At 64.0% G+C, this 51,967-nt stretch carries 49 protein-coding genes; 20 read left to right on the top strand and 29 right to left on the bottom strand.

The window, feature by feature from the left end; genetic code table 11:
- Window positions 1-202 precede the first annotated feature (202 nt).
- From bioB to KFO72_RS24795, 12 genes are all read right to left on the bottom strand, one after another.
- Window positions 203-1,240 (bottom strand): biotin synthase BioB, encoded by a 1,038-nt coding sequence (gene bioB, locus KFO72_RS24850; protein ID WP_225033258.1) that lies wholly within the window; start codon window positions 1,238-1,240, stop codon window positions 203-205.
- 66 nt (window positions 1,241-1,306) lie between these two features.
- Window positions 1,307-2,026, bottom strand: a complete 720-nt coding sequence (bioD, locus tag KFO72_RS24845; RefSeq protein WP_054929557.1) for a dethiobiotin synthase — start codon at window positions 2,024-2,026, stop codon at window positions 1,307-1,309.
- Complete coding sequence (gene bioF / locus KFO72_RS24840) at window positions 2,023-3,207, bottom strand: 8-amino-7-oxononanoate synthase (protein WP_224102302.1); 1,185 nt, start codon at window positions 3,205-3,207, stop codon at window positions 2,023-2,025. Before bioF ends, bioD begins: the two co-directional genes overlap by 4 nt.
- Window positions 3,207-4,568, bottom strand: coding sequence for an adenosylmethionine--8-amino-7-oxononanoate transaminase (gene bioA / locus KFO72_RS24835; protein WP_060602372.1), 1,362 nt, complete (start codon window positions 4,566-4,568; stop codon window positions 3,207-3,209). Before bioA ends, bioF begins: the two co-directional genes overlap by 1 nt.
- 774 nt (window positions 4,569-5,342) lie before the next feature.
- Complete coding sequence (locus KFO72_RS24830; RefSeq protein WP_054929560.1) at window positions 5,343-6,626, bottom strand: dienelactone hydrolase family protein; 1,284 nt, start codon at window positions 6,624-6,626, stop codon at window positions 5,343-5,345.
- A gap of 547 nt (window positions 6,627-7,173) precedes the next feature.
- Complete coding sequence (locus KFO72_RS24825) at window positions 7,174-7,620, bottom strand: YchJ family protein (RefSeq protein WP_225033257.1); 447 nt, start codon at window positions 7,618-7,620, stop codon at window positions 7,174-7,176.
- Window positions 7,621-7,637: 17 nt separating this feature from the next.
- Window positions 7,638-8,768 (bottom strand): acyl-CoA dehydrogenase family protein, encoded by a 1,131-nt coding sequence (locus tag KFO72_RS24820; RefSeq protein WP_225033256.1) that lies wholly within the window; start codon window positions 8,766-8,768, stop codon window positions 7,638-7,640.
- Window positions 8,769-8,804: 36 nt separating this feature from the next.
- Window positions 8,805-9,482, bottom strand: a complete 678-nt coding sequence (locus KFO72_RS24815) for an SDR family oxidoreductase (RefSeq protein WP_054929563.1) — start codon at window positions 9,480-9,482, stop codon at window positions 8,805-8,807.
- Window positions 9,483-9,543: 61 nt separating this feature from the next.
- Window positions 9,544-10,737, bottom strand: coding sequence for an acetyl-CoA C-acetyltransferase (locus tag KFO72_RS24810; protein ID WP_225033255.1), 1,194 nt, complete (start codon window positions 10,735-10,737; stop codon window positions 9,544-9,546).
- Window positions 10,730-11,506 carry a carbonate dehydratase gene (can, locus tag KFO72_RS24805; RefSeq protein ID WP_060599339.1) on the bottom strand — a complete coding sequence of 259 codons (777 nt, stop codon included), beginning with the start codon at window positions 11,504-11,506 and terminating at the stop codon, window positions 10,730-10,732. Before can ends, KFO72_RS24810 begins: the two co-directional genes overlap by 8 nt.
- A 60-nt stretch (window positions 11,507-11,566) precedes the next feature.
- Window positions 11,567-13,393 (bottom strand): bifunctional isocitrate dehydrogenase kinase/phosphatase, encoded by a 1,827-nt coding sequence (gene aceK / locus KFO72_RS24800; protein WP_225033254.1) that lies wholly within the window; start codon window positions 13,391-13,393, stop codon window positions 11,567-11,569.
- Window positions 13,394-13,605: 212 nt separating this feature from the next.
- Window positions 13,606-14,049 carry a MerR family transcriptional regulator gene (locus KFO72_RS24795; protein WP_225033253.1) on the bottom strand — a complete coding sequence of 148 codons (444 nt, stop codon included), beginning with the start codon at window positions 14,047-14,049 and terminating at the stop codon, window positions 13,606-13,608.
- Between the two features lie 183 nt (window positions 14,050-14,232).
- Here KFO72_RS24795 and KFO72_RS24790 point away from each other — a divergent pair, with 183 nt between their 5' ends.
- A complete protein-coding gene (locus KFO72_RS24790; protein ID WP_107200773.1) occupies window positions 14,233-15,312 on the top strand; it encodes an MBL fold metallo-hydrolase in 1,080 nt (359 codons plus the stop codon).
- Window positions 15,313-15,555: 243 nt separating this feature from the next.
- On the opposite strand, the gene KFO72_RS24785 is transcribed toward KFO72_RS24790, so the two are convergent.
- The 6 genes from KFO72_RS24785 to argS all read right to left on the bottom strand — a co-directional run bounded on the left by KFO72_RS24785 (window position 15,556) and on the right by argS (window position 22,456).
- On the bottom strand, window positions 15,556-17,154 hold the full coding sequence (locus tag KFO72_RS24785) for an ABC transporter substrate-binding protein (protein WP_054929568.1): 1,599 nt from the start codon (window positions 17,152-17,154) through the stop codon (window positions 15,556-15,558).
- A gap of 230 nt (window positions 17,155-17,384) precedes the next feature.
- Window positions 17,385-18,197: a helical backbone metal receptor gene (locus KFO72_RS24780; protein ID WP_225033252.1), complete on the bottom strand. Its 813-nt coding sequence runs from the start codon at window positions 18,195-18,197 to the stop codon at window positions 17,385-17,387.
- 3 nt (window positions 18,198-18,200) lie between these two features.
- Window positions 18,201-18,971 (bottom strand): SDR family oxidoreductase, encoded by a 771-nt coding sequence (locus tag KFO72_RS24775; RefSeq protein ID WP_225033251.1) that lies wholly within the window; start codon window positions 18,969-18,971, stop codon window positions 18,201-18,203.
- Between the two features lie 19 nt (window positions 18,972-18,990).
- A complete protein-coding gene (locus KFO72_RS24770; RefSeq protein WP_042306407.1) occupies window positions 18,991-19,629 on the bottom strand; it encodes a thiol:disulfide interchange protein DsbA/DsbL in 639 nt (212 codons plus the stop codon).
- A 150-nt stretch (window positions 19,630-19,779) separates the two neighbouring features.
- Entirely contained in the window at window positions 19,780-20,571 is a 792-nt protein-coding gene (locus KFO72_RS24765) for an SPOR domain-containing protein (RefSeq protein ID WP_054929571.1), read from the bottom strand.
- A gap of 100 nt (window positions 20,572-20,671) precedes the next feature.
- Window positions 20,672-22,456 carry an arginine--tRNA ligase gene (argS, locus tag KFO72_RS24760; protein WP_054929572.1) on the bottom strand — a complete coding sequence of 595 codons (1,785 nt, stop codon included), beginning with the start codon at window positions 22,454-22,456 and terminating at the stop codon, window positions 20,672-20,674.
- A 427-nt stretch (window positions 22,457-22,883) separates the two neighbouring features.
- On the opposite strand from argS, the gene KFO72_RS24755 reads away from it, so the two are divergent.
- The gene (locus tag KFO72_RS24755) at window positions 22,884-23,210 is read left to right on the top strand and encodes a DUF1840 domain-containing protein (RefSeq protein WP_035986930.1); all 327 of its coding nucleotides are present in this window, start codon (window positions 22,884-22,886) and stop codon (window positions 23,208-23,210) included.
- A 177-nt stretch (window positions 23,211-23,387) separates the two neighbouring features.
- On the opposite strand, the gene KFO72_RS24750 is transcribed toward KFO72_RS24755, so the two are convergent.
- The 7 genes from KFO72_RS24750 to KFO72_RS24720 form a co-directional block, all read right to left on the bottom strand.
- Complete coding sequence (locus KFO72_RS24750; protein ID WP_054929573.1) at window positions 23,388-23,588, bottom strand: hypothetical protein; 201 nt, start codon at window positions 23,586-23,588, stop codon at window positions 23,388-23,390.
- A 180-nt stretch (window positions 23,589-23,768) separates the two neighbouring features.
- Window positions 23,769-26,486: a methionine synthase gene (metH, locus tag KFO72_RS24745; RefSeq protein WP_225033250.1), complete on the bottom strand. Its 2,718-nt coding sequence runs from the start codon at window positions 26,484-26,486 to the stop codon at window positions 23,769-23,771.
- A 71-nt stretch (window positions 26,487-26,557) separates the two neighbouring features.
- Window positions 26,558-27,631, bottom strand: coding sequence for a homocysteine S-methyltransferase family protein (locus KFO72_RS24740; RefSeq protein ID WP_054929574.1), 1,074 nt, complete (start codon window positions 27,629-27,631; stop codon window positions 26,558-26,560).
- A gap of 310 nt (window positions 27,632-27,941) precedes the next feature.
- Window positions 27,942-28,199, bottom strand: a complete 258-nt coding sequence (locus KFO72_RS24735; RefSeq protein ID WP_054929575.1) for a DUF3567 domain-containing protein — start codon at window positions 28,197-28,199, stop codon at window positions 27,942-27,944.
- 117 nt (window positions 28,200-28,316) lie between these two features.
- Window positions 28,317-29,105 (bottom strand): 3-oxoadipate enol-lactonase, encoded by a 789-nt coding sequence (gene pcaD, locus KFO72_RS24730; RefSeq protein ID WP_060599335.1) that lies wholly within the window; start codon window positions 29,103-29,105, stop codon window positions 28,317-28,319.
- A 186-nt stretch (window positions 29,106-29,291) separates the two neighbouring features.
- On the bottom strand, window positions 29,292-30,521 hold the full coding sequence (locus KFO72_RS24725) for a DUF3108 domain-containing protein (protein ID WP_225033249.1): 1,230 nt from the start codon (window positions 30,519-30,521) through the stop codon (window positions 29,292-29,294).
- A gap of 90 nt (window positions 30,522-30,611) precedes the next feature.
- Window positions 30,612-31,502: an IclR family transcriptional regulator gene (locus KFO72_RS24720; RefSeq protein ID WP_224102294.1), complete on the bottom strand. Its 891-nt coding sequence runs from the start codon at window positions 31,500-31,502 to the stop codon at window positions 30,612-30,614.
- 150 nt (window positions 31,503-31,652) lie between these two features.
- On the opposite strand from KFO72_RS24720, the gene KFO72_RS24715 reads away from it, so the two are divergent.
- The 6 genes from KFO72_RS24715 to rfaE2 all read left to right on the top strand — a co-directional run bounded on the left by KFO72_RS24715 (window position 31,653) and on the right by rfaE2 (window position 38,073).
- Window positions 31,653-32,645, top strand: coding sequence for a fumarylacetoacetate hydrolase family protein (locus KFO72_RS24715; RefSeq protein WP_054929579.1), 993 nt, complete (start codon window positions 31,653-31,655; stop codon window positions 32,643-32,645).
- 212 nt (window positions 32,646-32,857) lie between these two features.
- Window positions 32,858-34,063 carry an ABC transporter substrate-binding protein gene (locus KFO72_RS24710; RefSeq protein ID WP_225033248.1) on the top strand — a complete coding sequence of 402 codons (1,206 nt, stop codon included), beginning with the start codon at window positions 32,858-32,860 and terminating at the stop codon, window positions 34,061-34,063.
- Between the two features lie 89 nt (window positions 34,064-34,152).
- Window positions 34,153-35,004 (top strand): enoyl-CoA hydratase/isomerase family protein, encoded by an 852-nt coding sequence (locus tag KFO72_RS24705; RefSeq protein ID WP_411716112.1) that lies wholly within the window; start codon window positions 34,153-34,155, stop codon window positions 35,002-35,004.
- A 245-nt stretch (window positions 35,005-35,249) separates the two neighbouring features.
- Entirely contained in the window at window positions 35,250-35,987 is a 738-nt protein-coding gene (locus KFO72_RS24700; RefSeq protein ID WP_054929583.1) for a PhaM family polyhydroxyalkanoate granule multifunctional regulatory protein, read from the top strand.
- Between the two features lie 562 nt (window positions 35,988-36,549).
- Window positions 36,550-37,425: a hypothetical protein gene (locus KFO72_RS24695; RefSeq protein ID WP_054929584.1), complete on the top strand. Its 876-nt coding sequence runs from the start codon at window positions 36,550-36,552 to the stop codon at window positions 37,423-37,425.
- 165 nt (window positions 37,426-37,590) lie between these two features.
- Window positions 37,591-38,073: a D-glycero-beta-D-manno-heptose 1-phosphate adenylyltransferase gene (gene rfaE2, locus KFO72_RS24690; protein ID WP_035986907.1), complete on the top strand. Its 483-nt coding sequence runs from the start codon at window positions 37,591-37,593 to the stop codon at window positions 38,071-38,073.
- Between the two features lie 48 nt (window positions 38,074-38,121).
- On the opposite strand, the gene KFO72_RS24685 is transcribed toward rfaE2, so the two are convergent.
- From KFO72_RS24685 to KFO72_RS24675, 3 genes are read right to left on the bottom strand one after another with little or no spacing between them, the layout of a single operon-like run.
- Window positions 38,122-38,361: a hypothetical protein gene (locus tag KFO72_RS24685; RefSeq protein WP_007577754.1), complete on the bottom strand. Its 240-nt coding sequence runs from the start codon at window positions 38,359-38,361 to the stop codon at window positions 38,122-38,124.
- A 40-nt stretch (window positions 38,362-38,401) separates the two neighbouring features.
- Window positions 38,402-39,274, bottom strand: coding sequence for a type III pantothenate kinase (locus tag KFO72_RS24680; RefSeq protein ID WP_225033247.1), 873 nt, complete (start codon window positions 39,272-39,274; stop codon window positions 38,402-38,404).
- Window positions 39,271-40,176, bottom strand: a complete 906-nt coding sequence (locus KFO72_RS24675) for a biotin--[acetyl-CoA-carboxylase] ligase (protein WP_176052241.1) — start codon at window positions 40,174-40,176, stop codon at window positions 39,271-39,273. The genes KFO72_RS24680 and KFO72_RS24675 overlap by 4 nt, the downstream gene beginning before the upstream one ends.
- 168 nt (window positions 40,177-40,344) lie before the next feature.
- On the opposite strand from KFO72_RS24675, the gene KFO72_RS24670 reads away from it, so the two are divergent.
- The 9 genes from KFO72_RS24670 (at window position 40,345) to KFO72_RS24630 (ending at window position 48,377) form a co-directional block, all read left to right on the top strand.
- A complete protein-coding gene (locus KFO72_RS24670) occupies window positions 40,345-41,484 on the top strand; it encodes an MlaE family ABC transporter permease (RefSeq protein ID WP_054929587.1) in 1,140 nt (379 codons plus the stop codon).
- Complete coding sequence (locus tag KFO72_RS24665) at window positions 41,481-42,371, top strand: ABC transporter ATP-binding protein (RefSeq protein ID WP_054929588.1); 891 nt, start codon at window positions 41,481-41,483, stop codon at window positions 42,369-42,371. The genes KFO72_RS24670 and KFO72_RS24665 overlap by 4 nt, the downstream gene beginning before the upstream one ends.
- A 19-nt stretch (window positions 42,372-42,390) precedes the next feature.
- Window positions 42,391-43,353, top strand: a complete 963-nt coding sequence (locus KFO72_RS24660; RefSeq protein WP_035986896.1) for an MlaD family protein — start codon at window positions 42,391-42,393, stop codon at window positions 43,351-43,353.
- Window positions 43,354-43,372: 19 nt separating this feature from the next.
- Window positions 43,373-43,999, top strand: a complete 627-nt coding sequence (locus tag KFO72_RS24655) for an ABC-type transport auxiliary lipoprotein family protein (RefSeq protein WP_054929589.1) — start codon at window positions 43,373-43,375, stop codon at window positions 43,997-43,999.
- A gap of 30 nt (window positions 44,000-44,029) precedes the next feature.
- Complete coding sequence (locus tag KFO72_RS24650) at window positions 44,030-45,190, top strand: VanZ family protein (RefSeq protein ID WP_225033246.1); 1,161 nt, start codon at window positions 44,030-44,032, stop codon at window positions 45,188-45,190.
- Window positions 45,191-45,369: 179 nt separating this feature from the next.
- Window positions 45,370-45,693, top strand: coding sequence for a (2Fe-2S) ferredoxin domain-containing protein (locus tag KFO72_RS24645; protein WP_054929591.1), 324 nt, complete (start codon window positions 45,370-45,372; stop codon window positions 45,691-45,693).
- A gap of 37 nt (window positions 45,694-45,730) precedes the next feature.
- Window positions 45,731-46,375: an alpha/beta hydrolase gene (locus KFO72_RS24640; protein WP_054929592.1), complete on the top strand. Its 645-nt coding sequence runs from the start codon at window positions 45,731-45,733 to the stop codon at window positions 46,373-46,375.
- Between the two features lie 413 nt (window positions 46,376-46,788).
- The gene (locus KFO72_RS24635) at window positions 46,789-48,018 is read left to right on the top strand and encodes a D-alanyl-D-alanine carboxypeptidase family protein (RefSeq protein WP_054929633.1); all 1,230 of its coding nucleotides are present in this window, start codon (window positions 46,789-46,791) and stop codon (window positions 48,016-48,018) included.
- An 89-nt stretch (window positions 48,019-48,107) separates the two neighbouring features.
- Window positions 48,108-48,377 (top strand): DUF493 family protein, encoded by a 270-nt coding sequence (locus tag KFO72_RS24630; protein WP_054929593.1) that lies wholly within the window; start codon window positions 48,108-48,110, stop codon window positions 48,375-48,377.
- 30 nt (window positions 48,378-48,407) lie between these two features.
- Here the strand turns inward: KFO72_RS24630 and KFO72_RS24625 are convergent, their stop codons facing one another.
- Window positions 48,408-49,427 (bottom strand): transcriptional regulator GcvA, encoded by a 1,020-nt coding sequence (locus tag KFO72_RS24625; protein WP_054929594.1) that lies wholly within the window; start codon window positions 49,425-49,427, stop codon window positions 48,408-48,410.
- 99 nt (window positions 49,428-49,526) lie between these two features.
- On the opposite strand from KFO72_RS24625, the gene KFO72_RS24620 reads away from it, so the two are divergent.
- From KFO72_RS24620 to lipA, 3 genes are all read left to right on the top strand, one after another.
- Entirely contained in the window at window positions 49,527-49,853 is a 327-nt protein-coding gene (locus tag KFO72_RS24620; RefSeq protein WP_054929595.1) for a DUF2917 domain-containing protein, read from the top strand.
- Between the two features lie 73 nt (window positions 49,854-49,926).
- A complete protein-coding gene (gene lipB / locus KFO72_RS24615) occupies window positions 49,927-50,709 on the top strand; it encodes a lipoyl(octanoyl) transferase LipB (protein WP_225033245.1) in 783 nt (260 codons plus the stop codon).
- A 13-nt stretch (window positions 50,710-50,722) separates the two neighbouring features.
- Window positions 50,723-51,724 (top strand): lipoyl synthase, encoded by a 1,002-nt coding sequence (gene lipA / locus KFO72_RS24610; protein ID WP_035986875.1) that lies wholly within the window; start codon window positions 50,723-50,725, stop codon window positions 51,722-51,724.
- The last annotated feature ends 243 nt before the right edge of the window (window positions 51,725-51,967 follow it).

Here is a 51,967-nt window from a genome sequence, read left to right as displayed (position 1 = left end):
CAAAGAAAAGTAGGTGCCGCCCCGCACAGGGGCGACGCCTGAAGCACGCTAACAAATCGCGGATGCCAGCGAAAGCAAAAGCAAAAGCAAAAGCAAAACACCAACAAGCGTCCGCGCAGGACAAACCTCTAACGCCCCAAAACATCATTCAGCCAGCATCGACCACCGCACCCGCCACGCGGCAAAAAAACCTCAATACCCCTCACAGCCCCCCGCCCTCGAGCGGCATCTGCTGCGCGGCCTCCGCGCGAATACCCAGGCGCTCCAACAGCTTGCGGTCGGCTTCCGCCTGCGGATTGCTCGTAGTCAGCAACTGATCGCCATAAAAGATCGAGTTCGCGCCCGCGAGAAAGCACAACGCCTGCAGCGCTTCATCCATCTGCTCGCGGCCAGCCGACAGCCGCACCATCGCGCGCGGCATCGTAATACGCGCGACAGCGATCGAACGCACGAACTCGAACGGGTCGAGCGCTTCCGTACCCGTGAGCGGCGTGCCTTCCACCTGCACCAGATTGTTGATGGGCACCGATTCCGGATACGGCTCCATATTCGCGAGCTGCGCGATCAGCCCCGCGCGTTCCCGGCGCGACTCGCCCATGCCGACGATGCCGCCGCAGCACACATTGATGCCCGCGTCGCGCACGCGTTCGAGCGTTTCGAGCCGGTCCTGATACGTGCGCGTCGAAATGATCTGGCCGTAGAACTCGGGCGACGTGTCGAGGTTATGGTTGTAGTAGTCGAGACCCGCGTCGCGCAGACTCTGCGCCTGGTGCGTTTCGAGCATGCCGAGCGTCACGCAGGTTTCGAGACCCATCGCCTTCACGCCGCGAATCATGTCCTTGATCGGTTCGAGATGCCGGTCCTTCGGATTGCGCCATGCCGCGCCCATGCAGAAACGCGTCGCGCCGTTTTGCTTGGCGACTTGCGCAGCGGCCAGCACGTCTTCGACATCCATCAGCTTTTCGGCCTTCAGCCCCGTGTCGTGATGCACCGATTGCGGACAGTACGCGCAGTCTTCCTCGCACCCGCCCGTCTTGATCGACAGCAGCGTGGACAGTTGCACGGTGTTCGCGTCGAAATGCTCGCGATGCACCTGTTGCGCGCGGAACAGCAGGTCGTTGAACGGCAGTTCGTACAACGCGACGACGTCGGCGACGCGCCAGCGCGCGGCGGCGGCATCGGCAGCGGCGGCGGCCTGCGAAGGCGTGACGGGCAGTGCAGCGGTAGTGATATGGCTCATGGGATCGATCCTCGATGATCTGATTTTTTGAAGGCGTTTGGCTGGCGAGAGGCAAACCGCGTGCGGCTAGCGCTGCGCGGCACGCAGCGTCTGCAACAGCCGGTTGGTGTCCAGATGCGTCGCGGCGATATCCGCCGACGCAGGGCTCAGATGCGGCACGATGCCAAGCAACGGCGCGCCGTACTGCCGGTCGAGCCGGTCGCGTAGCGCCGCGATGTTTTCGTCGGGGAACAGCATCGACGGGTCGACGCGGTTCGCGACCCAACCGGCAATCGTCAGGCCGCGCGCGGCGATCGCTTCCGCCGTCAGCAGCGCATGACTGATGCAGCCCAGCCGCATGCCGACGACCAGCACCACGGGCAGATTCAATGCGAACGCGAGATCGGCGGTGTCGTGCGCGTCGGTGAGCGGCACGCGAAAGCCACCGACGCCTTCCACGACGACGACATCGGCCATTTGCAGCGCCGCGCCATGCGCGTCGACGATACGCGTCATGTCCAGCACCACGTTGTCGAGCGCGGCGGCAATATGCGGCGCTGCCGGTTCCCTTAGCATGAACGGCGTGCGAATCTCGGGCGGCAGCAGCACATTGGCGGCTGCGTCGAGCTGATCGGCGTCTTCGTTGTGCAGCACGCCGTCCACCAGCGACGCGCCCGCCGCGATCGGCTTCATCGCGGTCGCGCGCAGTCCTTCGCGCGCGAAACCGCGCAACAGCGCTGCCGAAACCAGGGTCTTGCCGATTTCCGTATCGGTGCCCGTGACGAAGAGGGACAGTGCGTTGCTCATACGGCCGCCTCCGCAGTCTTCATCAGCGCGCTTTCGAGCAGGTCGAGATCGTTGTGCGAATGCGCAGCGGACAGCGAAATGCGCAGGCGCGACGTGCCTTCGGGCACGGTCGGCGGACGGATCGCGGGCACCCACAGATTCGCGCGATCGAGCGCAGCGGCAATGTCGAGCGTCGCCTCGTTCGAACCGATGATGAGCGGCTGCACGGCGGTATGCGAATCGACGGGCAGCCACGGCGTGCGCTTCATCATCTCGCGCGTGCGGCCAATCAGCGCGCGCAGATGCGCGCGCCGATGCTCGCCCTCGTCGCCGCCGATGATGCGCAGGCTCGCCGACACGGCATGTGCCGCCGACGGCACCGATGCCGTCGTGAAGATATACGGACGCGCGCGCTGCACCAGCCATTCGATCACCGTTTCGTGCGCGACGACGAACGCGCCGGACACGCCCGCCGCCTTGCCGAGCGTGCCGATGGAGATCAGATGCGGCGAGCGCAACGCCGCCTCTGCGATCGCGCCGCGACCTTGCGGGCCGAGCACGCCGAAGCCGTGCGCATCGTCGACGACGAGCCATGCGCCGTGCCGTTCCGCAAGTTCGAGAAGACGCGCGAGCGGTGCGATATCGCCGTCCATGCTGAAGACGGTGTCGGTGACGATCAGCTTTACCGCGGCCTCCGACGCTTCGAGCATCGCGCTCAACGCTTCGGCATTCCCGTGCGGATAGATCTGGATGTCGGCGCGCGACAGCCGCGCGCCGTCGATCAGCGATGCGTGATTGAGCGCATCGGAGAACAGCGTGGTGCCACGGCCCGCGAGCGCCGTGAGCGTCGCGAGATTCGCCATATAGCCGGTGCTGAAATACAGCGCGCGCGGATTGTCGATGAAGCCGCCCGCAAATTTGGCGAGATCGTCTTCGAGTTGCGCGTGCGCGCGCGAATGGCCGCCGAGCAGATGCGAGCCGCCGCTGCCCGCGCCGTAGCGGCGCGCGCCTTCCGCAATCGCCGCGACCAGCAGCGGGTGCGCGGCGAGACCCAGATAGTCGTTGCTCGCAAAGCCGATGATGTTGCGGCCGTCGACGGTCATATGCGCGGAGCACGGCGAGTCGACCGTGCGGCGGCGGCGGCGCAGGCCGCGTGCGTCGATGTCCTGCAAGTCTTGTTCTAGTGTTTCGAGCAAGTGCATCAGCGCGCCTCCGTCAATGTCGCATCGAAGGTGGCGCGCGTGCGTTCGGCCAGCAGCGCGATTTCTTCGTCGTCGAGAATGTACGGCGGCATCAGGTACACCGTCGTGCCGATCGGGCGCAGCAGCAATTCCCGCTGCAATGCGTTCTCGAAGAAGCGGCGCGAGAAGGTCTTCGCGGCATGGGTATCGTCGATGACAGCATCGAACGCGATGATCGTGCCGCGCTGGCGCAGATTGCGTACCTGCGCGTGTTGCGCGAGCGGTTCGAGCGCGGCGCGCAGTGCCGCCGATTTCTTCTCGTTCGCGGCGAGCACGTTGTCGCTTCCAAACAGGTCGAGCGTGGCGAGCGCCGCGCGGCACGCGAGCGGGTTGCCCGTGTACGAATGCGAATGCAGAAAGCCGCGCGTGGTGTCGTCGTCGTAGAAGGCGGCGAAGATCTCGTCGCGCGACAGTACGATCGACAGCGGCAGATAGCCGCCGCTGATGCCCTTCGACAGACACAGGAAATCCGGCCACACGCCGGCCTGTTCGCAGGCGAAGAACGTGCCCGTGCGTCCGCAGCCGACGGCGATCTCGTCGGCGATCAGATGAACGCCGTAGCGGTCGCAGAGCGCGCGCAAGCCTGCTATATACGACGCGTCGTGCATCGACATGCCCGCCGCGCATTGCACGAGCGGCTCGACGATCAACGCGGCGATGTTGTCGGCACGCGATTCGAACAGCGAGCGCACGTCGGCGAGCGCGCGCTGCGCGACGTCGGCGGCCGTTTCGCCTTCGCGCGCGAAACGGGCGTCGGGTGACGCGACGACATGCGCATTGCGGATCAGCGGATCGTAGGCGTCCTTGAACAGCGCGACGTCGGTGACGCCGAGCGCGCCAATCGTTTCGCCGTGGTAGCTGTTCGCGACGCAGACGAACTCGCGCTTGAAGTCGTAGCCGCGGTTGCGCCACGAATGGAAGCTCATCTTCAGCGCGATTTCGACGGCCGACGCGCCGTCCGACGCGAAGAATGCGTGACCGAGCGTGTTCTGCGTGAGCGCGCTCAAACGTTCGGCGAGTTCGATTGCGGGCTCATGCGTGCAACCGGCAAGCATCGCGTGTTCCAGCGTGTCGAGCTGATCTTTCAGCGCCGCGTTGATGCGCGGGTTTGCGTGGCCGAACAGATTTACCCACCACGAACTGATCGCGTCGAGATAGCGGTGTCCGGCGCGGTCGTAAAGCCACGCGCCGGCGCCGCGCGATACGGCCACGAGCGGATAGCGCTCGTGATGCTTCATCTGCGTACAGGGATGCCACACAGCGCGCAGGCTGCGGGCGATCCAGTCTTCGTTTGCCTGTGTATTCAAAACTGCTCCGGACATGAACCGGGCAGGGCGCGGGCGTTGGCGGTGCGGCGCGTCTTGCGTGTCGGTCATGCAAATGCTGCTGGCGAATCGGGACGGTTGAGGTCCACCTGAAATCCATCGACGGGAAGCGTGACTGGCAGCGCGCCGGAGACGGCGACTGCGGGCGTTTTCCGTGCGTCGGATTGGCTGCCGCGACGATGTGCTGCAAAGGCTTGCAGTGCCTCCGCAGCACGCCTTTTTTGCGACAGAGGAGGTGAGATTAGCGCGAACTCCGCTGCGATGCACTATCTGAAAACGCCCTGTTTTCAAGGACCTGCGTGCGATTTTTGGTGGTTCGCGACAGCTCGCAACCGTTCGATTTCAAAGACCGCAAATGGCCGTAGATGACGACGGCAAAGTCATGGGCCCCCTGTGAAAAAATTCTGACCGCATGTCGGCGTTTTCAGTGCTGTATCGGGGAACGCATGCGGCGTAGGGCGTGCTGGGAAGGTGCAGCGGGCGAGCGTCTAAGGCGCGACGGATGCGTGGCTCGATAAGCGCGCGTGTGATCTGGCGGCATGTGCAGGGCGGGCTGACAACGATTGCGCAGGCCAGCGTGGCGATCGGTCGAAAGGCTTGATGATTCGCTCGTTCCGACGGCGGGGCACGAAGCGGCGATGACGCGCTTCGCGCAGTTCATGCGCGAGCGGTTGTGCAAGCACGCCGTACGCAACTGGGACGCGTGCTCGAAAAGTGGCGGAAGTCAGGAAGTTTTGCCCGTCGCGCTACACGCAACGGGCGGAGACGGAATCAGCGGCTAGCCAGTGCGGGCTTGCTGCCGTCCTTCGAAGGCGAGTCGGCGTCGGCCGTTCGGGTTGCGCCGTCTTTCCAGACGACGGCGTCGTTGACCGCGTACAGGTGGCACGGGTCCGCGCTCTGCTTCTGGCAGTTGGCGACGGCCACGGACATCGGATCGTCACCGCCTTCCGCCCACGACCACGCGCCCGAATCGGACACGGCGAACGCGCGGCTCGGATACTGATGCAGGAAGTTGCGATAGCCTGCGCGGCCCGCTTCGTCCACGAAAGGCACGGAGTCGACGGCGTCGATCGACGCGAAATGCGTCGCCTTCGGTTGCGTCGGCTCGGCGACGCGATACTGGACACCTGTCGGCATGCCGACGCGCGCAAGGAACGCTTCGACGGACGGCCACCAGACCTGCACGCCGTCGCGATCGCCGACCAGACGGTGAGCGTCATTCTTGTACGAACCGAAATCGACCATTTTCGCCGTCGCGCCCTTGCCCTGCGCGTTATCGGTATATGCCGCGTACATCTTCGAAACGAGTGTGGACGGCCAGATCGAGTCGTTGTCGCCGTACAGCCACAGCGACGGCACACGTGTCTTTTCGCCGTACGTGCCGAAGGCGTGCGTCAGATTGCCTTGCCAGTCGGTGCAGGCGTCCTGGCGCAGGCCGCCGGAGAAATTGATCAGCCCGCGCACGCCGGACGCGGCGTTCGTGCCGTAGGCAATCGTCGCGAGGCCGCCATGCGAGGTGCCCGCCACGACGATGTGCTTCGCGTCCACATAGCTTTGCTTCGACATATAGTCGACGGTCGTCGCGACGTCGGCGGCCTGGCTCATGCCGTTGCGCGTTACGTCGCAGCCGTCCTGTACATAGGTGCCGCCCGAATCGGCAAAGCCCTGGCGGTTCGGTGCGACCACGACGTAGCCGCGGCGCACGAATTCGCGCGCCAGCGAGACGGGATCGCTACGCGTCTGCATGCGCGGATCGCCGTGAATCTTGCCGTGGTTGAACACGACCATCGGGAACGGGCCCGGACCTTCGGGCTTGTAGATGGTCGTTTCGAGGGTGACATCGCCGTCGGCGGCGACGGGAATGCGGACGATCTGTTCGCTCAGCTTGACGACGGGCAGATAGCCATCTTCATCGAGCGCGAGGCGTTGCACCTGGGCGCGGCCGAGCGGGCCGCCTTCGACGTCCGCGAGCGGGTCCGCGTGCGCGGTCGTCACGGCGCTCGCCACGAAGGCCGCCGAGATCGCACATACCGTCAGAACTTTGCTGAACACCATCCGCAACACCTGCTCTCAAAAACGCCTGAACCTTCTCTACGGTTCCCCGTAGAACGGATTTCGGTACGGTGACACACCAAAACATGGGTCAAAAATATCGTACGGTGCGTGGACACGCACTTAGATAGATCAAGACCGCATTGGAATGAACCGAACCCGGTCGACGCGACCCCACGCGTCGAATTGAGCGCCTCGCGATGCCCCTGATCGCGTGCCCGCTGAAGAGTCAGCAGGCGGTGCGTCTGGACATCCTGCGGGAGCGGTGGACCGCCACCTCGCTACGGAGCGCTGCAACATCTGTGAGGCTCATCCTGGCACGACAATTTATATTTGTGCAATTCAGTACAAACCCCTTGCGGCACGAATTTCCTTTTGTCGGATGTGCACGGCGCCGTTCGGAGCGGGTTTCAGCGGCGATTCGGAAAGAATGGGTAATTGAGGGACGTGGCGCGCGCCCAACACGTTGATTTTCTTACAGAAATGTCCCTTATTTGAGAAGTGTAAGGGAGGCTTGATACGTTGTTGCAGCGCAACCGGAATACGGGCGTCAGCGATCGCTTACATCGCCATCGACGTAACGCCAATGCCCGTCTTCCCCTCTGCTGAAGCGGCTGGATTCGTGCAGCCGATGCGCCCGCCCACCCACTTTGTAGCGCGCGACGAATTCCACTTCGGCGTGCGTGGCGTCGAGCGGCGTGAAGCGTTTGATCTGCAGACCTAGCCAGCGGGGTGCGTCGGCGGCGCTGGGGTCGACGTCGAGATCGGCGGGGCAGGTTTGCGGCGCCCACGTTTCGCGCAAATATTGGGATTCGCCGAGCACGTAGGCGCTATAGCGGGAGCGCATCAATTCGAGCGCAGTCGGCGCGGCCGCGCCGCCGTCGATGAACCGGCCGCAGCAATCCGCGAACCGCGGCGGCTTGTCCGAATCACGCCGGTTCGGCGCGGCGCCGCCGCAAGGGCAATCGGTGGGACGTTGTTGTATTGATGCCGTCATGAAAGATTGAGAAGGGTTCAGCTCAGTCCGCGTGCGATGAGAATCTTTTGGATATCGCTCGTGCCTTCGTAGATCTGGCAGACGCGAACATCGCGATAAATGCGTTCGACGGGAAAGTCGCTCAGATAGCCGTAGCCGCCGTGAATCTGCAGCGCGGCCGAACAGATGCGCTCCGCAGCCTCGGAGGCGAACAGTTTGGCCATGGCCGCTTCCGTCAGACATGGCCGGCCCGCGTCCTTCAGCGACGCCGCGTGCCAGATCAACTGGCGCGCCGCTTCGAGTTGCGTCGCCATGTCGGCGAGACGGAATTGCACGGCCTGGTGCGCGAAGAGCGTCTGCCCGAAGCTTTCGCGCTCCTTTGCGTAAGCGAGGGCCGCTTCGAGCGCCGCGCGCGCCATGCCGACGCTCTGCGCAGCAATGCCGATACGCCCGCCTTCGAGCCCCGACAGCGCGATCCGGTAGCCTTCGCCTTCCGCGCCGATCAGGTTCGCGGCCGGCACGCGGCAATTGTCGAAGACGATCTGCGCGGTATCGGACGAATGCTGCCCGAGTTTTTCCTCTAACCGCGCGACGACATAACCGGGCGTGTCCGTCGGCACGATGAACGCGCTGATGCCGCGCTTGCCGGCGCTTTTGTCCGTGACGGCCATCACGATTGCGACATTGCCGTTCTTGCCGCTCGTGATGAACTGCTTGACGCCGTTGAGCACGTAGCAGTCGCCGTCGCGGGTAGCCGTGGTGCGCAATGCCGAGGCATCGGAGCCCGCCTGCGGTTCGGTGAGGCAGAACGCGCCGAGCATCTCGCCGCGCGCGAGCGGCGTGAGCCAGTCGCGTTTTTGCTGCTCGTTGCCGTACGCCAGAAGAATGCTGCAGACGGGGCAGTTGTTGACGGAAATCGCCGTCGACGTGCCACCGTCGCCCGCCGCGATCTCTTCGAGTATCAGCGCGAGCGCGAGCGCATCGAGCCCGGCGCCGCCGTATTCCTCCGGCACGAGCACGCCGTACGCGCCGAGTTCGGCGAGCTGGCGATGCACGTCGGCGGGAAACGTGCGCTCGCGGTCCCATCGCGCCGCATTCGGCGTCACGGCATCGCGCACGAAAGTGCGTACCGCGTCGCGGATCATCAGGTGGTCCTGATCGAGCAACATGCGGGTGTCTCCTGATTATTCGTGTGTTGTTTGCCGTTACCAGTCGATCGCCGTGCCGTCGTACTGGAAGAACCGGCCGTGAAAGAGATGCGGCGTGCTGGCCGCCTGCGCCAGCACTTCGCGCATGCCGCGCACGCTATGGGCGGGATCGAGGGCAGCCGATGCGCCGCCCATGTCGGTGCGCACCCAGCCCGGATGCAGCGACACGCAGGTCGCGTGGCGCGTCTGCAGCGACGTCACCTTCAGCACGTCGTTGAGCGCCGCCTTGCTCGCACGATACAGCCAGCCCGTCGTGCCCGTCGTCTCGCCGATGCTGCCCATCCGGCTCGACAGCACGGCCAGCACGCCGCGTGCGTCCTCGACGAGCGGCAGCAGAACGGGGATCAGCTGCATCGGCCCGCGCACGTTGGTCGTCATCACGAAGTCGAAGTCGTCGGCGGTGACGGTTTCCACGCCTTCCGTCTGCGGCCCGTACACGCCCGACACGATCACGGCCGCATCGAGCCGCTCGCCGTCCAGCTTCCAGCCGAGCGCGGCAATGTCCTCGGGCGCGGCGACATCGAGCGAAAACGCTTCGGCGCCGAGCGCGACGAGCTCGCCCAGCGACGCCTCGTCACGCGCGGTGGCGAGCACACGCCAGCCGTCGTGCCGATACTGCTTCACGAACTCGCGTCCGATGCCGCGCGACGCGCCTACGATCAACACTGTCTTCATGAGATGTCCTGTCGTGTCTCGTGGCGCGCGGGCCGCCGCGCGCCACCATCCGAACGATGCGTCAGACCAGTTCGACACCCATCGCCGTCGCTTCGCCGCCGCCGATGCACAGGCTCGCGACGCCGCGTTTCAGGCCGCGCTTTTTCAGCGCGCCGATCAGCGTGACGAGGATGCGCGCGCCCGATGCGCCGATCGGGTGGCCGAGCGCGCACGCGCCGCCGTTCACGTTGACCTTGTCGTGCGGCAGGCCGTGCTCTTTCATCGCGGCCATCGTGACCACGGCGAATGCTTCGTTGATTTCGTACAGATCGACGTCCTGCGCTTTCCAGCCGTTCTTGTCGAACAGCTTGCGGATCGCGCCGACGGGCGCCGTGGTGAACTTCGCGGGTTCCTGCGCAAACGTGGCATGGCCGACGACGCGCGCGAGCGGCTTCACGCCGAGCCGGTTCGCCGTCGATTCACGCATCATCACGAGCGCGGCCGCACCGTCGCTGATCGACGACGAGTTCGCGGCCGTCACCGTGCCCGTCTTGCTGAACGCGGGCTTGAGCGTCGGAATCTTGTCGGGATTCGCCTTGAAAGGTTGTTCGTCGCGCTCGACCGTCACGCTGCCTTTCTTGCCTTCGAGCGTCACGGGCGCGATTTCCCATGCGAACGAGCCGTCTTCATTGGCGCGCTTCGCGCGCGTCAGCGATTCGATGGCGAATTTGTCCTGCGCCTCGCGCGTGAAATCGTACGAGCCCGCGCACTCTTCGGCGAATGTGCCCATCAGACGGCCCTTTTCGTAGGCGTCTTCGAGGCCGTCGAGGAACATGTGGTCCATCACCTGGCCGTGGCCCATGCGCATGCCGCCACGCGCCTTCGGCAGCAGATACGGCGCGTTCGTCATGCTCTCCATGCCACCCGCGACGATCACGTCGGCGGAGCCGGCCGTGAGCATGTCGTGCGCGAACATGGCGGCGCGCATGCCGGAGCCGCACATCTTGTTGACCGTCGTCGAGCCCGTCGATAGCGGCAGCCCTGCGCCGAGCGCCGCCTGGCGCGCGGGCGCCTGGCCCTGGCCCGCGGGCAGCACGCAGCCCATCACGGCTTCCTCGACCTGTTCCGGCTTGAGTCCCGCGCGCTCGACGGCCGCCTTGATCGCGATCGCGCCCAGTTGCGGCGCCGTCAGCGACGCGAACTCCCCTTGGAACGCGGCCATCGGCGTACGCGCGACGGAAACGATGACGATCGGGTCCTTGCTTGTCTCACTCATGTTTTAGCTCCTTGATAACACCGTGAACGACCGCGGCCACATCGCCGAGCTTTTCGGCGTCGGCGGCGACCACGTCGTTGTCAGCCGTGTGCGCGCGGCTCGCGGAAACGGCCTTGACGCAGCTGGTGTAAGTCTCCTCCAGCTTCGACGGATCTTTGACCGTCATGCCGAGATCGCGCACGCGGCCGTCATGCACGCCATACACCCAACCGTGGATGGTGAGGTCCTGGCCACGCGCCCATGCGTCGTTGATGATCGTCGTGCGGCACACGTTGACGACCTGTTCGATCGTGTTCAGTTCGACCAGGCGGCGATGCCGCGCTTCGCCCATCGGCCATTGCTCGAGCAGCGCGGCGTGCTTCGAGCGCACGTCCTGCACGTGATGCAGCCAGTTGTCGGCGAGACCGACGCGCCGGCCGTGCAGCGCCGCGCCGACGCCCGAGCAGCCGTAGTGGCCGACTACCATGATGTGCTTGATCTTCAACAGATCGACGGCGAACTGGACCACGGACAGGCAGTTGAGGTCCGAGTGCACGACGACGTTGGCGATATTGCGGTGAACGAACACTTCACCCGGCGGCAGGCCGATGATCTCGTTGGCGGGCACGCGCGAATCCGCGCAACCGATCCACAGATACTCGGGCGCCTGCTGATGCGCGAGCCGCGAGAAAAACTCAGGGTCCTCTTCGAGCTTGTGCGAGACCCATGCATCGTTGTTCGCGAACAGATGGGCGAGGGGATGTTCAGTAGCAGAGGCGTTCATAGTCATGATTCGTTCCGACGTAAATCTGGTTGTTTGATGTTGTTCAATCGTGGACGGCGCGCGCTTTCATGCTACGCGCACCGTCGGCGGGGTAGATGCATTGGCGGCGTGATTCTGATCCGCCGCGAACCGTTCCGGATAGCGCACGGAAAACCGGAGGCTGCCGTCGTACGGATAGAAGTCGGGCAACTCGCCGCGAAGGATGTGATCCTTGTGCTTTTGCCAGAGCGCCGGGTCGAAGAAATCCGCGTGATGCTTGAGGAAATATTCGCGCACGCGCGTGTCGCCGAGCAAAAACGTGTTGTACGTCTCCGGAAAAATGTCGTGCGGACCGACCGTGTACCACGGCTCGCCCGACATTTCGTCTTCCTCGTTGCGCGGCGGCGGCACGGCGCGCACGTTGCAATCGGTGAGATATTCGATCTCGTCGTAGTCGTAGAAGACGACGCGCCCGTGCCGCGTGACGCCGAAGTTCTTGTACAGCATGTCGCCGGGAAAGATGTTGGCCTGCATCAGTTCTTTCACCGCGTTGCCGTACTCGCGGATGCCGTGCTCGACGTCGGCATCGGTGCCGTTCTGCAGGAAAATGTTCAGCGGCACCATGCGCCGCTCGATATACAGATGCCTGATGACGAGATTGTCGCCTTCGTATTCGAGCATCGACGGCGCGTCCTTTTCGAGCTCGCGAATGAGCGCGTGATCGAGCCTCGACAGCGGCAGTGCGACGCTCGAATATTCGAGCGTGTCGGCCATGCGACCCAGACGGTCATGGCGTTTGACGAGCTGATACTTGCCCAATACCTGTTCGCGCGTCGTTTCCTTCGGCGGCGGGAATGAATCTTTGATCAGCTTGAACACGTAGGGAAACGACGGCAGCGTGAACACGAGCATCACCATGCCCTTGATCCCGGGCGCGATGATGAACTGGTCGCTCGAATGCTTCAGATGCTGTAGCAGATCGCGATAGAAGAGATTCTTGCCCTGCTTCTGCAAGCCCACCGACGTATAAATCTCCGCCTTCGGTTTGCCCAAAAGAATGCTGCCGAGGAACGCCACATACGCGGACGGCACTTCCATATCGACGAGGAAGTACGAATGCGCGAAGCTGAAGATGATCAGCAACTGGTCGCGCTTGCACAGCAGCGCATCGAGCGCGAGCAGGCCCGGCTTCACGTGATGGATCGGCAATGCGAACGGCACCATCGTGTCGCCGTTGATGATGCGCCCGATGACATACGCCGCCTTGTTGCGGAAGAACAGCGACGACAGCACGTGAATCTGGAAATTCGGCGCTTCGTTGAAGGGGCCGAAATTGTCGTGCAGTGCCTGGATCACGCATTCGACGTCGCGCGTCAGGTTTTCGAACGGCGGGTTCAGCTGGAAATTCGTGACGATGCGTTCCAGCGTGGCGGCGAGACCGTCCCTGCCCGGGTAATACGCACGATACGTCGGCTTCGCGGCCGGCTCGTCGTTCTCGATGTACTCGGTCGAAATCGCAGGCCGCACGAAGATGAAATCATTGTTGAAGTACGAGCGATGCAGTATCTGACAGCACACCGAATTGAAGAACGTCTCGGCGCATTCGGGCTGGCGGTGCGACGTCAGAAGGCCGATGTAGTGCAGCTTGATCTGCTGCCACACATCGTCGTCGATGCTCTCGGCGTCGTATTCGTCCTCGAGCTGTTCGATGCATTCGCGCACGCGCTCGTCATACGATGTGATCCGGTCGCGCGCGAGCTTCTGCAGCCCGTGCCAGTCGGCGGCTTCGAACAGGTCTTTCGCGTGGACGGCCGCTTCACGGAAGATCCGGTAATGTCGATCGAACCCCGCGAGTAGCGCCTCCGCGACATCGAAGCCGATCTGTGACGACAGCAGTTTGGGAAAGTGATTCATGTCGACCGTGCATTCGCTCAGTGTTCGCTCAATGTCGTGAAGACCCCTGCGATTGTATCGCCCGCGTGAGCTTGCGAGACGCCTTCAGGCCTTTTGAGCACGGCGCCGACGCATGGCTGTTTGAAGCATGTTGCATGGCGTTCGGCGCATCTTCACGCAACGCCGCGCCAACTGTCGTGTCTGGCGTCCGATCTTCCGATCAGAATTTTTCTTCAGCTTGCCTTCCTGTCTTCGTGCGCGAGTTTCTCTGCGTCGCTGTAGCCGTCGCCACGCGTGCCGCTTTCGAGCAGCACACGCGCCTGCGCTTCGTATTGGGCGAGATCTTCGAGCGTCGCGTTGAGGTCTTCGCGCTGACGTTCCAGCACTTCGCGATGTCGGACCACCGTCGCGAGGAACGCCTGCAACTGCGGTTGGGTGTCCGTCGGAGAATCGTACAGGTCGAGCAGATCGCGAATTTCCGACAACGTGAACCCCAGCCGCTTGCCGCGCAAGGTCAGCCGCAGCCGTGTGCGGTCGCGGCCCGAGTACACGCGGCGCAATCCGCTCGAGCCCTCGCGGCTCGGTGAGAGTAAACCCTGGTCCTCGTAAAAGCGGATCGCGCGCGGCGTCACGTCGAATTCGCGGGCCAGTTCGGTAATCGTGTATTGGGTGTTCATCGTTGGGTCTGGGTCGGCCTGTCCGGTCGGTCCGATCTGTCCGATCGGTTCAGACGGGCCGGGCACAAAAACGGATTGAACGCTAGAATCGACGTTTACGTTATCGTCAACCTGAACAAAGCGCAACCACGCGCATGGCCGCTTCATGTAACCGACCGTGCCGCCGACGAAGGAAACCCCACGATGAATGTTCTCGAACACCAACTCGACTATCCATTCGCGGACCAGATGCCCGCCGCCGGCACGACGCAGGAAGTCGCGCCGGGCGTTTACTGGCTGCGCATGCCGTTGCCGTTCGCGCTGAACCACATCAACCTCTGGCTGCTGCGCGACGAAATCGACGGGCAGAAGGGCTGGACGATCGTCGATTGCGGGATCGCTTCGGACGAGATCAAGGCGAACTGGGAAACGCTATTCGACACGGCGCTCGAAGGCCTGCCCGTGCTGCGCGTGATCGTCACGCATTGTCATCCGGATCACCTCGGGCTCGCGGACTGGCTGTGCGAGGGCGGCGAGAAGAAGCGCTGGAACGTGCGGCTGTGGATCACCCTCGGCGAGTACATGCTGGGCCGCGTGATGGCGGCGGGCGACGGCTCGAACGCGGGCGGCGAGGGCGCGGCGCGGCACTTCGCGCGGCATGGACTGCGCGACGAGGCGTCGCTCGACAAACTGCGCAACCGCAAGAGTTATTACGCGAACCTCGTGCCGGCCGTGCCGGGGCAATACCGGCGCATGCGCGACGGCGATGCGCTGTCGATCGGCGGGCGGACGTGGCGGGTCGTGACGGGCTTCGGTCATTCGCCGGAGCATTGTGCCTTGCACGCGGAAGCGGACGACGTGCTGATTTCCGGCGATATGGTGTTGCCGCGCATTTCGACGAACGTATCGGTATTCGACATCGAGCCGGAAGGCAATCCGCTGGCGCTGTATCTCGGTTCGCTTGGGCGTTATGAAACGATGGCGCCGGATACGCTCGTGCTGCCTTCCCACGGCAAGCCGTTTCGGGGGCTGCATACGCGCATCGGACAGTTGCGCGATCACCATGCGGCGCGGCTCGCGGAAGTGCGTGAAGCGTGCGCCCAGAAACCGTGTAGCGCGGCGGATATCGTTCCCATCATGTTCAGGCGGGAACTCGATATTCATCAGATGACGTTTGCGATGGGCGAAGCGCTCGCGCATTTGCATCTGCTGTGGCTTCAGGGGGAATTGAAGCGGGTGTTGGGGGAGGACGGGGTGATCCGGTTCGAGGGCGAGGTCAGCTAGGCCGTTTGCATCACGCGGTGAGAGTCCGGGCTGGGCATGAATGCGTGCCTTGCAGACACACCTCAGAAGAACTTGGAAATTGCCCGAATCGTCATAAACGCGAAGTAACGCGGGTTGAATTTGATTTTATGGTGAAAAAATTCGGCGCACGCGATGCGCCCGAGCCACTTCACTACCCCAAACAAAAAGCCCGGCCGCATCTCGCAGGCCGGGCTTTTTTCATGGTGTGAAGCGCAATGCCGCTTACTGCACCACCACCGCCCCAAAATTCTGGCGGCCAAACGGGCTCACGTGATACCCGCTCACGTTCGTCCGCGTGATCGCCGCCGCGGTCGGATAACCGAGCGGAATCCACAGCGCGGCATCGTGAATGATCTGCTGCGCAGCTTCATACGCTTTCGTGCGCTTGCCCTGATCCGCCGTCTCCTTGCCTTGCGCGATCAGCTTGTCGAGTTCGGGGTCGCAATACCGCGCGAAGTTGATCCCTGACTTCACCGCATTGCAGCTGAACAGCGGCGACAGATAGTTGTCGGGGTCGCCGTTGTCGCCGGCCCAGCCCATGAACAGCGTGTCGTGCTGTCCCTGCTTGGCCTGCTTGATCAATTCGCCCCATTCGATCACTTTCACCTCGGCCTTCACGCCGATTTTCGCGAAGTCCGCCTGCAGCATTTCCGCCCCGGCCTTCGGATTCGGATTCAGCACGCTGCCGTTCGGCCGTACCCAGATCGTCGTTTCGAAGCCGTTCGGGTAGCCCGCTTCGGCGAGCAGTTTCTTCGCCTTCTCCGCGTCGTACGGCCACGGCTTGACGGCCTTGTCGTAGCTCCAGGTATTCGGCGGATACGGATTGGTGGCAGGCGTTGCCGTGTTGTCGAACACGGCTTTCAGGTACGACGTGCGATCGAACGCCATGTTCAGCGCCGCGCGCACCTTTTGATTATCGAGCGGCTTCTTCTGCGTGTTCAGCGCGACGAACGCCGTCATGAACGCGGGCGTCTGCACGACGGCGAGCGATTTGTCCTGCTTTGCGTCGGCGACATCCTGCGGTTTCGGCGACAGCGCGATCTGGCATTCGCCCGCCTTCACCTTTTGCGCGCGCACGGCGGCATCGGGCGTGATCGCGTAGATCAGACGGTCGATCTTCGGCTTCGCGCCCCAGTACGACGGGTTCACGTCATAGCGGATGATCGAATCCTTCGTGTAGCCCTTCAGCACGAACGGGCCCGTGCCGATAGGCTTCGCGTTCAGGTCGGCCTGTTTGCCCGCCTTCAGCAACTGGTCCGCGTATTCGGCCGAATAGATCGACGCGAAGCCCATCGTCAGGATCGACACGAAGGTCGCGTTCGGCTCGTTCAGTTCGAACTTCACCGTGTTGTCGTCGACCTTCGACACCGCCTTGATCAGCTTCACGAGACCCATCGACTGCGCGTGCGGAAAGCCGCTCGCGCCCGCAACCTTGTGCCACGGGTTGTTGTCGTCGAGCATGCGGCTGAACGTGAAGACGACGTCGTCGGCGTTCAGCGCGCGCGTGGGCTTGAAATAGTCGGTGGTCTGGAACTGCACGTTCGGACGCAGATGGAACGTGTACGTGAGGCCGTCGGTGCTCACATCCCACTTGTCGGCGAGCGACGGCACGACTTTCTTCGCCGCTTCGTCGTACGACACGAGCGAATTGAAAATCACATCCGCCGATGCGTTGGTCGTGACGAGTGAGTTGTACTGGACGACGTCGAAGCCGTCCGGGCTCGATTCCGTGCAAACGGTGAGCGGCTTCGCAACGGCCAGCGCGGGCACGGTGGCGAGGGCCGTCAGCGCCGCGGCGGCGGCAAGCAACTTGAAACGCATAAGATCTCCCGGGATTTCGAATTGTTCGTGGCGGGGCGGCGTCGTGCGTTGGCTGCTCACGACGCGCGCTCCGGGCGGGTGCTTTCACGCAAACTGATTCTGATACGGTTTCGGTGCAGGCGTACGTGACTGCGGTGCTGCGCGTCTCGCCGGCTCTGGCGCAAGCTTATCGAACGCTTTCAGCAGCGACAACAATTGAATCTGCATATCCATATGGCGGCGGATACGCGCTAACGGCTGGCGTAGTCCAGAAGATACGCGATGCCGTCGATCGCGCGCGAGCCGTACCACGACACCTGCTCGCCGTCGATCAGCCCGATCCGTTTGCCCGCGAGGCGTGCATCCTGCGAGAGAGCGTCGCAATGTTGCTGGGTGAAGCGATACGGCTCGCTCGACAGCAGCACGCGGTCGGCCTGAGCGAGCCACGCGGCGTCCAGATCGAACGAAGGATACCGCGCCGCGCCCGTTGCGCCGCCGCGCACATCGGGCAGCGTCTGCCAGTTCACGAGGCGCAGCATCGCCGAGATATAGGTGTCGCGCGCGACGGTCATCCACGGCTCGCGCCAGATTGCGTACAGCACGGTTTGCTGCGGCCATTCGCGCGATGCGCATGCATCCAGTTGCGTCTGAAGCTGGACGCCCAACGCGCGCGCTTCGTCGTCGCGATCGAAAATCGCGCCGAGCAGCGCGTACAGCGCGAAGTTGTCCTCGGGCGTGAAGGGGTGCGTGACGACGACATGCGGCACGAACTCGCGCAACTGTTCGACAGTTTCGCGCTCGTTCTCGTCGATATTCACGATGACATGTGTGGGTTGCAGCGCGCGCACGGCGTCGATCTTCACGGCTTTCGTACCGCCGACTTTTGGCACACGGCGCACCTTGTCGCGCGGATGCACGCAAAAACCCGTGCGCCCGACGATCTGCGCATCCAGCTTCAAGGCAAAGAGAAGTTCGGTGATGCTCGGCACCAGCGACACGATGCGCGCACCGCGTTCCGCTTTCGCGTGCTCGACACCGGCTGCATCGAAGACACGCGTGCGCATGCTCTACTGCGCTGCGCGCGGCTTGCGCGGAGCCTTTTCGAAGACGGCGTCGTACAGCCAGCGAGGCGCGACGTGCAGCAGCATCGACACGAGGCGCATCTGCCACGGGAAGGTCGCAAAGCGTTTTTTGTGCGCGATCGCATCGGCGACTTTTGCGGCGAAGCGGTCCGCATCCATCAGGAAGGGCATCGCGTACGGATTGTGCGCCGTCATCGGGGTGCGGATATAGCCCGGCGCGATCGTCACCACCGACACGCCGAACGGCCGCATCTCGACGCGCAGCGCTTCCAGATACTTCGCCGCCGCCGATTTCGACGCGCTATAGGCGCCCGAACCCGGCAACCCCCGCACTCCGGCGACGCTCGCAATACCGACGAGAGCGCCCTTGCGCGCATCGACCATTGCTTGCGCGAACGGCTCGAAGGTCGCGACCATGCCGAAGTAGTTGACGTCCATCACGTCGCGAAACGTTTGCAGATCGCCGTGGCCCGTGACGGCGCCGCGGCTGATGCCCGCATTCGCGATCACGATGTCGGGGCAGCCGTGCTCGGCGATGAACTGCTGCGCGGCCTGCGCGAGTGCCTCCGCATCCCGGACATCGACGGAATACACGGAGATTGCGTTCTGGGGATGGGACTGCTGGAAGGCGGCGAGCGTGTCGCCCCGACGGGCGACGAGGCCGAGAATCGCGCCGCGCCGCGCATAGTCGGCGGCGAGCGCTTCGCCGATACCGCTGGACGCGCCGGTGATGAAAACCTTCAATGGTGAATTCATGCGGCGCGTGCGAACCGAATTACATCTTCTTGGCGCGAACCTGCGCAACCAGGTAGTCGAGTACCTGGATCGTGCCCGGCAGGCTGTTGGTCTGCGCCGGACCCGTTTCGTACTTGCCCTGCACGGCCAGCGTCGGCACGCCGTCGATCTTGAAGTCTTCGAGCAGTTTCTTGTCGCGCTGGATCGCGCTCTGCGTCGAGAACGAGTTGTACGCGTCCATGAACTTCTTCGGATCGACACCCTTCGTCTTGAGGAATTTGGCCTGGTCTTCCGGCGTCAGCAGATAGTTCTTGTTGACGTGGATTTCGTGGAAGATGTCCGGCGTGAGCTGATTGGCAAGGCCGAGCGCATCCACTGCGTGATAGAGCTTCGAGTGCGGAATGAAGTCGTCGCGGAACGCAACGGGCACGCGCTTGAACACGACGTCCGGGCCCTGCTTCTTGACCCACGCTTCGAGATACGGGTCGAACTCGTTGCAGTGCGGGCAGCCGTACCACATGAACTCGATGACTTCGATCTTGCCGGCAGGTGCTTCGACGGGCTGCGGCGTGGACAGCACCGTGTAGTCCTTGCCGGCGACGGGCGCGGCAGGCGCCGCTTGCACCGCGCTCGCGACGAGACCGATCGAAAGGAAAAGAATGCTGAGCAGTTTTTTCATGTCTTGTGAACCCAATCAGGGAAAGTAACGGTGGCCGGCTGTTGCGCGCCGCGACCGCTACGGATTCGACGGCAGACTGCCGCACCTGAGACTTGCGCCGCGCGCCGAAGGTTCAGCGGCGGCGCATGACAATGCATTACCGAATGTGAATCACTGCTTGGTGAAGCGGATCACGGCCGTATCGACGCCCGCATCCGAAAGACGCTGACGCGTGGTGTTCATGTCCTCGAACTTCGAGAACGGGCCGATACGCACGCGATAGTACGTCACACCACCCGCATCGCGCTGCGTGACCTTCGATTCGAAGCCCTGGAACGCGAGGCGGGCGCGCTGCTGTTCGGCGTCGGCGGACGTCTTGTAGGCGCCGACCTGCAGCAGATAGCCGGTGTTCGCGTCGTTCGCGGCGGGCGGCGCGGCGTTGGCGTTCGGCGTCGAGCCGGCCTTGGGCGGCTGCGTCGGCGCGTTGCTGGCCGTCGTGGCGGGTGCGCTGGTCGGGTTCGGCGCCTTCTTCGGCGGAATGGCTGCCGTGGTCGTGCCGTTGTTGGCACCGTTGTCCTGCGCGGGCTTCGGCGCGACGGCGACGCCGTTGTTCGACGGCGGCACTTCGACGATCTGCGGCTCTTCGAGCATGCCCGACGTCTGCGTCTGGTTCGTGGTCTGGCCCGGCGCGGTGTTGGGCGGCGCGGGTTGCGCAGCTTGCGGCACCGGCTGGCCGGGGGTCTTGCCTTGCAGCGGACGGTTCGGGTCGTATTGCGGCTGGCTTGCGCCGCTATCGGACGCAGCGGGCGGCGCGACCTTCGCAACGAACGGCGTCGGCGCGCGCGTGATGTAGAGCGCCACCACCACCGCGATGGCCAGGCCGACGATCAGGCCCAGCACGATACCGAGAAAAGTGCCCCCGGTTTGTTTCGACTGCTTTGTAGTGCGGCGTGGTTTTGCCATCGTCTAATTCACCTGCAAAAGGAAATCTGGAATGACCGTCGATTATAACGACGGTCATCTTTGTATCGTCCCAATTAAGTTCAATTGAACCGCGCGGAGATTACATTTTTGCGGGTGCCGACACGCCGATCACAGCAAGGCCGTTGGCCAGCACCTGGCGCGTCGCCGCGAGCAGCGCGATGCGCGCGTTGCGCGGCGCTTCGTCGTCGACGAGAACGCGTTCGGCATTGTAGAACGAGTGAAATTCGCCTGCGAGGTCGCGCAGATAGAACGCGACGGCATGCGGCGCAAGCTCGTCGGCGGCATGGGTGAGCATGTCGGGGTATTCGGCGAGCTTCTGCAGCAGGGCCATCGCGCGCTCGCTGTCGAGCGGCGCGAGACTGACGGACGGCAGCACGGCTTCATCGGCGCCGTAGCGCGACTTCCATTCGTTGATCACCGAGCAGATGCGCGCGTGCGCGTACTGCACGTAGTACACCGGGTTCTCGTCGTTCTGCTTGAGCGCGAGATCGACGTCGAACACGAACTCCGTGTCGGCCTTGCGTGAGATCAGGAAGAAGCGCACGGCGTCGCGGCCGCGGCGGATCGTTTCTTCGTCGAGCAGGTCGGGCGAGGCCTCCTGGCCCGGCAGCGCGCCGCCCGACCATTCGATCAGATCGCGCACGGTCACATAGCTGCCCGCGCGCTTCGAGATCTTCACTTCCTGGCCGTCGCGCATCACGGTGACCATCTTGTGCAGCACGTAGTCGGGATAGCCCTTCGGAATGCCGATGCCAAGACCCTGCAGCCCGGCGCGCACGCGCGCGATCGTGCCGTGGTGGTCCGAGCCCTGGATGTTGATGACCTTGGTGAAGCCGCGTTCCCACTTCGTCTCGTGATACGCGACGTCGGGCACGAAGTACGTGTACGTGCCGTCGGACTTGCGCATTACGCGGTCTTTGTCGTCGCCGTCGTCGGTGGTGCGCAGCCACAGCGCGCCTTCCTGCTCGTAGGTTTTGCCGGCCGCGATCAGTTCGCTCACGGTTTTCTCGACGCGGCCTTCCTTGTACAGCGACGATTCGAGGTAGTACTGGTCGAACTTCACGCCGAACGCCTGCAGGTCCATATCCTGCTCATGACGCAGATACGCGACGGCGAAACGGCGAATCGCTTCGAGGTCTTCGACGTCGCCCGCGCCCTTGACGGGTTCGCCGTCGCTGGCAGAGACGGTCTCGCCGTTCAGGTAGTCGCGCGCGATGTCAGCGATGTATTCGCCGTTGTACGCGGCTTCGGGCCAGCCTGCGTCGCCCGGTTTCAGGCCACGGGCGCGCGCCTGCGTCGAGATGGCGAGATTGCCGATCTGCACGCCGGCGTCGTTGTAGTAGAACTCGCGGTGCACGTCGTAGCCTTGCGACGCGAGCACGTTCGACGTCGCATCGCCCAGCGCGGCCTGGCGGCCGTGGCCGACGTGCAGCGGGCCGGTCGGATTGGCCGAAACGAACTCGACCAGCACGCGCTTGCCGGCGTCGCGCTGCGAGCGGCCGAAGGTTTCGCGTTGCTCGAACACGGCGGCGATCACGGCCTGCTTGGAAGCCGCCGACAGACGCAGGTTGATGAAGCCCGGACCCGCCACTTCGGCGCTGTCGACGAGGCCTTTGGCGAGCGGATGCGCGAGCAGCGCATCGACGACCTGCTGCGCGAGCTGGCGCGGGTTCGCGCGCAGCGGCTTGGCGAGCTGCATCGCGACGTTGCACGCGACGTCGCCGTGCGCGGCAACCTTCGGCCGTTCGAGCGTGATGGCGGGCGCGATGAACGCGGCTTCGGATTCACCTTGCGTCGCCTGGGCGACCTGCTTGACCACGTCGGTCAACAGGGTTTCGAGAGTGTGTTTGTGTGCAGGCAGCATGCTTGTTGCGAGTCCAGTGAGGCAGTCCGATGAAGCGGGGCAGCGCCGCGAACGGCGTGATGCAAGGCCGTCGACGGCGTGGAAAGCGCTTGGGCGCCCGATGCGCGGCGCCCGCGTGACGCTGCGGCGGCGCGGCAGGCGGCTAACGTATCGTGGCGCGGGCCGTGGCGACAGTCTGCAACACGCGCAGCCGCGACGCAGCGCAGCGTGCCCGGCCGCACGGCAGCGAGCTTTTTCCGTCAATGTCGGATTTTAGCAGGTGCTAATATGTCCAATGAGATGCCCAGCAAGGGCCGTGGCCGCCAGCCTGCCGCCGGTTGACAGGCGGGCGCGTCAACGGAACCCGTGCGGCCGGTTGTTGCGATGTCGCGAGTGTCCGGCGGCTGGCCGCGCGAGAAGCCAACATAACGAAAAGGGAACCGTCATCATGCTGATTACTTTCAAATGCCGCTCCGCCCCCGATGTGGTGATGCTGGAGAATCTCGCCCAATATTTGCTGGGCATCATCGGCAAGCGGCTCGGCGAACGCGGCGTGATCAATCACGACGAACTGGGCGTGGCGATCTCGAAGCTCGAAGCCGCCATCGTCACCGACAAGCAGGAGCGCGCCGAGCATGAAGGCCACTTCCACGAAGGGGAGGAAGGCCACGAGCACCACGAAATTCCGATTGGTCTCGCGCAACGGTCGTATCCGTTTCTCGACATGCTGCGCGCGGCGCAGAAGGACAATACGGATATCGTCTGGGGCCTGTGAAGCGAGCCGCCAGCGTGCGTTGAGCGGCGCCTGTCCAGGCGCCTCCGTCGGGTTTTATGGCCGCCGCTTTCGTGGTGGCGCAGACCGCGCATGGCGCTCGGTCAGCCCCTTGCGTCGAGCCCAGAAGCACAAAAGCCCGTCGAACGACGGGCTTTTGCTTTTGCAGCGCCGCAAGCCTTACTGACTCGCGCCCTGCGGCGCAGTCGCGGGAGCCGATGCGCCGTTCTTCTTCTTTTTCGGTTTTTTCACATGCTTGACGGTGGGCGGGGAGTACGAGCTCACCGAACTCGATCCGCCCGGCGCCTGAGGCTGGGCCTCGGCGATCGGTGCAATGGCGGCAAGCGATAACGCGGTCAACATCAGCGTCAGCTTCTTCATACGATTTTTCTCCGTTGACGGTTGCAAGTCGTTGAGCCGACGCGTTTTTTTCGGTCGCGTCTGGCAGGTCGGCAAGTAATGCACACTCAGTCTACAAAGCCGAAAATACTCGCTGTGCTTTCAACTGAAAATATTCAGCCTACGGCCAGCGATATAGTCCTGCCGCCCGCCGTCCCCGACTTACAGCAACGGCGCGAGAGCGCGCTGGGCATCCGCCTTCGACAGCGACATGCGCTGCGCGTAGTCCTCCAGTTGATCCTGGCCGATCTTGCCCACCGAGAAATACGTGCTGTCGGGATGCGCGAGGTAGAAGCCGGAGACGCTCGCGGCGGGCAGCATCGCGAGCGATTCCGTCACGCTCATGCCGATTTCGCCCGCTTGCAGGACGTCGAACATGTCGCGCTTGACGAGGTGATCCGGGCAAGCCGGATAGCCCGGCGCGGGGCGGATGCCGCGATACTTCTCGCCGATCAGCTCGTCGTTCGACAGCGTTTCGTTCTGCGCGTAGCCCCACAGATCGCGGCGCACGCGTGCATGCATCGCTTCGGCAAAGGCTTCGGCGAAGCGGTCGGCGAGCGCCTTCAGCATGATCGCGCTGTAGTCGTCGTGATCCTGTTCGAACTGCTTTTCCTTCGTGTCGACGCCGAGACCCGCCGTGACCGCGAACATGCCGATGTAGTCGGCGACGCCCGAGTCCTTCGGCGCGATGAAGTCGGCAAGCGACCGGTTCGGGCGCATCACGCCGTCCACGACGGGACGCACGCTTTGCTGGCGCACGTTGCGCCACGTCATCGCGACTTCGCTGCGTGATTCGTCCGTGTAGATTTCGATGTCGTCGTCGTTGACGGTGTTGGCGGGCAGCAGCGCGATCACGCCATTTGCCGTCAGCCAGCGGCCCTGGATCAGGCGCGCGAGCATCGACTTCGCATCCGAGAACACGCGGCGCGCCGATTCGCCGACAATCTCGTCGTTCAGGATCGCGGGATACGGACCCGCGAGATCCCACGTCTGGAAGAACGGACCCCAGTCGATATAGTTCGCGAGTTCGTTCAGATCGAAGTTCTTGAACACGCGCCGGCCGATGAACTTCGGCTTCACCGGCTGATACCCGCTCCAGTCGATCTTCGTTTTGTTCGCGCGCGCTTCGGCGAGCGTGACGAGCGGCAGCGCCTTCTTGTTCGCATGCTGGTCGCGGATGCGGTCGTAGTCGGACTTCAGTTCGTCGAGATACTTCGTCGCGCCTTCGTCGGACAAGAGGTTCGACGCGACCGACACCGAGCGCGACGCGTCCGGCACATACACGACCGGGCCTTCGTAGTGCGGTGCGATCTTCACGGCCGTGTGCACGCGCGAAGTGGTTGCGCCGCCGATCAGCAGCGGAATCTTCTTCACGCGGAAGTAGTCGTCGCGCTGCATTTCCGAGGCGACGTAGGCCATCTCTTCGAGCGACGGCGTAATCAGACCCGACAGCCCGATGATGTCCGCGCCTTCGACCTTCGCCTTCGCGAGAATCTCGTTGCACGGGACCATCACGCCCATGTTGACCACTTCGAAGTTATTGCACTGAAGCACCACGGACACGATGTTCTTGCCGATGTCGTGCACGTCGCCCTTCACCGTCGCAATGACGATCTTGCCTTTTGCGCGCACGTCGCCGCCGGCTTCGGCAAGCTGGCGCTTCTCTTCTTCGATGAACGGAATCAGGTGAGCGACAGCCTGTTTCATCACGCGCGCCGACTTCACGACTTGCGGCAGGAACATCTTCCCCTGGCCGAACAGATCGCCGACGACGTTCATGCCGTCCATCAGCGGCCCTTCGATCACGTTGATCGGCCGGCCGCCGCCGTCCATGATCTTCGCGCGCGCTTCTTCCGTGTCTTCGACGATGAAGTTCGTGATGCCGTGCACGAGCGCATGCGCGAGACGCTTCTCGACAGGCTGATTGCGCCATTCGAGGTTCTCTTCTTTCTTCGCTGCGCCCGTCTTGAACTTGTCGGCGATTTCGAGCAGACGGTCGGTTCCGTCCTCGCGGCGATTCAACACGACGTCTTCGACGCGCTCGCGCAACTCGGCGTCGAGGTCGGCGTACACGCCAAGCTGGCCCGCGTTGACGATACCCATGTCCATGCCCGCCTGGATTGCATGGTAGAGGAACACGGTATGGATCGCTTCGCGCACCGGGTCATTGCCGCGAAACGAGAACGACACGTTCGACACGCCGCCGCTCACCTTCGCATACGGCAGGTTCTGCTTGATCCAGCGCGTCGCTTCGATGAAGTCGACGGCGTAGTTGTTGTGCTCTTCGATACCCGTCGCAATTGCGAAGATGTTCGGGTCGAAGATGATGTCTTCGGGCGGGAAGCCGACTTCGTTGACGAGAATGTCGTACGAGCGCTTGCAGATTTCCGTCTTGCGCTTGAAGGTGTCCGCCTGGCCTTGCTCGTCGAAGGCCATCACGACGGCCGCCGCGCCGTAGCGGCGAATCAGGTTCGCATGATGGCGGAAGCTCTCTTCGCCTTCCTTCAGCGAGATCGAGTTGACGATCGCCTTGCCTTGCACGCACTTGAGGCCCGCTTCGATCACCTCCCACTTCGACGAGTCGATCATGATCGGCACGCGCGCGATGTCCGGCTCCGACGCGATCAGATTCATGAAGCGCACCATGGCCGCTTTCGAATCGAGCATCGCTTCGTCCATGTTGACGTCGATGACCTGGGCGCCGTTTTCGACCTGCTGGCGCGCGACGGCCAGCGCTTCGTCGAACTGGCCGTTCAGGATCATCCGCGCGAATGCCTTCGAGCCCGTCACGTTGGTGCGCTCACCAACGTTGATGAAGAGCGTCCCCGAAGTGACGTTGAACGGCTCGAGGCCGGAAAGGCGCATCGTGTGATCGGTCATGTTGGTGTGCGTGTTTCGTCAGTGCGTCAATGCTTCGGTGTGCGCGCGCCGTCAAGCGGGCTGTGAATGTGTCAGGCGGCGTCGCGATACTGGCTCGGCCACTTGCGCGGCTTCACGTCGTTCAGCGCTTTCGCGATTGCAGCGATGTGCTCCGGCGTCGTGCCGCAGCAGCCGCCCGCGATGTTCACGAGGCCCGCTTGTGCGAATTCCTTCAGGAGGCCGGAAGTATCCGCAGGCAGTTCGTCGAAGCCCGTGTCGCTCATCGGATTCGGCAAACCGGCGTTCGGATAGCACGACACATACGTGTCGCACAGCTTCGCCAGTTCGGCGATGTACGGGCGCATCAGCGCTGCGCCGAGCGCGCAGTTCAGGCCGAACGTCAGCGGCTTTGCGTGACGCAGCGAGTTCCAGAAAGCCTCGACCGTCTGTCCCGACAGGATGCGGCCCGATGCGTCCGTCACCGTGCCCGAGATCATGATGGGCAGGCGCTCGCCCGTGTCTTCGAACAGTTCGTCGAGTGCGAACAGCGCGGCCTTTGCATTCAGCGTGTCGAAGATCGTTTCGACCAGGAACAGGTCCGCGCCGCCTTCCAGCAGTGCTTTTGCCTGTTCGTAGTACGCCGTGCGCAGTTCGTCGAACGTGACGTTGCGCGCGCCCGGATCGTTGACGTCGGGGGAGATGCTCGCCGTTTTCGGCGTCGGTCCGATTGCGCCCGCGACGAAGCGCGGCTTGTCGGGCGTCGAGTACTTGTCGCATGCGGCGCGCGCGAGCTTCGCCGATTCGCGGTTCATCTCGACGGCGAGATCTTCCATGCCGTAGTCGGCCTGTGCGACGGTCGTCGCGCCGAACGTATTCGTCTCGATGATGTCCGCGCCCGCCGCCAGATACTGCTCGTGAATCTCGCTGATGACCTGCGGCTGGGTGATGGACAGCAGTTCGTTGTTGCCCTTGATGTCGCGCGCGTAGTCCTTGAAGCGCTCGCCACGATAGGCGGCTTCGTCGAGCTTGTAGCGCTGGATCATCGTGCCCATTGCGCCGTCCAGGATCAGGATGCGCGATTCGAGCAACGCGGGCAGGGCCGCGCCGCGTGTGTAGGCGGCGCGCGGGCCGACGGCTGACGGGGCTGACGTGACGGGCTGGTTCATTGTCTGATCGGGCTCGTGCCGGACGGGCCGGCTTTTTTCAGGAAACTCAATATTGTAGCCGCATGGTCGCGGGCGTGCCGCGCGGGACGGACTCGTCCGGGGCGCGGCGGGTGCGGTCAGGCCAGCGCGACGCGCAAATCTGACGCGGGTCGCTGCTTTCGCAACAGTGCGCCCCGGCGTTTCGCGACGCGATATCACACAAAAGCGCCACATTCAGCGCCAGCCGGCCGCATAAAACGAAAAACCCCGCCCGGCGTGGGGCCGGACGGGGTGGATGGGGACGTGTCGCCTGGAGGATGGCGCCTGTCGATCAGTGAAGAATGACCGGCTGGTTCATCAGACTGTCGAATTGACCGAGAAACTCGTCGACTTCGTCGAGCGTCGGTTCGTCTTCAATCAGTTTCTGCACGTGTTCGCGAAAACTGGCTGCCATCGCACCGTCGATGTAAATCTCGCGCTGCGTGTTCTTGTCGACGATCTCATACCCGCCGGATAGCATCGAGACATGGCCGTCTTGCGGCGGGAACTCGACGACACAGTAGTTGGGGCTGTTGTAGATCATTTGCATGGCGACACTCCTTATTTCCGATGGCTCCTGGCCAGTGTTGCAGCGTAGATGGAGCCCTTGGTTTGGAATTCAAGGGGTGGGTCCGGCCTGACGCTTTGAATTCTCCGGACCTATCGGTTAGACCCGTTTTTGCAAAAACGATTCCAGCAAAGCGGTGAAGCGTTGCGACTGTTCGATCGGTGCGAGGTGAGCTGCGTCCAGCAACTCGAACTGCGCGTTCCGGATGGCATTCGCAATTTCGTGTGTAGCAGCAGGTGGCGTGCCTGCGTCGTGGCGTCCAGCCACAGTCAGAGTAGGAAGATCGATTTCGCTCAGTCTACTGCGCACGTCGAAATCGCGCAGCGCAATGCACGCTTGTGCGTAACCTTCAGACGAAGTGTTCTCCAATACCTCCCGAATCGGTTCGACCACCTCCGGATGCGCGTCACGAAAACCCGCCGTGAGCCAGCGTTCCATCGTTGCCCCCGCCAGCGCCGCGACGCCTTCGTTGCGCGCCTTCGCCGCGCGCTGCTCCCATATGGCACGACCGTCGGGCGGCGTGGCGGCGTGCGTGTCGGCGAGCGTCAAGGTTTCGATGCGTGCCGGGTGATCCAGCGCGAACTGTTGCGCAATCATCCCGCCCATCGACATACCGACAATATGCGTTTTCTCAACGCCAAGCGCATCTAGCAGCATGCCCAGATCCTGCGACAAATCTGCAACACCGAAGGGCCTGTCTGATACGGCCGTTTGACCGTGCCCGCGCACGTCGTAGCGCAAGACCGTGTAGTCGTCCCGAAAATAACCGGCGAGCTGATCCCAGATCGACAGATCGCCGCCAAGCTGATGAATGAACGTGAGCCAGGGGCCACCGCCCTCGTTGCTCACGACGTAGCGCGTATCGATGCCATTCACATTGATTTGCATGCAGACTCCATAAGTGATGTCGCAATGAAAGTACGAACGGATCGACAGTTCATTGGATCTGCATGAACCGCCGGCGCGTATCAGCGCGCTTTGTCGTGCGATTCATGCAAACGACGGAAGTTTCTGACGCGCAGCGTTTGTAGTCCCGGTTTGACAGTGTCCTGCATGAAGAAGGACCTGTTTGCGTCAGGGCTTTTCCGGCCCTGCGCCTGGATCGGCGACGGACGGTTGGGAAGGGGCGGGTGGCGTGTCGTCGGACGAAGCGGCGTTGCTGCTGTTCGCCTCCGGCGGCGCGATCTTGCCGCGCCATACAAGTTCGATCTGCGTGCCGTTCGGCTCGGTTTGCACGAGACGCGCAGGCAGCCAGCCGAGCGACGGCGCCAGCCATACGTCGATGCGCCGCCGGTCGCCTTCGTGGCGGGGCAGGCGCATGAAATGGCGCGCATCGATGGTGCCCTGATCGGTGCGCACGCCTTCGTCGCCTATTGTTTCGATGGACCAGATTTCGCCGCTGTCGTTGTCGGTCACGAAGAACTGGCGCGTCACGCCCGGCTGATACGCGTCGGGGTCGCCACGCACCAGACTGGCGAGTTGCATCACCATGCTGAAGCGGTCTTGCGCGCCGTCCTGCAGCGGCAGCGTGTTCGGCGTACGGGTGAAGCCGATCTGTTTCGTGTCGCGATGGAAGGCGGTGATATCTTCGCCGCGCCGGCCGCGCTTTTCGATGTACTGATCAGGCGCGAGGCCGAAGGCATCGACATGCCCATGGCTCGAATAGCTGAACGTGCCTATGAACGGCAAGGGCACCGATACGACCATGTCGTACGAGCGGCCATCGCTCGACCAGTGGATCGTTCCGGGCTGATTGCGCACGCCGTTGTAGAACGTGTCGTATTGCAGTTCGCCCGAGGGCGGCACGGAAAACTTCACGCCCGGCGCAGTGTGCGGCGCGTTGCCTTGACCAGCAGCATCGGCGTTGGAACCGGCGTCTGCCGTTGCGGACGACGCAACATTCGGTGCTGAAGCGGCAGCCGTAGCGTCTGCAGGTGTGCTTGCGGTTTGCGTTGCGGGCGCGGTTTCAAGCGGTTCCGGACGGGGCCGGGTGGCCGTCAGTACATGTTTTCGAGGCGCTCGCGCCACGCGTTTTGGGGTAGCAGGCGCCGCCTTCACGGGCGGCGGCGAACCGGCCGCCTGCGTTTCGATACGCTCGGGCTTGAGCAGCGCGACCTGCACGGGAACATGCTCGGGCGACGCCGGTTTGAAGGTGTCGTGATGCCGTTCGAGCCATTGCGCCGCGATGAAATGCGCGCCGACCACAGCCGCCAGCACGCCCGCCCAACGCCAGCGCGACGAGCGTCGCTGCGCAGCGGCGAGTCGAGCCTGTGTGACGGAACGGAGAGCGGCTGGAGATGACATCGGAAGAGGCAGAATCCTGAAGGCGGAACGCAAGGCTATGCGCGTTTGAACACAATTCGACCGCGCACCGCCGTCATGTGTTCCTCACGCTCATCGAGGCGTCGGACTATACCCGAGTTCATACGACAGCTTCTGCGCGCATTCGCGCAGCGCTGTGTCGACTTCCCCGCCCCACGCGATATCGAACGCGCCCTCGTGACCCAGCGCGATCAATCCGAGTGCGAGATCGCCATTCGAATCGAACACGGGCGTGCAAAACGCGTGAATGGTCGGCAGCAACATGCCTTCGACGCGCGCCGAGCCATGCGCACGCACGTCATCGAGCACGCGTTCGACATCTTCCGGCGTGCGCGGACTGTTGGCGGCGGCCCAACGCCGGGTGTCGGCGAGTTCGCGCGCGATCATCGCAGCCGTCTTGCTGCGCGGCAGATAGGCGGCGAACAGCAGACCCGTCGCCGAACTGAGCATCGGCATCACGTCGCCGAGTTTCAGCGATGCCTTCGCGGGATAGCTCGACTCCATCCAATGCACGACAGTCGGCCCCTGATTGCCCCATACAGCGATGCCGACGGTCAGATCGAGCCGGTCGCGCAATCCGGCAAGCGCGATGCGCGCGAGCTTTACGCCGTCGACGCGCGCGAGCCGCGCCAGCCCTAGCTGCAACGCGAAACCGCCCAATTCGTAGCGGCCCGTCAACGGGTCCTGCGCGACGACGCCCAGGCGCTGGAAACTCACCAGGTAGCGGTGCGCTTTCGCGGGGCTCATGCCCGCGCGCTGCGCGAGATCGCGCAGCATCATCGCGCGTGGCTCGTGTGTGAGCACGTCGAGCAGACGGAACCCGACTTCGATCGACTGGATGCCCGAGCGCAGTTTTTCTTCGCCAGTGTCCTGTTCGTCGGCGGCATCGTCGTCGGCGGGATCGAGCGGTTCGGCGGAATCGGCATCCTTGCGGATCGAACTGGAGCGGGCGGTCGGCGGCATAGGCAGTGGTTGAACGGTGAGCCTTAAAGCGGCGAAAAGCGACGCGGGCTTTGCAATGGACATCGTCTGCTTGAAGCGTCCGTTTGGGCCGCGCCGATTCACCATCGTAGAATAGATTCCTCTTATCGTCATCCACATGCCTTTTCCGCCATGAAACTTGCCTCGCTGAAGGACGGCACGCGCGACGGTCAACTGATCGTCGTTTCCCGTGACCTGCATACGGCCGCCATCGCCGACGCCATCGCGCCGACGATGCAGCGCGTCCTCGACGACTGGATTTTCTACGCGCCGCAACTGCGCGATCTGTACGACGAGCTGAATCAGGGCCGGGCGCGCAACACGTTTTCGTTCGATGCGAAGGAATGCATGGCGCCGCTGCCGCGCGCGTTCCAGTGGGCCGACGGCTCCGCGTATGTGAACCACGTCGAACTGGTGCGCCGCGCGCGCGGCGCGGAAATGCCGCCTGAGTTCTGGACCGATCCGTTGATGTACCAGGGCGGCAGCGACGATTTCATCGGTGCGAAGGACGACATCGTGTGCGCGTCCGAATCGTTCGGCATCGACTTCGAGGCCGAAGTCGCCGTCATCACGGGCGACGTGCCGATGGGCGTGAAGCCCGAGCAGGCGTTGAAAAGCATTCGCCTCGTCACGCTCGTCAACGATGTCTCGCTGCGCAACCTGATTCCCGCCGAGCTCGCCAAGGGCTTCGGCTTTTTCCAGAGCAAGCCGGCGACGTCGTTCGCGCCCGTTGCCGTCACGCTCGACGAACTCGGCGACGCGTGGCGCGAGGGCCGCGTGCATCGTCCGATGATCGTGCATTGGAATAGCAAGAAGGTCGGCCAGCCCGACGCGGGCACCGACATGGTGTTCCATTTCGGCCAGTTGATCGCGCATGCCGCGAAAACACGCAACCTGCGCGCGGGGGCCATTGTTGGATCGGGCACGGTATCGAACAAGGACGCGAAACGCGGCTATTGCTGTATCGCCGAGAAACGCTGCCTCGAAACCATCGAGCACGGCAGCGCACAGACGGAATTCATGAAGTTCGGCGATACCGTGAAGATCGAGATGTTCGACGAAGCCGGCAAGTCGATTTTCGGTTCGATCGATCAGGCTGTCGCGCCGCTCGAAGGCGGGCTTTGATTATGTAGCCGGCGCGAGGCGGCGGGCAAACCGAGAGGGTTTCGCCCGATGCCGGCAGCGCCACGCGCGCCGCTACACTGACGCTCGCGCGAGGCCATCGGGTCTCGCACGCTCGCCCGCGCGAACGACACCACGCGCGGGCAGCAACATGCAACACGCAGCATCGCAGAACGCAGCATCGCAGAACGCACAAAAACCAAAGGAGACAACGCATGCCGCGATACGGGACGTTTGCATCTTCAACTTTGCGCAACCGCGCTCGCAAATTCACTTTCAGGCGGCGCACGACGCTTGCCGCTACGCTTTCCCTGTTACCCGGACTTGCGCTCGCGCAGGTGAAAATCGGTCTCGTGCTGTCGCTGACGGGGCCGGCTGCGTCGCTTGGCATTCCCGCGCGCGATACGGCGACGCTTTTCCCGAAAGAGATTGCCGGGCAGAAAGTCGAATACATCGTGCTCGACGATGCGTCCGATACGACGCAAGCCGTGCAGGACACCAAGAAGCTGATCTCCGAAAATCACGTCGACGCGATCATCGGCTCGTCGATCACGCCGAACTCGCTGGCGATGATCGACGTAGTCGCCGAAGGCGAAACCCCGGCGATTTCACTGGCTTCGTCGGCGAAGATCATCGAGCCTGTCGACGCGAAACGGCACTGGATGTTCAAGACGCCGCAAACGGACGCAATGATGGCATCCGCGATCACCGAGCACGCGAGCCAGCACGGCGTGAAGACCATCGCGTACATCGGCCAGGCAGACGCGCTCGGCGAAACGTTTTACGCCGAGGTCGCGAAATTCGCGCAGATTCACAAGATCAACGTGGTGGCCAACGAGCGTTTCAATCGCACCGATCCGAGCGTCACGGGCCAGATCCTGAAGATCATGGCGGCGAATCCCGATGCCGTCGTCGTGGGCGCAGCGGGAACGCCTGCCGCGCTGCCGCCGAAGACGCTGATCGGACGCGGCTACAAGGGCAAGATCTATCACAACCACGGCGTCGGCAATAACGATTTCCTGCGTGTGTGCGGCGCGGACTGCAACGGCACGTTCCTGCCCGCGAGCCCGGTGCTGGTCGCCTCGCAGCTGCCCGCGGACTACGCTTCCAGGCGCCTCGCGCTCGATTACATCGCGCGCTTCGAGAAGCTGCGCGGGCCGGGCAGCGTGTCGGCGTTCGGCTCGTATGCGTGGGACGCGAGCATGCTGCTGAACAGCGCGATTCCCGTTGCGCTGAAAACGGCCGCGCCCGGCACGGTCGAATTTCGCCGTGCGCTGCGCGATGCGCTCGAAGCGACGAAAGGACTCGCCGATACCAACGGCGTCGTCAACATGAGCGCGACCGATCACCTCGGCCTCGATCAGCGCGCGCGCGTGATGGTCGAGATCAGCAACGGCAAGTGGGTGTATCAGCCGCGTTAGGCAAAGTGGTTCGCGTGGCGCGGCGTCGGCTGCGTTACGCGCATGATGTGGGTATCGACGCCGACGCGTCGCTCTTACGGATGTCTGCCATGTCTCACGAATCGGAATCGCAATCGGTTGAACCCGCGTTTTACGCGCACTACACGTCGCTGCGCGTGCGGCGTCATGCGCACGGCATCCTCGAAATCGTGATGAGCGGCGAAGGCGCGAACCGCAGCGCGCTCGCCACCGCCGATGCGAACATGCATCGCGAACTGGCCGACATCTGGCGCGATGTCGATCGCGACCCGGAGACACGCGTCGCGGTGATCCGCGGCGAGGGCAAGGGCTTTTCGGCGGGCGGCGATCTCGCTCTCGTCGAAGAGATGGCGACCGACTTCGACGTGCGCACGCGCGTGTGGCGCGAGGCGCGCGATCTGGTCTACAACGTGATCAACTGCAGCAAGCCGATCGTCTCGGCCATGCACGGACCGGCCGTGGGCGCGGGGCTCGTCGCCGGATTGCTTGCGGATATTTCGATTGCGACGAAGTCGGCGCGCATCATCGACGGTCATACGCGTCTGGGCGTCGCGGCGGGCGATCATGCGGCGATCGTGTGGCCGTTGTTGTGCGGCATGGCGAAGGCCAAGTACTACCTGATGCTGTGCGAGCCGGTCAGCGGCGAAGAGGCGGAGCGCATCGGCCTCGTCTCGCTGGCCGTCGACGACAACGACCTGCTGCCGAAGACCTTCGAAGTCGCGCGCAAGCTCGCGCAGGGTTCGCAGACGGCGATTCGCTGGACCAAGTATGCGTTGAACAACTGGCTGCGCTCGGCGGGGCCGAGCTTCGATACGTCGCTCGCACTCGAGTTCATGGGTTTCGCGGGACCCGACGTGCGCGAAGGCGTGGCGTCGCTGCGCGAGCGGCGCGCGCCGGATTTCCCGGGCAAGGAGCCGTTCTAGGCGAACGCGTGTGCTTGCGTCAGGCGGACGCAAAAGCGTCATGGCGGCGTGCGCACGATACCCCGCGATTGCGTCTGCGTCTGCGGCTCGACGCGAAAATTTCACGCGGTATGATCGAGCCGTGAATGTCAAACGTCGCTTCGAAGGCTGGATCGAAGGACAATAAGCGAACCACGATAAGCGAACCGCGATAAGCGAACGGCAACAGGCGCCACAGGCCCAGAACCGAACACAGGAGCTCAGCAATGACCGACAATCCCGGCTCGACGCCGCCTTTCCCCGGATTTCCAGGTTTTCCCCCCGCCGAGATGCTGGATCGCATGTGGGGCATGATGCGGCTCACGCCGTTCGGCGCAGCATTCCCGGGCACGAGTCCGGCTTCGGCGCAGGGGTTCGTGCCGTCGCTGTCGATGATGTCCGACATGATGGCGCCGCTCACGAACGTCGAGGAGCTCGACAAGCGCATCACCGACATGCGCGCTGTCGAGCAATGGCTCAAGCTGAATCTGAACATGCTGCAGTCGGCGATCCAGGCGCTCGAAGTGCAGCGCGCGACGCTCGCGACGCTGCGCGCGTTCGGCGCGTTTGCGCAGCAATCGATGACGCAGCCCGCGCCTGAAGCGCCGCCGCGGCACGAGCCGCCGCCCGCGGCGAGTGCGCCGGAAGCGGGTGAAGCAGGCGAGTCGACGGCATCGCCCGCGTTCGATGCGTCCGGCTGGTGGAATCTGCTGCAAGCGCAGTTCAACCAGATCGCGCAGTTCGCGATGGCGCAGCCGCCGGCCACGACGGCGACGGGCGCATCCGAAGCGGGCGCGGGAATCGAACCGAGCGATCTCGAACCCGACGACGCGCCCGAGCCGGACCCGGAAGGCGCCGCGCAGGCGAAATCCGATGACGCGCCGCGTCCCGCCGCGAAGCGTGCGGCCAGCACGAAACGGCCGGGCGCATCGTCCGCCAGGAAGACCTCGTCGACGTCCGAATGAACGCGGGGTGTATGCGATGAAACGGGCGCGCGCGGCCGTGACGGCCAGCGCGCCTCGAACTGCGACGGAATGTCGCCGCGTTAGCGCATTCCTTTGACAGCGTGCGGTCAACGCGTGCCGACGTTGTTTTACGTCAATGCCAAAGCGGGTTTCGACGGTCCGAAAATGGGGCGTGTAAGGGCCGCATGCTATTATTGTGTAAGCTTTTTCTGGCCCGCGGACGCGTGCGAAGATCGCCAGATTCGCCGTTTTAGCCGGTGTCATGCGGTGCCGGTTCGTCCGCTGCGGACCCTAATGCCGTCGTTCGGCGGCAGGCTGGCACGACCCCAGGCAAAGGTTCTCCCTCACCCACGGTTGGCCGCGCACGCGAGGCACGAAAATCGCGTACGTATCACGAGCCGCAGTAGTTCTTTTGCCAAACACTTGCATCTTGGCAACCGATTACCGCGTAAAATTGAATGCTGCGCTGACGACGGAGAAAGTTTCCGAAAGTTCCCGTTCGTCGGCCGCAAATGTAGCAACAGATAACAGACGTCGCCTTGCGCAGAACAGGGGTGGGATCATGAACACCATGCTTTATCCGGAACTTTATAAATCGCTCGAGTCCGTTCGATGGGATATGGAGAAGGACATTCCCTGGGACAAATTCGACGCGTCGCTGCTCACAGACGAGCAGGCGGCGACCATCAAGATGAACGCGATTACCGAATGGTCAGCGCTGCCCGCCACGGAAATGTTCCTGCGCGATAACCACCATGACAGCGATTTCTCGGCATTCATGAGCGTGTGGTTTTTCGAAGAGCAGAAGCACTCGCTGGTGCTGATGGAATACCTGCGCCGCTTCAAGCCGGAGATGTGCCCGACGGAAGAAGAACTGCATGCAGTGCGCTTCGAATTCGATCCGGCGCCGCCGCTCGAAACGCTGATGCTGCACTTCTGCGGCGAAATCCGCCTGAACCACTGGTATCGCCGCGCGGCTGAATGGCACACCGAGCCTGTCATCAAGCACATCTACGAAACCATCTCGCGCGACGAAGCGCGTCATGGCGGCGCGTATCTGCGCTACATGAAGAAGGCACTGACGAACTTCGGCGACGGCGCGCGCGCCGCGTTCGCCAAGATCGGCGTGCTGATGGCATCCGCGCGCCGCACGGAAAAGCCGCTGCACCCCACCAACCTGCACGTGAACCAGTCGCTGTTCCCGCGCGACACCGTTCAATCGCGCCTGCCCGATCCCGAGTGGCTCGAGCGCTGGCTCGACGAGCAGATCCGTTTCGACGACGGCTGGGAAAAGAAGGTGGTCGAACGGATTCTGCACAACCTGTCCATTCTGTTCGAGCGCTCGTTCACGACGGCTCAAGAACTGAACCGCTATCGCAAGGAAGTCGTGACGCGTCTGCAGGCTAGCCAGCAGACTGCGCAACAGCAACCGGCCTGATAGGGGCCGCGCGCCGGCCGGGCCGACCGCCCGGCGCGTCGCACAGAAACGCAACGGCCCGGCAGGTGAGAACCCGCCGGGCCGTTTTTTTGCCTTGTCGCGGGCGTGCGTCTTCTATCATCGGAGGCGCGTCTCGCCTCTCCAACCTGCTCAACGATTGCTCTCATGGCTGCTACCTTCGAACGCAAGCTCACCACACGCGACGCCCTCGCTCAACTTCGCCCGTCGCTGACAGGCCCCGTGGTGTTCACGAACGGCGTTTTCGACATCCTGCATCGCGGGCACGTCACCTATCTCGCGGACGCGAAAGCACTGGGCGCGACGCTGATCGTCGGCGTGAACAGCGACGCGTCGGTGCGCATGCTCGGCAAAGGCGACGACCGGCCGATCAACAACGAAGCCGACCGGATGGCGCTGCTGGCGGCGCTGGAGAGCGTGGACTGGGTGGTGTGCTTTGGTGAGCAGACACCCGTCGCGCTGATCGACGCACTGCGTCCGGACGTGCTGGTGAAGGGCGGCGACTACGACATGGACAAGTTGCCTGAATCCGCGCTGGTGCGCGGCTGGGGCGGCAAGGCGCTGGCAATTCCGTTCGAGCACGACCGCTCGACGACAGCGCTTCTGAAGAAGGTGCGCGCTCAAGGCTGAGCGCAAGGCGACGCGGGCACGCAGCCCGCGTCGTTGAAGACGTCCGCGTTACTGCGGCAACGCCGAAGCCGCGATGGGCGCAACGGGCGCCGGACCGCCGACGACAGCCAGATCCGCAGCATCGGCGGACGACATGGGCTGCACGCGCAACTGGTCCGGACGGACCTGCCGGTTCAGGTGATTCGGCTCGCGCGGCCCGGCGGCGGGCGACGGACCGAACAGCCCGCGCATCGTGACGAACGCGAGGATGTTGGCGAGAAAGAGCAGGGCGAGTAGCCAGCGCAGCATCGTTGAAATTCTCCAGCTTGCTTGTTCAGTAGCCCGGCGTTCAGGCCGGGTGAGCGTCCGTCGGCGGACTGGCCGATGCCTGCGCGGCGATCAGCGCGAGTCCCGCCAGCACGAGCGAGTCGTGACGCGTGTACGGCACGCCGAGCGCCTGCACCAGTTCGCCCGCGGCGCCACCGCTCACGACGAGCCGCACGGACACTTTCCATTCGTCCTGCAGATCGCGCCACATCCGCTCGATCAGGCCAATCTGCGCCAGCGCGCATCCCGACGACAACGAACGCGGCGTATCGGTTGCGAACCACGCTGTGCGCGCGAGCGGCGCGCCTTGGCTCGCGCCGGCGGCATCGCCGTCGAGCAGGCCGCGCGCGGCCGTGGCGTCGAGCGTCGGCAATTGCGCCGTGTGCTCACCGAGCGAGCGCATCATCAGCGACCAGCCGGGCGCGATCAATCCGCCGACGAACACGCCGTCGGCGTTCAATGCTTCGAGCGTCGTCGCCGTGCCGAAGGTGGCGATCAGGAGCGGCTCGCCGGGAAATGCGGCGCGCGCGCCGATCATACCCGCCCAGCGGTCGCTGCCAAGCTGCGTCGGCGCCGTGTATGCGTTCGTGACGCCGCACTGCTGCGCGGCCGAGCGGATCGTCGTGCGCGCGAGATCGGGCCAGCGCCTGTCGATGAATGCATCGATACGGCGCGCCGCCGCGTCCCCTGCAACATTCGATAACCATGCAGAACCCGGTGCGGGCAACGTCGACCAGTCGGGCTCATGCCGCGACTGCAACGGATCGCCAGTGCCTTTCACCAGTTGACCACCATGCGAGAACGCGCCCGAGTGCGTCTGTGTACCATCCGCATCAACCAGCGCCCATTTGACGCGGCTATTGCCCGCATCGATCAGCAGATACGGCGCGCTCATGCGGCGCCGCTTGCTTCGTCCGCGAGACGCAGCGACACGTCTCCCGTCGCGATGGCTTGCTGGCCGGACGGCGTATCGAGCAGCAGTTGCCCGAGATCGTCGACGCCCGCAGCCACACCGCGCGCGATTTCCACGCCTTGCTCGAACAGCACGACATCGCGTCCCGCATACGCATGGCAGCCGTTCCAGCGCTGCCGGAAGGGCGCGAAGCCTTCAACGCCGAAGCGTTGCAACGCGGGTTCGAGCGCGTTGAGCTCGGCGGCAAGCGTGTCGGTGAGATTCGCGTTCGGTAGGGCACGCGAGAGCGCCGTCGGCGCCGCGCCGCGCGCTTGCGCCGGCACGCCGGCGTTGAGCGCGCCGACTTTGGCGGCGAGCTCCTCGGCGCCCTTCACGTTCGTGCCGATGCCGATCACGACCGCGCTCGCGTCCGGCGTGCTCCATGCCGTTTCGATCAGGATGCCGGCGAGCTTGTCGCCTTCGAGCAGCACGTCGTTCGGCCATTTCAGCGCGATCTGGCCGGGACCGGCGACGGGCAGCGAGCGCAGGCCGTCGACCAGCGCGACACCCACCGCGAGGCTCAGACCCGCGAGTCCTTCGAGCGGCCGCGGCAGCACGCAGGCAACCGAGAACAGCAGCGCATTGCCCGGCTCTGCATACCAGGGGCGGCCGCGCCGGCCGCGTCCTGCCGTCTGAAGATAGGCGACGCGCACGATCGGCCGCGCAAGCGCGCCGGGTTCGCGCGGCAACGCTTTCACACGGGCCATCAGGTCGGCGTTGGTCGAGCCGGTTTCTTCGACGATTTCGATCGGCCAGTCATTGGCAGCCGGGCCGAACAGCGCGACAGCGCGCTGCCGGTCGATTCGCCAGTCGCCCGAAGGGCTGGGGGAGAGTGGAGTATTCATGAAGGGTATTTTAGCTACTGCGCCTGTCATCGTGATCGATAGATGCGCCGGCCGCGCCTTGTTCACGAGATGCGCGTGGTATGCCGCCCTGCCGCGCATCCCACCAGGACCCAATCTCGAACGCTTCGTTACAATGCCCGTTAATCCGATAACCACATCCAGCGATCCTTGAACTACGACACTCCTCCCGGCCTCGAAGTGGCGGCAGGCAGCCAGGGCAAGATCGTCCGCCTGTCCGGGCAGTGGACGGCGCTCGCGCTTGCGCGCGACCGACTGCACGGAAAGGCGCTGCCGCGTCTGCGTGAACTGATCGACAGCCGTGCGCACGTCGCGCAATGGGATCTGTCGCGAGTCGAGCGGATGGACCACGTGGGCGGCCAGGCGCTGTGGCGCGTGTGGGGCTACAAGCTGCCCGTCGATCTCGTCGCGCTCAACGACACGCAGCGCGACATCTTCGATCGCATTGCATTGCTCGACACCGTGCGCGAGAACCCGGAGCCCGTGCACCGCTTCGATCCGTTCACGAAGCTCGGCCTCGGTATCTTCGCGCTCGTCGAGCATCTGTATGGCGGCATCGCGATGTTCGGCCGTGTGATCATCGATCTGGTGGCGATCGCGCGCAATCCGAAGCTCGCGCCGTGGAAGGAGATTTCGGCGAACGTCTACAGCGCGGGCACGCAGGCGCTGCCCATTACCGCGCTCGTCGCGTTTCTGATCGGCATCGTGCTGAGCTATCTGTCCGCGCAGCAGTTGCGGCTATTCGGCGCGAACCAGTTCATCGTGAATATTCTGGGCATGTCGGTGTTGCGCGAACTCGGTCCCGTGCTGTCGGCGATTCTCGTCGCGGGGCGCTCCGGCTCTGCCATCACCGCGCAGATTGGCGTGATGCGCGTGACCGAAGAGCTCGACGCGATGCGCGTGATGGGCATTCCGCACGGCCTGCGCCTGATCCTGCCGCGTGTGCTCGCGCTGTCGCTCGCGATGCCGCTGCTCGTGATGTGGACCAACATCATCTCGCTGCTCGGCGGCGCGCTTGCCGCGAAGCTGGTGCTGCAAATCGACATGTCGTATTTCGCGCGCGCCTTGCCGACCGTCGTGCCCGTCGCCAATCTGTGGATCGGGCTCGGCAAGGGCACGGTGTTCGGCATGCTGATCGCGATCGTGGGCTGTCACTTCGGCTTTCGCATCAAGGCCAATTCGCAGAGCCTCGGCGAGGGCACGACGACCTCGGTCGTCACATCGATCACGGTCGTGATTCTCGCCGACGCCGTGTTCGCGATTCTCTTTCAGAACGTGGGGCTGTCATGATCGCGCCGCTCACCACCGCCGTACGGGACCAGCCGCTGCCGGAAATCGCCGAAACCGTGATCGAGGTGCGCAACCTCACCAAACGCTATGGGCGCAACATCGTCCACCAGCACCTGGACTTCGACGTGCGGCGCGGCGAGATCGTGTCGATCGTCGGCGGCTCGGGTTCGGGCAAGACAACGCTGATGCGCCAGATTCTCGGGCTGGAGCGGCCGACCTCGGGCAGCATCAAGGTGTTCGGCGAGGACATGGCCACGCTCGACAAGGAAGAAGCCCGCCTGATGCGCGTGCGCTCGGGCATGCTGTTCCAGCATGGCGCGCTGTTTTCGTCGCTGTCGGTGTTCGACAACATCGCGCAGCCGCTGCGCGAACTCGGCAAGGTGCCCGAAGACCTGCTGCGCGACATCGTGATGCTGAAGCTCGAAATGGTCGGGCTGCCGTGCAAGCACGCGTCGAAGATGCCGGCGGCGCTGTCGGGCGGGATGGTCAAGCGCGTGGGCATCGCGCGCGCGATCGCGCTGGAGCCGGAACTGCTGTTCCTCGACGAACCGACGGCAGGGCTCGATCCGCAGGCCTCCGACGAATTCGTCGAACTGATCAGCGCGTTGCATCGCGCGCTCGGCCTGACCGTGGTGATGGTGACGCACGATCTCGACACGATGGTCGCGCTGTCGACCCGCGTCGCGGTGATCGCGGACCGCAAGGTGATCGTCGCGGCGCCCGTCGAAGAAGTGGCGGGCTACGATCATCCGTTTATCCGCGAGTATTTTCTCGGGCTGCGCGGGCGGCTCGCGTTGCAGGGCTTGTCGCCTGAACGGCGCATGAAGCTGCCGCCCGAAGCGCTGGAGCCCGCGTCGGAAGCGATTCCGCTGCGCACCGCGCCATGAACGCCGAAGGAACCTGACAATGGAAAACAAATCACACGCCTTCTGGGCCGGGCTCTTCACCGTCGTGATGGTGGTTGCGATTGCTGCGGCGGCGTTTCTGTTCAATGTCGACCGGTCGGTGCGCATACCTTTCGATCTGATTGCGCGGACCAATGTCACAGGTTTGTACCCGGATGCTGCGGTACGATATCGCGGCCTCGACGTCGGCAAGGTGCAGTCGATCAAGTTCGACCGCGCGCATCCGGGGCAGATTCTGATCCGCATTCTCGTCGACAAGAACGCGCCGATCACGCATTCCACCTTCGGCACGCTTGGGCTGCAGGGCGTCACGGGCCTCGCGTTCATCCAGCTCGACGATACGGGGAAGGATCTCTCGCCGCTCGTGTCGTCGGCCAAGGACGTCGCGCAGCTGCCCATGCGTCCGGGCCTGTTCGATCAGTTGCAGGCGCGCGGCGACGTGCTGCTGCGGCAGATCGAAAAGACGGTGCGCGATGTCGACTTGCTGCTGTCGCCGGAAATGCGCGACCAGTTGATGGCGACGGCGGCGAGCCTGCAGCATGCCGCCGATGGCGTCACCACGCTCACCGCGCAGATGGGCCCCGCCGTCGGCAAGTTGCCGGGCACGCTCAATCAGCTGGATCAGACGCTCGCTTCGACGAACCGGATGATCACCAGCCTGAACCGCCCGGATGGTCCGCTGGAAGGCACGCTGAACAAGGTCGGCACGGCTGCGCAGCAGGCGGGCGACGCGCTGACGGCGATGAACGCGACGCTGCAGGACATTTCGGCGCGCGTCGGCTACGACACGCTGCCGCGCGTGAATTCGCTGGCGGAAGACGTGCGCTCCGCCGTGCGCGCCGTCGACCGCGCCGCGAACACGTTCGACGAAGCGCCCAACAGCGTGCTGTTCGGCGCGCCGCGCGCGGCGCCCGGTCCCGGCGAACCGGGCTTCGTGTGGCCCGCGGGCCACGCGGCCAAATGAATTTCAAAGGAAACACAGCATGTCACGCTCGATCAACCGTCTCTTCACCTCGCGCGCCGCGCTCGCTGCGGTGCTCCTCCTGCTCGGCGCGCTGGCCGGCTGCGCGGGCAATCCCGCCGCGCTCTCCGATATCCGCTACGACCTCGGCCCGGCCCCGCTGCCGGGCAGCACGGGCACGATGCCGGCCATCAAGGTGCTCGAGGTCACCGCGCCGGCCACGCTCGATTCCGACAAGCTGATCTATCGCATGAGCTATTCGGACTCCCAGCAGACGGCCTCGTACGCGAACAGCCACTGGACGATGCCGCCCGCGCAACTCGTCACGCAGCGCCTGCGCAATGCGCTGTCGTCGCGCGGCACGGTGCTCACGGGTGGCGACGGCGTGCGCGCGCCCGTGCTGAAGGTGGACCTCGACGAGTTCGAGCAGGACTTCGACGGCCAGTCCGAGAGCCACGGCTCCGTCACCGCGCGCACGACGCTGTTCGTCGACGGCAAGGTGGTCGGGCAGCGCACCTTCATGGCCCGCGCGCCCGCGAGTTCCGCCGACGCCGCAGGCGGTGCGCGCGCGCTCGCTGCAGCCACCGACGACCTCGTCGCGCAGATTTCCGCCTGGCTCGGCGTGCAGGCGCTCGTCGCGCAGCAATGACGCGTTGTCGCGCGGTCACGGGAGCGCTGGATGGCTGACAAGCCGTGGCAGCGGCGGCCATCGGCGTTTGCGAGGCAGGCGCTGCTGCTGTATGCGGCGCTGATCGTCTACGGGTCGTGGTATCCGTTCTATGGCTGGCGCTCGCTCGGCATCGGCCCGCTCGACTATCTCCTCGATCCTTTCCCGCAGTATCTGACGGCCTTCGATGTCGTCACGAACGTGCTCGGCTATATGCCGTTCGGCGCGCTGGTGGTGCTCGCCGTCTATCCGCGCTGGCGCGGCGCGGCTGCCGTGGCGTTCGCATTCGGGCTCGGCACGCTGCTGTCGGGCTTGATGGAAGCCGTGCAAACCTGGCTGCCGACGCGCGTCGCGTCCAATCTCGATCTCGCCGCGAACGCGCTGGGCGCGCTGCTCGGCGCGACGCTGATGTCGCCGTTGACGGGCGCGCTGCTCGACCGCGGCATGCTGCGGCGAATGCGCTTCCTGTGGTTCGAGCGCGACAGCACGGCCGTGATCGGGCTGGCGGCTTTGTGGCCGGTCGCGACGATGTACCCGGCGCCGCTGTTGCTCGGGCTGGGCTCGTGGCCGCGCGAGCTGTGGCTGCGCTCCGACGCCTCGATGCAGGATGCGCTGCTCGCCTGGGCGCCCGCCGCATGGCACGTGCCGGCATGGCCTGCGCTCGTCGCCGCGTGGATGCCCGACGATGCGTGGGAAGCCATCATCACCGCGCTCAATCTGCTGGCGGCAGGCGCGCTCGCCTCGCTGCCGATGCGCGAGCGCGCGCCGCGCGTGCGCCTTCTGATCGCGTTCGTCGTGGCGACGCTCGCCGTCAAGGCGGGCGCGACGTTTCTGCAATCGCAATCGGGCCTCGCGTTCAACTGGGCGACGCCGGGCGCGCTGATCGGTCTCGCTGGCGGTTTCATTGCGATGCTGCTGACGCTCATGCTGCCGCGCAGTTCGCGCGTCGCGCTCGCGGCGATCGCGCTCGGCGTTTCGCTGGTGTTCGTCAATCTGCTGCCCGTGAACCCGTATTTCGACGTCGTGCTCGCCGACTGGCGGCAAGGCCGCTATCTGCATTTCAATGGCCTCGCGCGCTGGCTCGCGTGGATGTGGCCGTATGCGGCGCTTGTTTGGGTAGGGTTGTCGGCGGAACGCGCATTGCTGTCGAAGCGGCGCGGCTCGCGCGCGTAGCAGGCATGCATGCCGGGTCGCTGCCGGTGCGACGGCGCCATCGGCGCGATCGACGCCTGCGGCAATCTGCGATGTTCGATCCCCGTCGTTATAATCGACGGGACCTCTTATCTCCGCTTACGACGAGCCGCGTCACGCATGCGCAGCGCTTCGTCCACGCACCTCACACGTCGGCCACCATGGATTCCTTCTTCAAGTATCACGTCTTTTTCTGTCTGAATCAGCGCGAACCGGGCGCAACGCGTCCGAGCTGCGCGAACTGCGGCGCGCAGGAAATGCAGGAATACGCGAAGAAACGCGTGAAACAGCTCGGCCTTGCCGGTCCCGGCCAGGTGCGCATCAACAAGTCGGGGTGTCTCGACCGCTGCGAGGAAGGGCCGACGGTCGTCGTGTATCCGGAAGGCGTCTGGTACACGTACGTCGACAAGAGCGATATCGACGAGATCGTCGATTCGCATCTCGCCAACGGCAAGATTGTCGAGCGCCTGCTGATCGACCGCTGATCCGTAGCGTTTCAACCGCGTCACTCGTCCACACAAGATGAACGTACACACGAAGAAATATCTGATCGACGGCCCGGTGGGCAAGATCGAAGTCGCCGTCGATGCGCCCGACGCCAGCCGCGACGGCGGCGCCGCGCCGCGCGGCATCGCGCTGGTCGCGCATCCGCATCCGCTGTTCGGCGGCACGATGGACAACAAGGTCGCGCAGACGCTCGCGCGCACGCTGGTGCAGCTGAACTACATCACCTATCGCTCGAATTTCCGCGGTGTCGGTGAAACGCAAGGCACGCACGACGCCGGTATCGGTGAACGGGACGATTTGCGCGCGGTGCTCGACCACATGCGTGAGCAGCCGGGCCACGCCGATCTGCCGCTCGTGCTCGCGGGCTTTTCGTTCGGCACGTTCGTTCTCTCGCACGTTGCCGCGCGGCTGCGTGAAGAAGGGCAGGAGATCGAGCGGATGGTGTTCGTCGGCACGGCGGCGAGCCGCTGGGAGGTCGCGCCCGTGCCCGAAAACACGCTCGTGATTCACGGCGAAACCGACGATACCGTGCCCATCCAGTCGGTTTTCGACTGGGCGCAGCCGCAGGAACTGCCCGTCGTGGTGATTCCGGGCGCGGAGCATTTCCTGCATCGCAAGCTGCATATCCTCAAGCGCATCATCGTCGACGCGTGGCGCTGATTTCACGGCGCAGGCGTATCACGAAAACATCGGCGGCCGCGTGCCGCCGATGTTGTAAAAACCCGCGAAAAATGCGGGAAAACTCCATGATGTACGGCAAATTGTCAGGCGGCGGCGCGTATAATGAGCGCTCTTTTTTGGGCGCAGCATTGCCCGTCTGGTGGATCGAATCGCCTCGCTCGTGAGTTCATGGCAGCGGATTCGGCGCGAGATGCGAGGCGCGCTGCGCGAACCGACCGCGTGACAGACAGTCTGACGAGCAGTCAAAACCACGCCGTGCCGCGTTTATGTCATTCAGGTCACTTGTACCGCTTATGACACTCGCGCGCGGCGGTGACTGCCAGTCCGGCATCACGCGAATCATCCGAACTGCGCATCCTGCGCACCAGCCCATTTCTGCCCGAATCGATCCTATGCGCTTTTCGAATCCCGGCTCTTTCAGCCTCCCCAGCCTTGTTTCTTTCGTTCCGCAATCCGCCGCCAGCAAGCTGGCGCTGGGTCTTGCGCTGCCTGCCGCGCTGATCGCCGGCACGGCGTTCGCGCAGGTGCCGCCGCCGGGCGTGAACGCGCGCTCGTGGGTGCTCGTCGACGCAACCAGCAACCAGGTGCTCGCATCGGGCAATCCGGATGAACGCGTCGAGCCGGCGTCGCTGACCAAGCTGATGACCGCATACCTCACGTTCGAGGCGCTGCAGACCAAGAAGATCACGATGGACCAGTCGGTCAATCCGAGCGAGGCTGTGCGGCGCGTGAAGAACGACGAATCGCGCATGTTCATCGAGGCGAACAAGCCCGTCACGGTGCACGATCTCGTCTACGGGATGATCATCCAGTCGGGCAACGACGCCGCTATCGCGCTGGCTGAGCTGGTCGGCGGCAGCGAGGCGCAGTTCGTCAACATGATGAACGCGGAAGCGCAAAAGCTCGGCATGAAGAACACGCACTTCGCCGACGTGAACGGCATGCCCGACGCGCAGCACTACACGACGGCGGGCGACCTTGCCATTCTGTCGGCGCGCCTGATCCGCGACTATCCGGATTACTACAACATCTTCTCGGTCAAGGAATTCACGTATAACAAGATCAAGCAGCCGAACCGCAACCGTCTGCTGTGGATCGACCCGACCGTCGACGGCCTCAAGACGGGTCATACGCAAGCGGCCGGCTACTGCCTGATCGCGAGCGCGAAGCGTCCGCTGCCGGGCGTGCCCGATGCGTCGCGCCGTCTGGTGACGGTGATGATGGGCGAGCAGAAAGAGCACGACCGCGTGCAGGACAGCCTGAAGATGCTCAACTACGGCTATTCCGCATACGACGCGGTGCGCCTGTACAAGGCGAATCAGGTGGTCGAGACGCCGCGTGTCTACAAGGGCTCGCAGGATACCGTGAAGCTGGGCGTCAAGACGGACCAGTACATCACGCTGCCGAAGGGCATGGCCGACAAGGCCAAGCCGCAGGTCGAGCACGTCGATCCGCTGATCGCGCCGATCGCCGAAGGTCAGCAGGTCGGCACGGTGAAGTTCGTCGCCGACGGCAAGACGCTCGCGCAGGTGCCGCTCGTGGCGCTGCAGGCGGTGCCGCAGGCTGGCATTGTCGGCCGCGTGTGGGATTCGATGATGCTGATGTTCAACAAGAAGAAGTAAGCCGTAGACAAGAAGAAAACCTGCGGCTTGCTTTTTCGCCGCACGCAGTCATATACGGTGATTGCGTGCGGTGAATGAAGGAGTCGAGGATGAATGCCGTGAACGAATCATTGATAGATTTTCCGTGCGATTTCCCCATCAAGGTGATGGGCAAGTCGCACCCGGAATTCCAGACAACCATCGTCGAGGTGATCCGCCGGTTCGATGGCGGTTTCGATGCGGCGCGTGTCGAAGTGCGGCCGTCTAGCGGCGGTAACTACACCGGCCTGACGGTGACGGTGCGCGCGCTGAATCGCGAGCATCTGGACGATATCTACCGGGCGCTGACCGGGCATCCGATGGTGAAGGTTGTGCTGTAATTGTTGGGCCGGTGAGCGGGCGGCAGCGCTTCAGCGTTCCGCCTGCGCCGCCGGATTCCGGACGTGCAACGCGTTCGGCTCAGCTTGTGTCTCTCTTTTTCCCTGCGTTTTATCCGGCCTCGCGCGCTTCGCGCTCTCGCTACACGCGCTCTCGAACAGTTGCCTGAAGCGCCCGACTTCGTCGAACACCCAGTCGCGGAACGCCTTCACGCGCGCCGTTTGCAGCATCTGCGGCGTGCAGATGAAGAAGTATTGCCACGGGCTCGGCCCGTCGATGTCGAATAGCCGCACGAGGCGGCCCGCCGCGACTTCGTGCATCGCCAGCGAGCGACGCGTCAGCGCGACGCCCTGGCCGTCGCTGGCGGCCTGCAGCAGGTTCGATGAATCCTGATACAGCACGCCGCGCTTCGGCTCCGGCCAGTCGGTGAGGCCGGCCGCGTCGAACCACGGACGCCATAGCTCGTCGTCGGAGCGCAGCAGCGGCACGTTGGCGAGGTCGGTGGGCACTTTCGGCAGATTGCCGCCGTTGAAGGTCGGCGAGCAGGCCGGAAAGAACACCTCTTCGAGCAGTAGTTCGGCGTGCAGCCCCGGATAGTCACCGTAGCCGAACCGGATCGCGCAATCGACGTCGTCGCGGGCGAAATCGGTGAGCGCGTTGGTCGACAGCAGTTCGAGATCCCATTGCGGATTCGCCTCGATGAAGCTGCCGATGCGCGGCGTCACCCAGCGTGCCGCAAACGACGACAGCATCGACACGACCAGCCGCCGGTCGCGGTCGCCGGCGCGAATCTCGCGCGTCGCTTCCGCCAGCGAGATCAGCGCCGTGCGCACCTGCGCGGCATAGCGGCGGCCGACATCGGTGAGCCGCACGCGCTTGCCGTCGCGGGCGAAAAGCTTCACGCCCAGTTCTTCTTCGAGCGCGCGAATCTGATGGCTGACGGCGCCGTGCGTGACGTACAACTCGTCGGCGGCGCGCGAAAAGCTCTCGTGACGGGCGGCGGCCTCAAAGGCCTTGATCGCATTCAGGGCGGGCAGCTGGCGGAGGTCCATCGCAATTTTTCTCACATAAGGGTGAAAATTGATCGTTTGGCGTAAACCCTTGTCGCATATAGGATTGTAGCCATGAAACGATTTTTGGCGAGGCCCATCATGCGAGAAATTTCCTCTAGCATCACGTTTGAAATCGTAGCTGGTGAAACCGTTCCGATGAAGATCACGCGCAGCACGCGCCTGGCCGTTTCAGGCGGCGCGGTGTGGGTGACCCGCAGCGACGACGTCGAAGATTACTGGCTCGAGCCGGGTAAGACGCTGCGTCTGCGGCGCGGCGAGCGGCTGTGGCTGTCCGTCGAGCGCGGCACGCAGGCGCGGGTGGCGTTTTACGTGCCGACGCGGCCGGAACAAAAGGCGCTCAACTGGGCCGCGCGCGCCAGCGAACGCGTTGGCGCGTGGCTGCGCTCCGGATGGCGCACGGTCTGATCACGGCTCCTGATCCCAGTTATTGCCCGCGTGGTCGGCGAGGCACGCGGGATTTCGGTAAACTGCCGGAATCATGTGTGCCACGCCGGTTTCACCGTCCCCCGTGTCTTCGAGTTCCATCCAGCCTGACGCCGTTGCGTCGGACGCTGCGCCGCAAAGTCGTGCCGCACAGCCGGTGATCGTGCGCTGGCGCGGCTCGGAAGACTATCAGGCCAGCTTCGACGCGATGCGCGCGTTCACCGATTCGCGCACCGCCGAAACATCCGACGAAATCTGGCTCGTCGAACATCCGCCCGTTTTCACGCTCGGCCAGGCCGGCGACCCCGCCCATCTGCTCACTGCCGATAGCCGCATTCCGCTCGTCAAGGTCGATCGTGGGGGGCAGATCACGTATCACGGCCCCGGCCAGGTGGTCGCGTATCTGCTGCTCGACTTGCGCCGTCGCAAGCTGATGGTGCGCGAGCTGGTGACGCGGATCGAGCAGGCCGTGATTGACACACTCGCGGCGTATAATCTCGTCGGTGAACGCAAGGCGGGTGCGCCGGGCATCTATGTCGCGCCTGAGCAGCCGAACGCCGGGCTGCATGTCGGCGCGAAGATCGCCGCGCTGGGCCTCAAGATCCGTAGCGGGTGCAGCTATCACGGCGTCAGCCTCAACGTGGAAATGGACCTGCAGCCGTTTCTCGCGATCAACCCGTGCGGTTACGCGGGGCTCGAAACAGTCGATATGGCGACGCTCGGCGTCGCCGCCGGCTGGGACGACGTAGCCCGAACCCTTGCAGCAAGCCTCATCGCCAACATCGACGGCGTCCCCGCAGCCGTCGGCCTACCGCAGGCCGGTGCCATCACCGCCTGACTGGAACGAACGAATGACTGACGTTACCGCGAATCCCGCAGCCTCGAGTCCTGTCAACGCCGCTGCTGCGGCGCCCTACGATGCGACCGCCAAGCAGAAGGCGCAAGCCAAGACCGCGCGCATTCCGATCAAGATCGTTCCGATCGAAAAACTGAAGAAGCCCGACTGGATTCGCGTGAAGGCGGCGACGGGCAGTTCGCGTTTCTACGAGATCAAGCAGATTCTGCGCGAGCACAACCTGCACACGGTGTGCGAGGAAGCGAGCTGCCCGAACATCGGCGAATGCTTCGGCAAGGGCACTGCGACGTTCATGATCATGGGCGACAAGTGCACGCGCCGCTGCCCGTTCTGCGACGTCGGTCATGGCCGTCCCGACCCGCTCGATCCGGAAGAGCCGCTGAACCTTGCGCGCACGATCGCCGCGCTGAAGCTGAAGTATGTCGTGATTACGAGCGTCGATCGCGACGATCTGCGTGATGGCGGCGCGGCGCACTTTGTCGAGTGCATCGCGAAGACGCGCGAGCTGTCGCCGGAGACGCGCATTGAAATCCTGACGCCGGATTTCCGTGGCCGTCTTGATCGTGCAATCGGCATCCTGAACGCGGCGCCGCCCGATGTGATGAACCACAACCTCGAAACGGTGCCGCGTCTGTACAAGGAAGCGCGCCCCGGGTCGGATTATGCGCATTCGCTGAAGCTGCTGAAGGACTTCAAGGCGCTGCATCCGGACGTCGCGACGAAATCTGGTTTGATGGTTGGCCTGGGCGAAACGGAAGAAGAAATCTTGCAGGTGATGCGCGATCTGCGCGAGCACAACGTCGATATGTTGACGATTGGGCAGTATCTGCAGCCTTCGGAACACCATTTGCCCGTGCGGGCGTATGTGCACCCGGATACATTCAAGATGTACGAGGAAGAAGCGTACAAGATGGGGTTCACGCATGCGGCTGTTGGCGCAATGGTGCGCTCGAGTTATCACGCGGATGTGCAGGCGCATGATGCTGGGGTGGTGTGAGGTTTGTTTTTGATTTTGTCGTTGTCTTTGTCTGTCGGCAGATGCCGACTGATCAGGGAATGCCCGCGTAAGCGGGCTTTTTTATGTCTGCGACGTGGGGTGGTTTGCTTGTGCTTTCGCTTTCGCTGGTGTCCGCGATTCGTTAGCTTGCTTCACGCGTCGACGTTCGGTGTTTTGGCCTTTTCGCGGGCATCCGCGAATTGTTATCTCGCTTCAGGCGTCGCCCCTGTGCGGGGCGGCACC

The sequence above is a fragment of the Paraburkholderia sp. XV genome (assembly GCF_020177535.1).
Taxonomy (GTDB): domain Bacteria; phylum Pseudomonadota; class Gammaproteobacteria; order Burkholderiales; family Burkholderiaceae; genus Paraburkholderia; species Paraburkholderia caribensis.
Note: the sequence above shows the minus strand (reverse complement) of the source record. Positions and strands in the feature narration are given on the sequence as shown.

Coding starts and splice junctions, on each gene's coding strand:
- bioB (WP_225033258.1), bottom strand. CDS start 1,240: ATGAGCCATATCACTACCGCTGCACTGCCCGTCACGCCTTCGCAGGCC.
- bioD (WP_054929557.1), bottom strand. CDS start 2,026: ATGAGCAACGCACTGTCCCTCTTCGTCACGGGCACCGATACGGAAATC.
- bioF (WP_224102302.1), bottom strand. CDS start 3,207: ATGCACTTGCTCGAAACACTAGAACAAGACTTGCAGGACATCGACGCA.
- bioA (WP_060602372.1), bottom strand. CDS start 4,568: ATGTCCGGAGCAGTTTTGAATACACAGGCAAACGAAGACTGGATCGCC.
- KFO72_RS24830 (WP_054929560.1), bottom strand. CDS start 6,626: ATGGTGTTCAGCAAAGTTCTGACGGTATGTGCGATCTCGGCGGCCTTC.
- KFO72_RS24825 (WP_225033257.1), bottom strand. CDS start 7,620: ATGACGGCATCAATACAACAACGTCCCACCGATTGCCCTTGCGGCGGC.
- KFO72_RS24820 (WP_225033256.1), bottom strand. CDS start 8,768: ATGTTGCTCGATCAGGACCACCTGATGATCCGCGACGCGGTACGCACT.
- KFO72_RS24815 (WP_054929563.1), bottom strand. CDS start 9,482: ATGAAGACAGTGTTGATCGTAGGCGCGTCGCGCGGCATCGGACGCGAG.
- KFO72_RS24810 (WP_225033255.1), bottom strand. CDS start 10,737: ATGAGTGAGACAAGCAAGGACCCGATCGTCATCGTTTCCGTCGCGCGT.
- can (WP_060599339.1), bottom strand. CDS start 11,506: ATGACTATGAACGCCTCTGCTACTGAACATCCCCTCGCCCATCTGTTC.
- aceK (WP_225033254.1), bottom strand. CDS start 13,393: ATGAATCACTTTCCCAAACTGCTGTCGTCACAGATCGGCTTCGATGTC.
- KFO72_RS24795 (WP_225033253.1), bottom strand. CDS start 14,049: ATGAACACCCAATACACGATTACCGAACTGGCCCGCGAATTCGACGTG.
- KFO72_RS24790 (WP_107200773.1), top strand. CDS start 14,233: ATGAATGTTCTCGAACACCAACTCGACTATCCATTCGCGGACCAGATG.
- KFO72_RS24785 (WP_054929568.1), bottom strand. CDS start 17,154: ATGCGTTTCAAGTTGCTTGCCGCCGCCGCGGCGCTGACGGCCCTCGCC.
- KFO72_RS24780 (WP_225033252.1), bottom strand. CDS start 18,197: ATGCGCACGCGTGTCTTCGATGCAGCCGGTGTCGAGCACGCGAAAGCG.
- KFO72_RS24775 (WP_225033251.1), bottom strand. CDS start 18,971: ATGAATTCACCATTGAAGGTTTTCATCACCGGCGCGTCCAGCGGTATC.
- KFO72_RS24770 (WP_042306407.1), bottom strand. CDS start 19,629: ATGAAAAAACTGCTCAGCATTCTTTTCCTTTCGATCGGTCTCGTCGCG.
- KFO72_RS24765 (WP_054929571.1), bottom strand. CDS start 20,571: ATGGCAAAACCACGCCGCACTACAAAGCAGTCGAAACAAACCGGGGGC.
- argS (WP_054929572.1), bottom strand. CDS start 22,456: ATGCTGCCTGCACACAAACACACTCTCGAAACCCTGTTGACCGACGTG.
- KFO72_RS24755 (WP_035986930.1), top strand. CDS start 22,884: ATGCTGATTACTTTCAAATGCCGCTCCGCCCCCGATGTGGTGATGCTG.
- KFO72_RS24750 (WP_054929573.1), bottom strand. CDS start 23,588: ATGAAGAAGCTGACGCTGATGTTGACCGCGTTATCGCTTGCCGCCATT.
- metH (WP_225033250.1), bottom strand. CDS start 26,486: ATGACCGATCACACGATGCGCCTTTCCGGCCTCGAGCCGTTCAACGTC.
- KFO72_RS24740 (WP_054929574.1), bottom strand. CDS start 27,631: ATGAACCAGCCCGTCACGTCAGCCCCGTCAGCCGTCGGCCCGCGCGCC.
- KFO72_RS24735 (WP_054929575.1), bottom strand. CDS start 28,199: ATGCAAATGATCTACAACAGCCCCAACTACTGTGTCGTCGAGTTCCCG.
- pcaD (WP_060599335.1), bottom strand. CDS start 29,105: ATGCAAATCAATGTGAATGGCATCGATACGCGCTACGTCGTGAGCAAC.
- KFO72_RS24725 (WP_225033249.1), bottom strand. CDS start 30,521: ATGTCATCTCCAGCCGCTCTCCGTTCCGTCACACAGGCTCGACTCGCC.
- KFO72_RS24720 (WP_224102294.1), bottom strand. CDS start 31,502: ATGCCGCCGACCGCCCGCTCCAGTTCGATCCGCAAGGATGCCGATTCC.
- KFO72_RS24715 (WP_054929579.1), top strand. CDS start 31,653: ATGAAACTTGCCTCGCTGAAGGACGGCACGCGCGACGGTCAACTGATC.
- KFO72_RS24710 (WP_225033248.1), top strand. CDS start 32,858: ATGCCGCGATACGGGACGTTTGCATCTTCAACTTTGCGCAACCGCGCT.
- KFO72_RS24705 (WP_411716112.1), top strand. CDS start 34,153: ATGTCTCACGAATCGGAATCGCAATCGGTTGAACCCGCGTTTTACGCG.
- KFO72_RS24700 (WP_054929583.1), top strand. CDS start 35,250: ATGACCGACAATCCCGGCTCGACGCCGCCTTTCCCCGGATTTCCAGGT.
- KFO72_RS24695 (WP_054929584.1), top strand. CDS start 36,550: ATGAACACCATGCTTTATCCGGAACTTTATAAATCGCTCGAGTCCGTT.
- rfaE2 (WP_035986907.1), top strand. CDS start 37,591: ATGGCTGCTACCTTCGAACGCAAGCTCACCACACGCGACGCCCTCGCT.
- KFO72_RS24685 (WP_007577754.1), bottom strand. CDS start 38,361: ATGCTGCGCTGGCTACTCGCCCTGCTCTTTCTCGCCAACATCCTCGCG.
- KFO72_RS24680 (WP_225033247.1), bottom strand. CDS start 39,274: ATGAGCGCGCCGTATCTGCTGATCGATGCGGGCAATAGCCGCGTCAAA.
- KFO72_RS24675 (WP_176052241.1), bottom strand. CDS start 40,176: ATGAATACTCCACTCTCCCCCAGCCCTTCGGGCGACTGGCGAATCGAC.
- KFO72_RS24665 (WP_054929588.1), top strand. CDS start 41,481: ATGATCGCGCCGCTCACCACCGCCGTACGGGACCAGCCGCTGCCGGAA.
- KFO72_RS24660 (WP_035986896.1), top strand. CDS start 42,391: ATGGAAAACAAATCACACGCCTTCTGGGCCGGGCTCTTCACCGTCGTG.
- KFO72_RS24655 (WP_054929589.1), top strand. CDS start 43,373: ATGTCACGCTCGATCAACCGTCTCTTCACCTCGCGCGCCGCGCTCGCT.
- KFO72_RS24650 (WP_225033246.1), top strand. CDS start 44,030: ATGGCTGACAAGCCGTGGCAGCGGCGGCCATCGGCGTTTGCGAGGCAG.
- KFO72_RS24645 (WP_054929591.1), top strand. CDS start 45,370: ATGGATTCCTTCTTCAAGTATCACGTCTTTTTCTGTCTGAATCAGCGC.
- KFO72_RS24640 (WP_054929592.1), top strand. CDS start 45,731: ATGAACGTACACACGAAGAAATATCTGATCGACGGCCCGGTGGGCAAG.
- KFO72_RS24635 (WP_054929633.1), top strand. CDS start 46,789: ATGCGCTTTTCGAATCCCGGCTCTTTCAGCCTCCCCAGCCTTGTTTCT.
- KFO72_RS24630 (WP_054929593.1), top strand. CDS start 48,108: ATGAATGCCGTGAACGAATCATTGATAGATTTTCCGTGCGATTTCCCC.
- KFO72_RS24625 (WP_054929594.1), bottom strand. CDS start 49,427: ATGGACCTCCGCCAGCTGCCCGCCCTGAATGCGATCAAGGCCTTTGAG.
- KFO72_RS24620 (WP_054929595.1), top strand. CDS start 49,527: ATGCGAGAAATTTCCTCTAGCATCACGTTTGAAATCGTAGCTGGTGAA.
- lipB (WP_225033245.1), top strand. CDS start 49,927: ATGTGTGCCACGCCGGTTTCACCGTCCCCCGTGTCTTCGAGTTCCATC.
- lipA (WP_035986875.1), top strand. CDS start 50,723: ATGACTGACGTTACCGCGAATCCCGCAGCCTCGAGTCCTGTCAACGCC.